At 38.7% G+C, this 57,671-nt stretch carries 49 protein-coding genes (1 of these 49 running past the window's edge); 25 read left to right on the top strand and 24 right to left on the bottom strand.

Annotated elements, in window-relative coordinates; all coding sequences use genetic code 11:
• Positions 1-183 precede the first annotated feature (183 nt).
• The gene (locus OQ268_RS00005; protein ID WP_265854002.1) at positions 184-1,605 is read right to left on the bottom strand and encodes an APC family permease; all 1,422 of its coding nucleotides are present in this window, start codon (positions 1,603-1,605) and stop codon (positions 184-186) included.
• Between the two features lie 238 nt (positions 1,606-1,843).
• Between OQ268_RS00005 and OQ268_RS00010 the strand changes: the two genes are divergently transcribed.
• The 4 genes from OQ268_RS00010 to OQ268_RS00025 all read left to right on the top strand — a co-directional run bounded on the left by OQ268_RS00010 (position 1,844) and on the right by OQ268_RS00025 (position 7,748).
• Positions 1,844-4,090, top strand: coding sequence for a sodium-translocating pyrophosphatase (locus tag OQ268_RS00010; RefSeq protein ID WP_265854003.1), 2,247 nt, complete (start codon positions 1,844-1,846; stop codon positions 4,088-4,090).
• Positions 4,091-4,220: 130 nt separating this feature from the next.
• Positions 4,221-5,678 carry an amino acid permease gene (locus tag OQ268_RS00015; RefSeq protein ID WP_265854004.1) on the top strand — a complete coding sequence of 486 codons (1,458 nt, stop codon included), beginning with the start codon at positions 4,221-4,223 and terminating at the stop codon, positions 5,676-5,678.
• A gap of 92 nt (positions 5,679-5,770) precedes the next feature.
• Positions 5,771-7,105, top strand: a complete 1,335-nt coding sequence (locus OQ268_RS00020) for a porin (RefSeq protein WP_265854005.1) — start codon at positions 5,771-5,773, stop codon at positions 7,103-7,105.
• A gap of 76 nt (positions 7,106-7,181) precedes the next feature.
• Positions 7,182-7,748 carry a MarC family protein gene (locus OQ268_RS00025; RefSeq protein WP_265855149.1) on the top strand — a complete coding sequence of 189 codons (567 nt, stop codon included), beginning with the start codon at positions 7,182-7,184 and terminating at the stop codon, positions 7,746-7,748.
• Positions 7,749-7,898: 150 nt separating this feature from the next.
• On the opposite strand, the gene OQ268_RS00030 is transcribed toward OQ268_RS00025, so the two are convergent.
• The 5 genes from OQ268_RS00030 to OQ268_RS00050 all read right to left on the bottom strand — a co-directional run bounded on the left by OQ268_RS00030 (position 7,899) and on the right by OQ268_RS00050 (position 13,949).
• On the bottom strand, positions 7,899-9,059 hold the full coding sequence (locus tag OQ268_RS00030) for an RsmB/NOP family class I SAM-dependent RNA methyltransferase (RefSeq protein WP_265854006.1): 1,161 nt from the start codon (positions 9,057-9,059) through the stop codon (positions 7,899-7,901).
• Between the two features lie 14 nt (positions 9,060-9,073).
• Positions 9,074-10,288 carry an ABC transporter substrate-binding protein gene (locus OQ268_RS00035; RefSeq protein ID WP_265854007.1) on the bottom strand — a complete coding sequence of 405 codons (1,215 nt, stop codon included), beginning with the start codon at positions 10,286-10,288 and terminating at the stop codon, positions 9,074-9,076.
• Positions 10,289-10,391: 103 nt separating this feature from the next.
• On the bottom strand, positions 10,392-11,921 hold the full coding sequence (gene guaA, locus OQ268_RS00040) for a glutamine-hydrolyzing GMP synthase (protein WP_265854008.1): 1,530 nt from the start codon (positions 11,919-11,921) through the stop codon (positions 10,392-10,394).
• Positions 11,922-11,995: 74 nt separating this feature from the next.
• Entirely contained in the window at positions 11,996-12,454 is a 459-nt protein-coding gene (locus tag OQ268_RS00045) for a deoxycytidylate deaminase (protein ID WP_265854009.1), read from the bottom strand.
• A 61-nt stretch (positions 12,455-12,515) separates the two neighbouring features.
• Entirely contained in the window at positions 12,516-13,949 is a 1,434-nt protein-coding gene (locus OQ268_RS00050) for an MFS transporter (RefSeq protein ID WP_265854010.1), read from the bottom strand.
• 142 nt (positions 13,950-14,091) lie between these two features.
• On the opposite strand from OQ268_RS00050, the gene OQ268_RS00055 reads away from it, so the two are divergent.
• Positions 14,092-14,718 (top strand): LysE family translocator, encoded by a 627-nt coding sequence (locus tag OQ268_RS00055; protein ID WP_265854011.1) that lies wholly within the window; start codon positions 14,092-14,094, stop codon positions 14,716-14,718.
• 21 nt (positions 14,719-14,739) lie between these two features.
• Here OQ268_RS00055 and OQ268_RS00060 read toward each other — a convergent pair whose 3' ends face one another.
• The 15 genes from OQ268_RS00060 to ubiE all read right to left on the bottom strand — a co-directional run bounded on the left by OQ268_RS00060 (position 14,740) and on the right by ubiE (position 29,334).
• A complete protein-coding gene (locus OQ268_RS00060; RefSeq protein ID WP_265854012.1) occupies positions 14,740-15,294 on the bottom strand; it encodes a hypothetical protein in 555 nt (184 codons plus the stop codon).
• Positions 15,295-15,419: 125 nt separating this feature from the next.
• On the bottom strand, positions 15,420-17,321 hold the full coding sequence (locus OQ268_RS00065) for an amidophosphoribosyltransferase (RefSeq protein ID WP_265854013.1): 1,902 nt from the start codon (positions 17,319-17,321) through the stop codon (positions 15,420-15,422).
• A 143-nt stretch (positions 17,322-17,464) separates the two neighbouring features.
• The gene (gene murI / locus OQ268_RS00070; protein ID WP_265854014.1) at positions 17,465-18,283 is read right to left on the bottom strand and encodes a glutamate racemase; all 819 of its coding nucleotides are present in this window, start codon (positions 18,281-18,283) and stop codon (positions 17,465-17,467) included.
• 135 nt (positions 18,284-18,418) lie between these two features.
• Positions 18,419-18,997 (bottom strand): OmpH family outer membrane protein, encoded by a 579-nt coding sequence (locus OQ268_RS00075; RefSeq protein WP_265854015.1) that lies wholly within the window; start codon positions 18,995-18,997, stop codon positions 18,419-18,421.
• Positions 18,998-19,061: 64 nt separating this feature from the next.
• Positions 19,062-19,592, bottom strand: a complete 531-nt coding sequence (locus OQ268_RS00080) for an OmpH family outer membrane protein (protein ID WP_265854016.1) — start codon at positions 19,590-19,592, stop codon at positions 19,062-19,064.
• Between the two features lie 98 nt (positions 19,593-19,690).
• The gene (gene bamA / locus OQ268_RS00085; RefSeq protein WP_265854017.1) at positions 19,691-22,234 is read right to left on the bottom strand and encodes an outer membrane protein assembly factor BamA; all 2,544 of its coding nucleotides are present in this window, start codon (positions 22,232-22,234) and stop codon (positions 19,691-19,693) included.
• Between the two features lie 149 nt (positions 22,235-22,383).
• Complete coding sequence (locus tag OQ268_RS00090) at positions 22,384-23,124, bottom strand: isoprenyl transferase (protein ID WP_265854018.1); 741 nt, start codon at positions 23,122-23,124, stop codon at positions 22,384-22,386.
• Between the two features lie 19 nt (positions 23,125-23,143).
• Positions 23,144-23,944 carry a type IX secretion system protein PorG gene (gene porG / locus OQ268_RS00095; protein ID WP_265854019.1) on the bottom strand — a complete coding sequence of 267 codons (801 nt, stop codon included), beginning with the start codon at positions 23,942-23,944 and terminating at the stop codon, positions 23,144-23,146.
• 2 nt (positions 23,945-23,946) lie between these two features.
• The gene (locus OQ268_RS00100; protein WP_265854020.1) at positions 23,947-24,828 is read right to left on the bottom strand and encodes an NAD kinase; all 882 of its coding nucleotides are present in this window, start codon (positions 24,826-24,828) and stop codon (positions 23,947-23,949) included.
• A gap of 8 nt (positions 24,829-24,836) precedes the next feature.
• Positions 24,837-25,499 carry a CBS domain-containing protein gene (locus OQ268_RS00105; protein ID WP_265854021.1) on the bottom strand — a complete coding sequence of 221 codons (663 nt, stop codon included), beginning with the start codon at positions 25,497-25,499 and terminating at the stop codon, positions 24,837-24,839.
• Complete coding sequence (locus tag OQ268_RS00110) at positions 25,499-26,263, bottom strand: alpha/beta fold hydrolase (RefSeq protein ID WP_265854022.1); 765 nt, start codon at positions 26,261-26,263, stop codon at positions 25,499-25,501. The genes OQ268_RS00105 and OQ268_RS00110 overlap by 1 nt, the downstream gene beginning before the upstream one ends.
• A 162-nt stretch (positions 26,264-26,425) precedes the next feature.
• Positions 26,426-26,872, bottom strand: coding sequence for a GatB/YqeY domain-containing protein (locus OQ268_RS00115; RefSeq protein WP_265854023.1), 447 nt, complete (start codon positions 26,870-26,872; stop codon positions 26,426-26,428).
• Between the two features lie 74 nt (positions 26,873-26,946).
• The gene (locus OQ268_RS00120; protein ID WP_265854024.1) at positions 26,947-27,717 is read right to left on the bottom strand and encodes an SDR family oxidoreductase; all 771 of its coding nucleotides are present in this window, start codon (positions 27,715-27,717) and stop codon (positions 26,947-26,949) included.
• A gap of 91 nt (positions 27,718-27,808) precedes the next feature.
• Positions 27,809-28,606, bottom strand: coding sequence for a type IX secretion/gliding motility protein PorT/SprT (gene porT, locus OQ268_RS00125; RefSeq protein ID WP_265854025.1), 798 nt, complete (start codon positions 28,604-28,606; stop codon positions 27,809-27,811).
• Positions 28,603-29,334, bottom strand: a complete 732-nt coding sequence (gene ubiE / locus OQ268_RS00130; RefSeq protein WP_265854026.1) for a bifunctional demethylmenaquinone methyltransferase/2-methoxy-6-polyprenyl-1,4-benzoquinol methylase UbiE — start codon at positions 29,332-29,334, stop codon at positions 28,603-28,605. The genes porT and ubiE overlap by 4 nt, the downstream gene beginning before the upstream one ends.
• Before the next feature lie 126 nt (positions 29,335-29,460).
• Here ubiE and yihA point away from each other — a divergent pair, with 126 nt between their 5' ends.
• The 3 genes from yihA (at position 29,461) to OQ268_RS00145 (ending at position 32,780) form a co-directional block, all read left to right on the top strand.
• Entirely contained in the window at positions 29,461-30,084 is a 624-nt protein-coding gene (gene yihA / locus OQ268_RS00135) for a ribosome biogenesis GTP-binding protein YihA/YsxC (protein WP_265854027.1), read from the top strand.
• Between the two features lie 52 nt (positions 30,085-30,136).
• Complete coding sequence (locus OQ268_RS00140) at positions 30,137-30,997, top strand: UbiA-like polyprenyltransferase (protein ID WP_265854028.1); 861 nt, start codon at positions 30,137-30,139, stop codon at positions 30,995-30,997.
• Between the two features lie 76 nt (positions 30,998-31,073).
• Positions 31,074-32,780 (top strand): M3 family oligoendopeptidase, encoded by a 1,707-nt coding sequence (locus tag OQ268_RS00145; protein ID WP_265854029.1) that lies wholly within the window; start codon positions 31,074-31,076, stop codon positions 32,778-32,780.
• A 233-nt stretch (positions 32,781-33,013) separates the two neighbouring features.
• Here the strand turns inward: OQ268_RS00145 and OQ268_RS00150 are convergent, their stop codons facing one another.
• Positions 33,014-34,237, bottom strand: a complete 1,224-nt coding sequence (locus OQ268_RS00150) for an MFS transporter (RefSeq protein WP_265854030.1) — start codon at positions 34,235-34,237, stop codon at positions 33,014-33,016.
• A 263-nt stretch (positions 34,238-34,500) separates the two neighbouring features.
• Between OQ268_RS00150 and OQ268_RS00155 the strand changes: the two genes are divergently transcribed.
• Positions 34,501-36,447, top strand: coding sequence for an amino acid permease (locus OQ268_RS00155; protein ID WP_265854031.1), 1,947 nt, complete (start codon positions 34,501-34,503; stop codon positions 36,445-36,447).
• Between the two features lie 290 nt (positions 36,448-36,737).
• Here OQ268_RS00155 and OQ268_RS00160 read toward each other — a convergent pair whose 3' ends face one another.
• Positions 36,738-36,890, bottom strand: a complete 153-nt coding sequence (locus OQ268_RS00160) for a hypothetical protein (protein ID WP_265854032.1) — start codon at positions 36,888-36,890, stop codon at positions 36,738-36,740.
• A gap of 5 nt (positions 36,891-36,895) precedes the next feature.
• On the bottom strand, positions 36,896-38,854 hold the full coding sequence (locus OQ268_RS00165) for a KUP/HAK/KT family potassium transporter (RefSeq protein ID WP_265854033.1): 1,959 nt from the start codon (positions 38,852-38,854) through the stop codon (positions 36,896-36,898).
• A 234-nt stretch (positions 38,855-39,088) separates the two neighbouring features.
• Here OQ268_RS00165 and OQ268_RS00170 point away from each other — a divergent pair, with 234 nt between their 5' ends.
• The 16 genes from OQ268_RS00170 to OQ268_RS00245 all read left to right on the top strand — a co-directional run.
• Complete coding sequence (locus OQ268_RS00170) at positions 39,089-39,568, top strand: T9SS type A sorting domain-containing protein (protein ID WP_265854034.1); 480 nt, start codon at positions 39,089-39,091, stop codon at positions 39,566-39,568.
• A gap of 73 nt (positions 39,569-39,641) precedes the next feature.
• A complete protein-coding gene (locus tag OQ268_RS00175; RefSeq protein ID WP_265854035.1) occupies positions 39,642-40,253 on the top strand; it encodes a fumarylacetoacetate hydrolase family protein in 612 nt (203 codons plus the stop codon).
• A gap of 3 nt (positions 40,254-40,256) precedes the next feature.
• Positions 40,257-41,990 (top strand): M23 family metallopeptidase, encoded by a 1,734-nt coding sequence (locus OQ268_RS00180; protein WP_265854036.1) that lies wholly within the window; start codon positions 40,257-40,259, stop codon positions 41,988-41,990.
• Positions 41,991-42,109: 119 nt separating this feature from the next.
• Positions 42,110-42,574 carry a thioredoxin-dependent thiol peroxidase gene (gene bcp / locus OQ268_RS00185; protein WP_265854037.1) on the top strand — a complete coding sequence of 155 codons (465 nt, stop codon included), beginning with the start codon at positions 42,110-42,112 and terminating at the stop codon, positions 42,572-42,574.
• Positions 42,575-42,631: 57 nt separating this feature from the next.
• Positions 42,632-43,477 (top strand): transketolase, encoded by an 846-nt coding sequence (locus OQ268_RS00190; protein ID WP_265854038.1) that lies wholly within the window; start codon positions 42,632-42,634, stop codon positions 43,475-43,477.
• Between the two features lie 112 nt (positions 43,478-43,589).
• Positions 43,590-44,549, top strand: a complete 960-nt coding sequence (locus tag OQ268_RS00195; RefSeq protein WP_265854039.1) for a transketolase family protein — start codon at positions 43,590-43,592, stop codon at positions 44,547-44,549.
• An 81-nt stretch (positions 44,550-44,630) separates the two neighbouring features.
• Positions 44,631-45,191: an RNA polymerase sigma factor gene (locus OQ268_RS00200; RefSeq protein WP_265854040.1), complete on the top strand. Its 561-nt coding sequence runs from the start codon at positions 44,631-44,633 to the stop codon at positions 45,189-45,191.
• A gap of 33 nt (positions 45,192-45,224) precedes the next feature.
• On the top strand, positions 45,225-45,875 hold the full coding sequence (locus OQ268_RS00205; RefSeq protein WP_265854041.1) for a hypothetical protein: 651 nt from the start codon (positions 45,225-45,227) through the stop codon (positions 45,873-45,875).
• 66 nt (positions 45,876-45,941) lie between these two features.
• On the top strand, positions 45,942-46,379 hold the full coding sequence (locus OQ268_RS00210; protein WP_265854042.1) for a hypothetical protein: 438 nt from the start codon (positions 45,942-45,944) through the stop codon (positions 46,377-46,379).
• A 136-nt stretch (positions 46,380-46,515) separates the two neighbouring features.
• The gene (locus OQ268_RS00215) at positions 46,516-47,706 is read left to right on the top strand and encodes an aspartate aminotransferase family protein (RefSeq protein WP_265854043.1); all 1,191 of its coding nucleotides are present in this window, start codon (positions 46,516-46,518) and stop codon (positions 47,704-47,706) included.
• A gap of 84 nt (positions 47,707-47,790) precedes the next feature.
• A complete protein-coding gene (locus OQ268_RS00220; RefSeq protein WP_265854044.1) occupies positions 47,791-48,468 on the top strand; it encodes a response regulator transcription factor in 678 nt (225 codons plus the stop codon).
• A gap of 10 nt (positions 48,469-48,478) precedes the next feature.
• On the top strand, positions 48,479-49,789 hold the full coding sequence (locus OQ268_RS00225; RefSeq protein ID WP_265854045.1) for a sensor histidine kinase: 1,311 nt from the start codon (positions 48,479-48,481) through the stop codon (positions 49,787-49,789).
• Positions 49,790-49,835: 46 nt separating this feature from the next.
• Positions 49,836-51,740: a 7TM diverse intracellular signaling domain-containing protein gene (locus OQ268_RS00230; protein WP_265854046.1), complete on the top strand. Its 1,905-nt coding sequence runs from the start codon at positions 49,836-49,838 to the stop codon at positions 51,738-51,740.
• Between the two features lie 292 nt (positions 51,741-52,032).
• Positions 52,033-54,945, top strand: coding sequence for a SusC/RagA family TonB-linked outer membrane protein (locus tag OQ268_RS00235; protein WP_265854047.1), 2,913 nt, complete (start codon positions 52,033-52,035; stop codon positions 54,943-54,945).
• 11 nt (positions 54,946-54,956) lie between these two features.
• Positions 54,957-56,381: a RagB/SusD family nutrient uptake outer membrane protein gene (locus tag OQ268_RS00240; protein WP_265854048.1), complete on the top strand. Its 1,425-nt coding sequence runs from the start codon at positions 54,957-54,959 to the stop codon at positions 56,379-56,381.
• A gap of 139 nt (positions 56,382-56,520) precedes the next feature.
• Positions 56,521-57,671: the 5' portion of a glycoside hydrolase family 30 protein gene (locus OQ268_RS00245; protein WP_265854049.1), read on the top strand. Its footprint extends 304 nt past the window's final position; only the first 1,151 of its 1,455 coding nucleotides appear in the window; it begins with the start codon at positions 56,521-56,523; its stop codon lies off the right edge, out of view.

Here is a 57,671-nt window from a genome sequence, read left to right on the forward strand (position 1 = left end):
AAAAGCATTGCGGGTGTAACTAATTTAAACCCGAATGGTGCGGAAATACTTTTTGTGGCACTAAAAAAGCCCAGGCATTTTCGTGCCTGGGCGGTTAGTTTTTTACTGCCTTTAACAAAAAGATTGCAGCGAATGCGGGACTTCTGCAACAAAAGCACCACCGCAACTGATTTTCTGATGTTATTAATCTTCTACTTCTTTTGGTTTGGAAAGATAATATATAGGTATGCCAATGAGCATGATGCCTACCCCCCAACCGCAGGTGCTGGTTTTGAATACTAACAACCCGACACAAATTGCCAATGCTACCAGGATGTAAAAGGCTGGCAAAATGGGGTATCCGAATGCTTTGTAGGGTCTCTCTGCATTAGGCATTTTTTTACGCAAAATGAAAATGCCGTAGATGGTGAGGATGTAAAAAATCATTACGATAATGATTACAAAATCTAACAAATCGCCATATTTTCCGGTTAAGCAAAGTGCAGAAGCCCAAAAGCATTGCACCCAAAGTGCCCAACTAGGTACGCTTGCTTTGTTTAGAACAGCGGCTTTCCTAAAGAATAAACCGTCTTTTGCCATGGTATAATATACTCTTGCCCCTGCCATAATTAGACCATTATTACAGGCAAAAGTCGAAACCATGATCATAACGGCTATAATATATGTGCCAATACTACCAAAAATTGGTTGTGCAGCAGCAACGGCTACTCTATCGTCTGCCGCAGTGGCAATTTCCTGAATTGGCAATACCGCCAAATACATTAGGTTAGCCAAGATATAGATTACACTAACGATGAAAGTTCCCAAGAAGAGGCTTAGGCCTACATTACGTTCGGGATTTCTAATTTCACCGGCAATGAACGTTACGCCATTCCATGCGTCGCTACTAAAAAGAGAACCAACCATGGCTGCAGCAATACCCGATAAGAGTGCTTTGCCTGCAACGGCAGTCCACTCGCCTGTAGCGGTATCGAAATTTCTGGTAGACCAGGCATCTGCCCAATTGGCATTCCAGATTTCTGCATTCGCAGCAAGGGAGAAACCGAAGATAATTAACCCAAAAAGGGAAAGAATTTTAATGATGGTTAAAATGGTTTGTAGAATTTTACTGTCTTTTACGCCTTTGCTATTAATATAGGTTAATAGTATAATGGTTGCAATAGAAACCAGTTGTGCTGCGTTTAACTTAAAGCTGCCGCCATCGTACAAAATATTTTTATCGCTGAGTGGTGCATATAAATAAGCGGCGAATTTGGAGAACGCTACACCTACCGCAGCAATTGTACCAGTTTGAATTACAGCAAAGAAACTCCATCCATACAAGAATGCAATTAGTTTATTATAAGCTTCTTTAAGGTATACATATTGCCCACCAGCTTTAGGAAACATAGCGCTTAATTCCCCGTAACTTACTGCAGCAATTATAGTTACCACAGCGGTGAGTGCCCAGATTAAAATAAGCCAGCCAGCGGAACCTACCTGCCTGGTAATGTCTGCGCTAACAATAAATATGCCTGAGCCAATCATTGAGCCCACAACAAGCATTGTACCATCAAAAAGGCCAAGCGCTCTTTTGAACGTTTGGTCCTGAGGTTCCTTCTCCATAAATTAAGTTTAGTTTGTGGCTAATTTATTTAAAAAAAATAAAAAGCCACTTGTAATGTTGTATTATTTTGGTGTTATAGAAATTAAATTATGTGAGCAAGCTAAATATTTAACCACAAGGCAATAAAATTATTATATTGCTAGACTATAAAGCAATTTTTTTAGAAACCTATGTTCTAATGTGAATGAGCGTAACAAAAGAGCATATTAAACAAAAACCAATAACCAAATATTAACTATGGATTTTTTACAAAACAATTTAATTTACTGTATCCCGGCATTAGGCCTAGTTGGGATAATTGTTATGCTGATTAAAAGTGCCTGGGTAAATAAGCAAGATGCGGGAGACAAGAACATGCAGGAACTTGCTGGATACATTGCAGATGGCGCAATGGCTTTTCTTAAAGCAGAATGGAGAGTGCTTAGCATTTTTGCAGTTTTTACAGCAGGGTTGCTGGCGTATTCTGGCTCTATCACTGAAATTAAAGGTGTGGCGATGCACTCAAGCTGGATTATTTCGATATCGTTTATAATTGGTGCTGTGTTTTCTGCAACTGCAGGGTACATCGGAATGAAATCGGCTACTAAAGCCAATGTTAGAACTACACAAGCGGCAAGAACCAGTTTAAAGCAAGCCTTAAAAGTATCGTTTACGGGGGGCACTGTGATGGGTCTCGGTGTTGCAGGACTTGCGGTGCTTGGCCTAGGAAGCTTGTTCATTGTTTTTCTACAAATATTTAATGTAACCAATGCTAATAGCGTAGAGATGCGCACCGCTATTGAAGTACTAACCGGCTTTTCATTAGGTGCTGAGTCGATTGCTTTATTTGCAAGAGTAGGTGGCGGAATCTACACTAAAGCTGCAGATGTTGGTGCCGACTTAGTGGGTAAGGTTGAAGCGGGAATACCTGAAGATGACGTTCGCAATCCTGCAACTATTGCTGATAATGTAGGTGATAACGTTGGTGATGTAGCTGGAATGGGTGCCGATTTATTTGGGTCTTATGTAGCAACGATTTTAGCAACGATGGTATTGGGACAGGAAATTACGGTTACCGATAAATTTGGCGGCATGTCGCCAATTTTGTTACCCATGGTAATATGCGGTTTAGGGATCATCTTTTCGATTATAGGAACTTGGTTTGTAACAATAAAAGATGAGAAGTCTAATGTGCAAAATGCATTAAATTTCGGCAATTGGTCTTCTATTGTAATAACAGCTGTTGCATCTTTCTTTATAGTGAGATGGATGCTACCTGAAACATTAAACCTTCGCGGCTATGAATTCTCGAGCATCAATGTGTTCTATGCTATTATTGTAGGGTTAGTGGTAGGAACGATTATGAGTGTTGTGACAGAATATTTTACTGCTATGGGCAAAGGACCTGTTAATTCGATTATTCAGCAATCATCAACCGGGCATGCCACAAATATAATTGCAGGCTTGTCTGTGGGAATGAAGTCTACAGTGATCCCTATTTTAGTTTTGGCTGGAGGAATTATGCTTTCTTATCATTTAGCAGGACTATACGGAGTGGCCATTGCAGCTGCAGGAATGATGGCTACTACTGCAATGCAGTTAGCAATTGATGCATTTGGACCAATTGCCGATAATGCTGGAGGGATTGCAGAAATGAGTCAATTGCCACCTGAAGTACGTGAACGTACAGATAATTTAGATGCTGTAGGGAACACTACCGCTGCTACAGGAAAGGGCTTTGCGATTGCATCTGCTGCATTAACATCTTTAGCTTTATTTGCTGCCTTTGTTGGTATAGCGGGCATTACAGCCATCGACATTTATAAGGCACCAGTATTGGCTGGTTTATTTGTTGGCGGAATGATTCCTTTTATATTCTCGGCCTTATGTATACAGGCGGTGGGGAAAGCAGCCATGGATATGGTGCAGGAAGTTCGCAGGCAGTTTAGAGAAATACCAGGAATTATGGAATACAAGGCTAAGCCAGAATACGAAAAATGTGTGGCTATTTCTACTAAAGCATCTATTCGTGAGATGATGATGCCGGGGGCGATTGCTTTGATCACACCGATTATTGTCGGTTTTACTTTTGGTCCTGAAGTTTTAGGCGGGTTGCTAGCTGGGGTAACTGTGACAGGCGTTTTGATGGGCATTTTTCAGAGTAATGCAGGTGGAGCCTGGGATAATGCTAAAAAATCTTTTGAACAGGGGGTGATGATTAATGGCGAGATGTTCTACAAAAAATCCGAACCACATAAGGCATCTGTTACAGGGGACACCGTTGGAGATCCCTTTAAAGATACCTCTGGACCATCAATGAACATTTTAATCAAGTTAATGTCTATCGTTTCTTTAGTTATTGCTCCATATATCGCTGTAAAGGCAGAGGCTACAATTGACAGGCAAGAAATTCGCAAAGAAATAAGGGTAGAACAAAAAACTGATGCTTCTGGGCGTATGTTTACAGATACTTTGGTGAATGAAACAGACACATTGAATAGATAACTGTAAAAACATAGATATAATAGTATTGAAAAAGGGATTTTGTAAACATCCCTTTTTCTTTTTGGTAATTTTTAATTAGGTTTACCGCTTATTATCATAAAAATCAACAAACAAAAAGACTAAACGAATTATGAATCTAAAAAAGCCTATTGATGTGCTTATAGCAGAATCTGCTGAAAGTGGAGAAGGAACGCTCAAACGTACATTAAGTAGCACGAGTCTTGTGGCTCTGGGTATCGGAGCTATTATTGGTGCCGGTTTATTCTCATTGACAGGTATTGCAGCTGCCGACCATGCAGGCCCGGCGGTAACGTTATCATTTGTGTTAGCGGCCGTAGGTTGTGCGTTTGCGGGATTGTGTTACGCTGAGTTTGCTTCGATGATACCTGTTGCAGGAAGTGCTTATACATATTCTTATGCAACCATGGGTGAATTTATGGCTTGGGTAATAGGATGGGATTTAGTATTAGAGTACGCACTTGGTGCTGCCACCGTTGGGGTTTCCTGGTCGGGATATTTCAATAAATTACTTCATGAATTTGGCATGGAAATGCCGCTCTTTTTATCGAAATCTTTCGCTGAAGTGGATGGCGGTGGTATAAACCTGCCAGCAGTTGTGATTGTTTCACTATTGTCGTTAATGTTAATACGCGGAACAAAAGAATCTGCAAGTCTTAATAATATTTTAGTAATTGTAAAGGTTGCCGTAGTAATTCTTTTTATTGCATTGGGATGGAAATTTATAAACCCAGCCAACCATACACCTTATATACCTGCAAACACCGGTGTTAAAGGTGAGTTTGGTATTTCAGGTATTGCAGCGGGAGCTGCCTTAGTTTTCTTCGCATTTATCGGCTTCGATGCCGTTTCTACCGCTGCACAGGAAGCTAAAAACCCACAAAAGGGAATGCCAATTGGTATTTTAGGATCACTTGTTGTGTGTACAATATTATATGTTTTGTTTGCCCATGTGATGACTGGCTTAGTGCCCTTTTCAGTATTTAAAGGTGATGCATCTCCGGCCGCTACCGCGTTCAAAGTAACTGGCTATACCTGGTTGCAGATGGGATTAATCATTGCTATTTTGGCGGGATATACTTCGGTAATTCTTGTAATGCTTATGGGTCAATCGAGGGTTTTTTATACGATGTCTAAAGACGGCTTATTACCAAAATTCTTCAGTGATATTCACTCTTCTTTCAGAACTCCTTTCAAAACCAACTTATTTTTCATGGTTTTCGTAAGTATTTTTGCGGGATTTGTACCTGTTACGGATTTAGGCCACATGGTGTCAATTGGTACGTTATTCGCCTTCTCTTTAGTATGTATTGGCGTTATGTTACTTCGCAAAACTGATCCGGATAGACCAAGACCATTCAAAACACCATTGGTTCCATTTGTTCCAATTATGGGCGTAGTTGTTTGCGTGTATTTAATGTCTTCATTACCGATAGAAGCATGGATAAGGTTGGCGATATGGATGGGATTAGGCGTTGCTATCTATTACTTTTATGGCAAAAAGCATTCTGTTTTAAGAAACAAGGGGAAGGTTGTAGAACCAGTAGATCCGCCAAGACCTAAATTATAAAGTTTCGAAAACTATTTCAAGCCCCGACTAAATCGGGGCTTTTTTTATGTTAAATAATTGTTAATAAATTATCTTTGCGGAAAACCGCAAATATGAATCTGCAATTAATATCTATTAAATTAAAACTCCTGCTTCCGGCAATTGCTATTATAATGATATCTAGCCAGGCATTTGCACAGCGAACAATTAATGATGTAATGGATTCGACTACGGTGAACCATTTGCTAATTATCTCAAAAAAGTATGGGTCTTTGTCGTTTAGTGGTTATATGCAACCTCAATTTCAGGCTGCGCAAAGTAATGGTACATTAGCAGAATATCAAGGAGGAAATTTCGGGGAGTTTACCAATAACCGGTTTCGATTAAGAAGAGGAAGATTACGTGCAGACTATATGATGCTTACTGAAGACGGAGCACCGTCTACCTACTTTGTATTGCAGTTTGATGGCACAGAACAAGGCGTTAATATCAGGGATTTTTGGGGGAGATATTATGAAAACAAATGGAAGATTTTAGCCGTTACGCTGGGCCTATCTGGGCGTCCATTTGGAAACGAGCTACAGCTATCATCATCTGTGAGGGAAGCTCCAGAGCGGGGGCGCATGTCGCAAATCTTAATGAAAACCGAACGCGATTTAGGTGTTACTTTTACCTTCAATCCTAGATGGAAAGATGCCAAACTGAAAAACATTGTTTTTGATTTGGGCATATACAATGGCCAAGGCTTGGCAGGCCCGGCTGAATTTGACAACAGTAAAGACGTAATCTTGCGGTTGAGTCATAAACCCTATGTAGTTAAAGGCTTACCGTTTTCTGTTGCCGGAGGAATTAGCACCTTGCAAGGTGGTCTTAATCACCGGCTGCCGGTTAGTTACAAAATGGAGCAAGTAGACCAGCTCTGGAAGATGGTTAAGGATTCATCGTCGAGTACCATAAATAAAGTTGCGCCCAGGAGATATTACGGAGCGGATATTCAATTCGCTACCACAACCGAAAGTTGGAAATCTGAACTGAGAGCAGAGTTAATAAGCGGTTTACAAACGGGAACATCAACAACATCTACCACACCAGGTTCTTACCCGGTAGACAATAAAGCAATTGCACTACCCTATTATACCCGGAATTTTAGTGGTGCATATATTACTTTTGTACAAACCTTAAATAGCACAGATAATCAAATTATCTTAAAATATGATTATTACGATCCAAATACGAAGGTTAAAGGCTTTGCTGTGAATAGTCAAGGATTATCTGCCGCAGATGTTCGGTTCGATACGTTTGGTTTTGGATTTCTTCATCATTTTAATCCGCATTTTAAAGCGGTCTTGTATTATGACGTGATTAGAAATGAGGCTACTCAAATTCCTGACTATACATCAGATCGTAAAGACAATATTTTCACCCTAAGAACACAATTCTATTTCTAATATTAATTTCTAACCAAAGGTTTTAAACAATTTGCGCTACCTTTGCCACAAATTGTTCCGTATGAAACTTGATTTTATGAAATTCGATTTTAACCAAATCTTAACCACAACGATGGTTATTTTTGCTATAATCGATATCCTGGGCTCCATACCCGTTGTGATTCAACTGCGGAAAAAAGCTGGCCATATCGAATCTGAAAAAGCCTCAATAGTAGCCACCGGACTTATGATCTTGTTTCTATTTCTAGGTGAATCGCTATTGAAAGTAATCGGCTTAGATGTAGAATCTTTTGCCATCGCCGGATCTTTTGTAATATTTTTTATTGCGATGGAGATGGTTTTAGGCCTAACCATTTTTAAAGAAGAAGCACCGGAAACCGTTTCAATTGTTCCGCTGGCCTTTCCTTTAATAGCCGGAGCGGGTACCATGACAACGCTACTATCATTAAAAACGGAATATCAAACCCAAAATATTTTAGTAGGCATAGTACTTAATATGCTTTTCGTTTATTTTGTACTAAAAAATACGGAACGACTGGAAAGATTGTTTGGCAAAACCGGATTAAACATTCTACGCAAAGCATTTGGTGTAATCTTACTGGCAATTGCGATAAAATTATTTAGAAACAATACCGGATTGTGATGTAACATTGCCAGATTGCCAGCATCTAAACAGCAAAGCAACTGAAATGAAAAGCTTTGAAGACTATACATTAGTTATCGGTGGGCTTGCAGTTTTGATTGAGGCCGCTAAATACCTCAAAAAGAAAATAAGGGCTTGGTATGGCCATGCTTAATTCATTATCAGTCTGGCAACAAACATGGTATCAGCCCGGTGTTCATAACCTTTTACAACTTCCATTTTTTCCAGGGTCAAGGGCAAATGTTGTAAAAGGTGCACCACAACCTGTTCATTTTCCTGGGCAAATGCCGAGCATGTGATATAGATTAACGGCTTTCCGGGTTTCAGGTATTTGCAAACATTTGTGGCTATAGCCTTCTGAATACTTGCAAAATATTCGATCTTAGTTTCATCAAAGAATGTGAGCATTTCTGGAGTCCTACCCCAGGTTCCCGAACCCGTACAGGGTGCATCTAAAATAATCCCATCGAACTGGTAATGATGCAATATTTGATCGTTGTTTTTTAAAAGATCTAATTCTTTTTTATGGTACTTCCTAATGCCCGCCAAGCGAAACCGTTCATCTAAGTTTTGTAACACACTTTCACGTAAATCGGTGACCAAGAGCTCAATATTGGATTCTAGGCTATTTAAAAGCAAGGACTTGCCACCAGAGGCAGCACAGGCATCCCACCATTTATCCCATTTTTGTGGTTTGAAATATGTTCCGGTAAATTGAGAAGAGAGATCCTGAACTTGGTAAGTACCATCTTTTAAGATCGATTCTAACTTTGTACCATTGGGAAGGGCTAGCGCGGTATCCGTAAGTGCCCGAGCATCAATTTCTGCATGGCTTAATTGTTGCAAAGCTTCGTCTTTGATGCCTGGCATTACCCGTATAAATAAATCAGGCTGAGCAAAAAAAGAAGCATTAAATGTTTCCTTATGGATACTTTCGGAAAGATAAGATTGGAATGGATAAATATCTTCAAACCGAAAATCGGGATAACGTTCAGTGATCAACTCGATTTTACGATGTAGTGGTAATAAGATTTTATCAGACCAATCGGGATAGAACGCTGCTACAATCGGGCTTAAGGTATCGTGGCAGAGGAAATCTGCAATACATAGTCGTTCGTTACTATCCAAATTTTTTAGTGCCGTTCCGAGCCGAAAGAAACTATAAAGATGACGGGTTGCCCATCTCCTATCTGCCGACCCCATTTGCTTATTTTGCTTGAAGTAAGTAGGAAGGAAGCGATGCAAAGGCAATTTACCATCGTAAGCGTCTGCAATTAGTTCGAATGCCCTGAGTTGGTGAGTTGCTTTCATATTATAAACGGCAATTAATTAACTGGTTCCAGCGCAAAATTCCTAAACCTTAAAAGCGTTAAACTGCTGTTTACGTAACCATATTTATCATCGAAAACGAAAGAAAAATTATTATGCAACCCTTTGTATTTCATTTTAGTAAGATAATTACGATAATCTTCGCCGTGCTCGCTAATCAATTTTCCAAAATAGAAGCCTACATCAAATCCCTTAAAAGCATATTCTCCGGGTTCGAAACCAAAATTAAATCGGTATTTTTTAATGAAAGCGACAACCCCGGCATTTTTGTAATCAATTTTATAAGAAGAACTGATGATGGTATTGAGTGCTTGCATCTTATCAGTGGGATAATTTTGCTTCATCCAGTTAGGGTGACCAAATAAGTTGATATCATAGGCACCGTTTGGATTATTCTTTAGTCTGAACAGCTTATCAATTGTGGGTTGCACAAATGCCCGATCTGCAGACGTTACTACAACCGCATAACGTTTACCTTTTTGCATTTTGGTTTCGAATGCAAAAGCAGAGGCATACTCTTGAACTAAAAACTTACCATTTTGCTTGATCGTTTCGCGAAGTGGTGCTGCAAAAGCCTCGTCATCTGTTTTTTTAGGATTGATGAGTACCACGATGCTATTTCCCGGATTAAAATTCCTCGTTATATAACTTGCGACGGTTTTTGCATGCAACGAAATATTGTTTACTATTGATATTAGATTAGGATTATTAAAATCTGCTGGATTGGATGCTGCCAATGGCGACACTACCAATACATTATTTTCTTTCGCATAGTTTGCAATGAATTTCAATCCATCAGGAAAGACTGGTCCAACAATCAGATTGCTGGTTTTAAACCTTTCGTTCTTAAACAAAGAGGCGATATGTGCATTGTCATCCTCGGTATCAAAAACGTTTAATTTGAAATTTAGTCCGCTTGCTGCTGCCGAATCTATCCCCAATTTAAACCCCTGGTAAAAATCTATAGGCATAGCAAATTTCTCAATATCAGATTTAGTTGCTGTTTTAAGGTTTATTTCATCTAACTGAAATGGAACTAATAGCGAGATGTTAGCCTGAGAGAACTTCTTAACAGGCTTTTTTTCAGCTGGTTGTTCTTTCTCTATTGGTTTCGGCACTGTTGGTTTTTTTGGCGTAAGTGTTTTTGGAGAACATGCACTCAGCATAATTATCATCGAAACCAAAAGCCAGTAACCTTTTTTAAAATTCATTCCTAGGTGTTTTAACGAAATATGCTAGCAAAGTTTATTCCACCTTGCTAGCATACTAAATTTAACGGCAATAAGTTTGGCTTTTAAACCAACATCATCTTATTTATTCCCACTCTATTGTAGCTGGTGGTTTTGAGCTAATATCATAAACCACCCTATTTATACCTTTTACTTTATTGATGATTTCGTTAGAAATTTTGGCCAATACCTCATAAGGCAGGTGACACCAATCGGCTGTCATTCCGTCTACAGATTCTACAGCACGTAGGGCAATTACATTTTCATAAGTTCGCTCATCTCCCATTACTCCAACAGACTGTACCGGTAAGAAAATTGAGCCTGCTTGCCATACCTTGTCGTACAAACCAGCGGCCTTGAGTTCATTGATATAGATGGCATCTGCATCTTGCAGAATAGCTACCGTTTCGGCAGTTACCTCTCCCAAGACTCGGATGGCCAAGCCTGGTCCTGGAAATGGGTGTCGACCCAAAATAACATCATCAATACCCAATGCTTTACCTACGCGGCGAACCTCATCTTTAAATAAAGTTTTTAGCGGTTCTACTACTTTCAATTTCATGAAATCTGGCAGTCCCCCAACATTATGATGAGATTTGATTGTTGCAGACGGGCCATTAACAGAAATCGATTCGATTACATCAGGATAAATGGTCCCCTGACCGAGCCAATTCACTCCCGTAACCTCGTGAGCAGCGTCATCAAAAACCTCTATGAAAACTCGCCCAATAGCTTTACGCTTAAGTTCCGGGTCTTTCAAACCTGCCAGTTGACTTAGGAAACGATCTTTGGCATCTATACCTTTAATGTTTAAGCCCATATGCTTGTATTGCTCAAGCACTTGTTCGTATTCGTTCTTACGTAATAACCCGTTATCAACAAAAATACAATGAAGGTTTGCACCGATGGCTTTATGAAGCAAAACAGCAGCAACACTACTATCTACACCACCAGATAACCCAAGTACCACCTTATCGTCGCCGATTTTCTCTTTCAGCTCTGCAACAGTAGTTTCAATAAATGATGCAGAAGTCCAGTCTTGATTGCAGCCACAAATATCAACTAAAAAGTTTTCTAACAGGACTTTACCATCTATGCTATGTGTAACCTCTGGATGGAATTGAATGGCGTATGTATTCGAATCCTTAATATGATAAGCTGCGACCCTTACGCTATCGGTGCTGGCTATCAGCTCGAAGTGATCTGGAATATTGGTGATCGTGTCGCCATGGCTCATCCATACCTGAGAATCGATATTGATGCCTTTAAAAAGCTTATTTTCCTGGTCTACAAAACTCAAGTTTGCACGGCCATATTCGCGGGTTGATGATGGCTGAACATCGCCACCAGATTTCTGGGCTATGTATTGTGCGCCATAACATACCGCCAATAACGGATATTTGGTATGGTACTTTGATAAATCGATTTGTGGTGCATCGTCTTGACGAACAGAATAGGGACTACCTGAAAAGATAACACCTTTTACATCTTCTGTAATTTCTGGGAGATTATTAAATGGGTAAATTTCACAGTAAATATTTAGTTCGCGAACCCTACGGGCGATGAGTTGTGTAAACTGCGAACCAAAATCGACGATAATGATTTTTTCTTGCATCCGCAAAGTTAGCGATTTGATTTGAGATTTATGAGGTGAGATTTAGAACAAATTTAATATCCATCCTTCTCTAGTTAACCTGCTAATAACTTCACCTCTACGCCAAACTTTCTTAAAAAATCTACGCCTTCATCGTTTGTTAAACCTTTATAGGCTGCGTAAGATTTAGCATAGTAAACCAGCTTAATTCCTGAAGAAAGAATTAACCGGGCGCAGGCGATACATGGCGACAAAGTGGTATATAATGTACAACCCTCTATTTTTGATCCATTCTTTGATGCATATAGAATTGCATTTTCTTCTGCATGTAAGGCCAGGGAGCAGCTCCCTTTGCTATCTCTAGCGCAACCTTGTCCTGGCCATTCCTCATCGCAGTTATGTGTACCTGCTGGAGGGCCGTTGTAGCCAATAGAAATTATCCTTGTGTCTTTCGTTAAAACGGCTCCCACGTGTGCCCGCACACAATGCGATCGTGCAGCCAAATCGGTTGCCAAATTCATGAAAATGGTATCGAAACTCAGTTTTTCGCTCATAAGAGAAATAAAAAAGCCACAAAGATGTTTCTTCGTGGCTGTAAAATTAGTTTATAATAAATTAATGTCCGCCAGCAATTTTCTGATCGAAATTTATACCCTGAGATTTTAAAATTCCACTTACTTTCCATGCGTAAAACGCCAAGTAAGCAAAGCAGATGATTCCTACCACATAACTATATTGAATGCCTGTAAATTCCGATACTGCGCCTTGTAACCAGCTAATAATACCTCCGCCCATAATCATCATAATTAAAAAGCTACTACCCTGACTTGTATGTTTACCTAAACCACTTACTGCCAAAGTAAATATACAAGGCCATAATGTGCTACAAAACAAACCAACACTTGTAATGGCATAAACGCTGACCATACCTGTTGTAAACATACCTATTAATAATGCCGTGATTCCTATTGATGAAAAGATCAAAAGCATCCTGGCAGGATTACCTTTGCTGGCCATATCTGCAGCAATCAATACTAAAATGATGAGGCCATATACATAGAACGGTGCTAAATCATGCTTAGCAATTGCGTTTACTGCTAGAAAAATAGCGAAAGCTAAATAGGGTGCAATAAATCTTAATATTTTTTGTGTTGATACATTATCGGTGAAAGCCTCAACTGCACCTGTCCATCTACCAATCATCATACTTGCCCAATAAAGTGAAATATATGGAGCTATGTCTTTAATTTCAAAGCCTAGATCCTTCTCCATGTAAGCTGGCAAATTACTTGCTGTAGAAACTTCTACTCCTACGTAAACAAAGATGGCAATCATACCAAGAACTAGCTGTGGGTATTTCAACGCAGAGCCTTTTTGTCCAAGATCTTCAACTTTAGCTTCAACTAACGTCGGCCGATCTGGCAATGAAGAAAGTTTTAGGAAGACGGCAACCGCAAGAAATGCAGCACCAAGAATGAGATACGGAATTTTCACACTCTCCACGCTGATATCTGAGGTAGCATTTGCCGCAGAGCCAAAAATAGCGAAACTAACAACCAATGGGCCAATTGTAGTACCAAAATTATTGATACCACCCGCCAATGTTAAGCGCTGAGATCCGGTTCTTATCGGACCCAATGCAATAGCCAGCGGATTTGCAACCGTCTGTTGAAGTGAAAATCCTAATGCCACAATAAAGAGGCCAGATAACATTAGTGGAAACGAAGCTAAATTAGCCGCAGGGTAAAACAATAATGTTCCAACAGCAGAAATAAATAAGCCTAGTGCCAGAGAGTTCTTGTAACCTAGTTTGTTTACTAAATCCTGTTTCATTAAAACAGATATACCATTATAAATAAGGGCACCTACAGTATAAGCAATATAGAATGCTAGAGATACAAGCTGACTCTCTGCCTGCGAAAGATCGAAAGCTTTTTTAAATACAGGTATTAGAATGTCGTTACTTGCGGCCACAAAGCCCCAAAAAAAGAAAACGGTAACTAAGGGTATAAATTGGCCCCATTTGGTTTGTGCTTGTTCTGAACTCATTTTTTAATTTAGTTTAATGGGGCTAAACATAATTAAAAAAAAATTAAAAACCGGTAACTTTTATGCAATGCATGCAACAAAAATAAATGCTAGTTGTTTAGGTATAAAATTGCATATTCGCATATTATAAACAATACAATACATGTTTGAAGCCATTTTATTAGGTATTGGGGCAGGGATTATTTCGTCGTTTTTAACAGGTCCGGTATTTTTTGCAATGATAAAAACCAGTATAGAAAGAGGCTTTAAAGCCGGTTTCTCTTTAGCTATTGGTGTTATAATAAGTGATGTTATTTTAATCGCTTTAGTGCTTTTCGGGAGTCAGTTTTTCGACTACAAGGCAGATTTTGATAAATATGTTGGGGCAATTGGTGGCATCTTCCTCCTAGCGGTTGGCATTTATTACCTGGTCTCAAGAATGAAGGTCGAATACGATTCTACAACACTTCAGAAAGTTAGCAAAAGAGGTTTTGTACTTAAAGGTTTTCTCATGTGTATCCTTACACCCTCAACCTTAATGTTTTGGATTATAGTAAGTGGGATTATCTCTGTGAAGTTAAATAACATGCTAAATGAAAAGCTGGTATGTTTTTTTATTGCAATGGCTACGCAACTAAGTATAGACGGTGCCAAGAGCTTCTACTCAAGCAAGCTTCGTTACAGAATTAAAGAAGATGCCTTGAGAGCGCTTAACAAAATAGCCGGCATCATTATCATCATATTTGCCTTTTGGTTAATTTACAAAACTTACATTCAATTTTACGCATAACAAGCTGGTGCAGATTCGCTGTTATTCAAGTCCATCGAGATCATATAAGTCTACATAGTCTACCACGTTTCCACCTTCGCAGTTTTCCATATCCTGCAACCTGTAATAGTTACGACTTCCTTTCTTCAGAAAAACCTGCTTTCCTTTTTTTTCGCATGGAACCCCGCTATTATTGGCTTTAACGTAAGTAATAATCGTTCCTTCGAAAGCGAAATGTGTAGCGTCTGTTCTTTTTAAAGTCCCATTAATTTTTAAATATTCATTGTTAGCATTGGTTTGCTCACCTTTTATACTATACACACCCTCTTTGGTTTTTGTTACTTCTGCCGTTCCTTGTTTCTCAAAACTGATCCACTGTAAAGAAATTGGAATATTCTTGGTAACCGTAATGGCAACTTTAGGGATCTTATTTTTTATATCGTCTTTTACGCTATTGATCGTATCTACAAATTCATCAACCTTATTCGAAACACTGTCGCTTGTATCATCGATAACGTCGGTCACTTTCTTTTGACTTGCATCTGAGCATGCCAAACCCAAACACACCATAAATGCTAAAATTAATCTTTTCATCATACAGAAATTTGAAAGTTTTAACACAGAATCACAGGAAATGTTTTTTGTAGGCCAAATTACATAAGAACCATAAAAAAAATGGCCCATATTAAATATGAGCCATTAAAATATTGTTTGAAAAGGCATTAGTATGCCCTTTGGTTATTTCCTTCCTTCCAATTTACAAAGGCTTTGTTAACCACTTTATTACCTCCAGGAGTTGGATAATTACCCGAAAAATACCAGTCGCCCTTATTTTTAGGGCACGCTTCGTGCAGATTTTCTAAACTCTGATAAATAACTTCAACCTCTGCAACTGTTCCCTTGGGCGTTATAATTTGGGCAATTTTAGCTGAAATTTCTTCTGGGCTAAAAGGTTTGTAGATATCCTTGACATGATTAACGATTTCTTCCTTTGGTAATAGCAACGATGCTTTACATTTTGCATAAACATCCTCTATCACCTGCCACATACCTCTTTCGGTAAGTAACTGAATAGCGGCATCGAATGCTACAAATTGTCCCATTCGGCTCATGTCGATACCATAGCAATCTGGGTAACGAATTTGCGGAGCAGAAGAAACAATAATGATCTTTTTGGGGTGTAAACGATCTACAATTTTGATAATGCTTTGTTTAAGCGTTGTGCCACGTACAATCGAATCATCCAACGCCACCAATGTATCCTGGTGATTATTGATAATACCATAGGTGGTATCATAGACGTGTGCAACCATCTCACTTCGGTCGGCATCCTGTGTAATAAAGGTTCTTAACTTCACATCTTTAACAGCAAGTTTTTCAACTCTTGGCGCTAACGACAATAAGGCATCGAGATCCTGATCGGTTAACTGTTCTTTCCGATGTAGTAGTGTATCTTTCTGATGTTTACGAACATATTGGTTCACCCCGTCAACCATCCCAAAGAAAGCAACCTCTGCTGTGTTTGGGATGAATGAGAAAACTGTATTTTTCAGATCATAATTAACTGCTTTTAGAATTTTATCACTCAATAAGCGACCCAGTTGCTTTCGTTCACGGTAGATCTCTACATCACTACCTTTCGAAAAATAAATACGTTCGAACGAACACGATAGCCTTTCGGTTGGCTCCCGAAACTGCTCCATGCTTACCTCGCCATTTTTTTTGATGATTAAAGCATGACCGGGATCTATTTCCTTAACATCTTTAAACTGAATGTTGAAGGCCGTTTGCAAAGCTGGCCTTTCGGATGCTGCTACAACAATTTCATCATCATAATAATAGTAAGCCGGACGAATGCCTGCGGGATCACGCATGATAAACGAGTCGCCATTTCCTACCATTCCGCAGATCGAATATCCACCATCCCAGGTTTTGGCAGAGCGACGAAGAATATTGGCAATATCCAAGTTGTCTGAAATCTTGTGTGTAATGGCTACATTATCATGCCCTTCTTTTTTGTACTGATCAAACAACTCTTGATTTTCATCATCGAGAAAATGACCAATTTTTTCAAGTACTGTTACGGTATCGGCTTTCTCTTTTGGGTGCTGACCTAGTTCATAAAGTTGCTCTAAAAGCTCATCAACATTAGTCATGTTAAAATTACCCGCGATGACAAGGTTACGTGTCATCCAGTTATTCTGCCTTAAGAACGGATGGCAATTTTCTATGCTGTTTTTACCATGGGTACCATAACGCAAATGGCCCATTAACACCTCGCCTATAAAGCTTACGTTGTCTTTGAGCCACTCTGTATCCTGCATTAACTCAGGCGTATTTTCTTGTATATCAACAAATTTATTCTGAACATATTCGAAGATATCTGCCACCGCGTTGGAAGCCTTGCTTCGGTATCGGCTTATGTACCTGCTACCGGGTTTCATGTCTAGCTTAATGGTAGCAATACCTGCACCATCCTGGCCACGGTTATGCTGCTTTTCCATCAGAAGATATAACTTATTAAGGCCGTAAAGCGCTGTACCGTACTTTTGCTGGTAGTAAGAAAGTGGTTTTAACAGGCGAATAAAAGCGATTCCGCATTCGTGTTTTATCTGATCACTCATGGTATGGGTTATGAAGGCGCAAAGTTATCCTTTTAAACCATTACAACCTAAATAAAAGAATTTTCTTTTGTCACAATGGGGTTAATTTGGGGCGTGTGAATACAGCTATTACCTACTAATAGATGCGATAACTTACCAAGCCATTACATTGATTTTGATCGTAAGACAGCCCCGAAAAAAATCGACGCATGTTCATCGAACGTTTTGGGATCGCCACTGGTATAGAATTGCTTTTCACCACCTTTAGACAATCTATTCTCCAACTCAGGATGTCTTTCTAAATAATCTGATAAACTATCGGCAACAATTTCACCCTGTGATAAAATCTTAATATAATCTGGAAAGGCATGTTTAAGTTTAGGCATCAGCAATGGGTAATGCGTACATGCCAATAAAACGCAGTCGATATCGCCAGACTGAAGTAAAAGTTGCTCGCAATAGACCTGAATAAAAAAATCTGCACCTGGCAGAAGGTGTTCGTTGTTTTCAATTAGTGGCACCCACATTGGGCAACTTTGTTGAAATACTTTAATATGAGGGAAAAACTTTTTTATTTCGAGTAGATAAGACTGCGAGTTGATAGTTCCACGGGTACCCATAACGCCAACTTTGTTAGTACGTGTGAAATTGCCTATTACTTCTGCCGTAGGTCTTATTACACCTAACACTCTTCTATTAAGATATTTTTTCGGTAAGTCTTTTTGTTGAATAGTTCGCAAAGCTTTTGCCGAAGCAGTATTGCAAGCAAGTATCACCAATTCGCACCCTTGCGCAAAAAGCCACTCCACGCACTCCAAAGTATATTTATAAATGGTATCGAACGAATGATCACCATAAGGCGAACGTGCATTATCACCTAAATATATGTAGCTATATGCCGGCAGTCGATCTGATATTGCCTTGAAAACGGTTAAACCACCGTATCCAGAATCAAAAATACCTATTGGCGCTGCTGCATTCATTAGCTAAAGATATTGATAAATTAGGCAGGAAATGAAATAATAAGATCCTTTGGTACGGCAATTATAAAAAAAGCGGAACGAAGTTTAACCTCATTCCGCTTCCTGTTAAAACTAACGCAATCGCCAGTTTTTAAATTATTTTTTTGGTGCCGCTGGTTTAGCAGCTGTAGCCGTAATTCCTAATTTAGTTTTTACTGCGCCCGTAATATCATCACCACCATCCCAGAAAACTAAGTTGTTTCCACCTTGACCATTGGCAATATCGAAAACGTAAGCCAAACCTTTTTCTTTAGCTACTGCAGAAATTGCTGTTGCAACTTTTGCCTGAATAGGTTGGAACAATTCACCTTGTTTGGTACCTACATCCTGAGATGCTTTCGTACGTGCATCAGTAATGCGTTTTTCTAAATCCTGCAATTCTTGACCGGCTACCTGCAATTCTTTACCTACCTGCTCTTTGTTTGCTTCACTTAAAGTTTTTTCTTTAGCCTGAGCAGCAGACAATTTAGTTTGGTATTCTTTAATCATTCCATCAATGCTGGCTTGTAAAGATTTACCTAAAGTTTCTAAAGTTGTTTGAGCCGTTTTAGCCTCTGGTAAGTTAGCAAAAACTTCCTCAGAATTAATGTGACCCAATTTTTGTTGCGCATTCGCCATATTCGCTGTAAACACTAATCCTGCTGCTACAAAGAATACGTTAATTAACTTTCTCATCGTTCTATTTTACTTTGTTTTTATTATTCTATTTGTTTTTCCGAAAATTTCAGGGGCGAATATACTAATTATTTACAGTCCCTGGTTTGTACCCTAATTTTACAATTACATCATTACTAACATCGTAGCTACTGCTGGCATAAATCATCATTGTAGCTTCGCTGCTCTTATCAAAAATGAAATCCAGATACTTTGCTTTTGCAATTTGTTTAATCACATCTGCAACTTTATCCTGTATTGGTTTAATAAGTTTGGTTCTGCTTTGAAACAGCTCGCCATCGGGTCCAAATTTTTGGCGTTGAAATTCTTTTGCTTGTTTTTCCTTCTCGATAATTTCGTTCTCACGGCGTTTACGCATATCATCAGTTAGTAAAACCTGATCGGCCTGGTATGCTTTATACATCCGATCTATTTCACCGAAGTTCTGATCTACTTGTTGCTGCCATTGTTTAGAGGCAACCTCTAACTGACTCAAAGCAGATTTATACTCTGGCATATGCTTCAAAATATATTCCGTGTCTACGTAAGCAAACTTTTGGGCAAAAGCACCAAAGGAACTAACGAGTAAAAATGCGATAAAAAGATACTTTTTCATTTGTGTGTGTTTAATGATTTTCTAATAACCTAAGTTTTGTTTAAACTCAACTTAAGTTGTTTTATTGCATATTTAATAATTTTTTTAGAAGATATCAATTAGAATCCACCTAATTGTTGTGCGATACTAAAATGGAACTGACCTTTGTTGGCATCTGGCAAACCTGGTATCGAATCGAAACCGTAACCGTAATCGATACCTAACAAACCAAATATTGGTAAAAATATCCTGGCACCTACCCCCACAGATCTTCTAATGTTAAATGGATTGAAATCGTTGAATCTATTCCACGTATTACCACCCTCTGCAAAGGCAAGAACGAAGGCGGTTGCCTGTTGACTAGCAATAACCGGGTAACGTGCCTCTAATACATACTTGGTATAAATCGGGCTACCAGATTGTTGTGCAATCTGTGCGTTAGATCCGAAAGGAATAACAGTATTGTTAGCATAACCACGCATAGCGATCAACTCAGATCCTTGTAAGAAATCAAATCCTTGCATACCATCGCCACCCAATTTAAAACGTTCGAATGCTGATTGGCCAACTACGCTATTATACTGACCTAAAAAACCGAACTGTGCTTGTGCTTTAACAACCAAGTTGCCAACAACTCTTTGGTACCATTGAGAATCGAATTTCCATTTGTGGTATTCCGTGAAGCGATATTTATCTTTATCAGAAGCTGTAGCATAGTTTACCTTATTAAACAACGAATAAGGAGGCGTTGCCTGGATGGTGAAACGGATGAACGACCCTGATTTAGGGAAAATTGGCGAATCACGAGAGTCGCGGCTAATTTCTTGCGATAAGTTTAAGTTATAGGATGTACCAGTAGAAAATAAATAGCCCGCGTAATTGTTTAAGATGTATTGTTGCAAATTAACTGCATGGCTTAGCTGGAAATAGTTATCTGGCCAGTTTAATCTTCTACCTAAACTTACCGTTACGCCATTTAAACGAATTTTTTGGAATGATGAATTATCAGAACTTAAACCATTCGATTGCAATGATGTAAAGGCGCTTACACCAAAGCTCACTGGCTTCTCTCCACCAAACCATGGTTGCGAGAATGAGAAACTATAAGACTGATAGTACTTACCATTTGTTTGACCACGTAAACTTAATTTTTGACCATCTCCTTTCGGCAATGGTTTGTAAGCTTTAAGATTAAAAAGATTTCTTAACGAGAAGTTGTTGAAGGTTAAACCTAAAGTACCGATGATACGGCCACCGCCAAAACCGCCTGATAATTCAATTTGGTCTGAAGGTTTTTCCTCCACGGCATACTCGATATCTACCGTACCATCTGCCGGATTGGGGCGAGGTGTAGGCACGGTTTTAGACTCATCGAAGTTACCTAACTGTCCAATCTCACGAATGGTACGAATTAAATCGCTTTTGTTGAACTTCTGACCAGGTTTAGTACGAATCTCACGCAAAACAACTTTATCATTTGTAATGGTATTACCTTTTAATGTGATGCGGTTATTGGTGTATTGTGGGCCTTCGTACATGCGCATCTCCACATCTACAGTATCGCCATAAATTCTGGTTTGAACCGGATCAATGTTAAATGTAAGGTAACCGTTATCGGTATACATGCTATTAATATCGCCACCGTTTTCGCCACCACCGTTAAGTTTTTTATTTAAACGATCTTCGCTGAATACATCACCTTTTTCTATCGTAAGTACTTTATTCAAAATACTATCAGGATAAATGGCATTACCAGCCCAGGTAATGTTCCCGAAATAATATTTTTTTCCCTCGTAAATATCCATCTGAATATTTACTTTCTTTTTGTTGTATTGATAAATGCTGTCTTTTAAAAGCTCAGCATCGCGATAGCCTTTCTCATGCAACTTCGCAATCATTTTAATTTTATTCTCCTCGTACTTTTCTTTAGAGAATTTTCCGGAGCCCCAAAACCGCCACCAGGCAAACTGTTTTGGATTTTTTAAGTACTTGCGTAATTTAGAAGATTTAAAGTCTTTGTTACCTGTAAAATCGATATGTTGAACCTTAACTCGGCTGCCCTTATTGATATTGGCTTCTAATACAACACTATTCTCGGCGTTTGGATCTTTACGGGTTTTATAATCAATTGTAGTAAAATAGAAGCCTTTATCTAGCATATACTTTTTTACAATTGCCGAGGTGGTGTTATATAAGTTATCGTTTACGATCTTACCTGTTTTATCGTTTAGTTTTTCCTGAATTGCCGTTTTCTGCGACTTGCTTATTCCTTTTAAATCGATTGAGCTTAAACGCGGACGTTCTACTACTTCAATCTCGAAATAAACAGAATCCTGAACAAATTTTTGGATGTTTATTTTCACATCATCAAACAAACCCTGTGCCCAAAGCGTTTTTATAGCATCAGAAGTAGCTTCACCAGGGAGCACTACTTTATCGCCCTTGGTAAGTTTAGATAGGGTAATTAAAACGTCCTTATCTAAATATTCTGTACCGGTAACTGTTGTTCCGCCAATGATGTATTCACGTGGATTAAAATAATCTAAATCTAAGCCTCCAACCTTTAACGAGGGTGTTGCCGGAGCCTGACCTTGTGGACGTATTTGAGCAAAGGCCGGTGCGGCTAAAACTATCAGGATTAAAACTTGAAATATTCTTTTCATTAAAATAATTTGTTCAGTAATGGCCACGAAGGTAACGTTTTATAAAGCAAAAATTTCTTTATCCAACCAACCTTTTTATGGATTCATTTATCGTATTAAAGTGGTGCTAAGTTAGTTTAAACGCTTGTTAAAAAGTGTTAAAAGAAAAATTAGTTTAATTGTTCGCTAATTTTTCCAAATCGGCGTTCGCGTTTTTGGTAATCAACAATAGCTTCAAAAAGATCTTCCCGCCTAAAATCTGGCCATAGTACATCAGTAAAATAAAACTCGGTATAAGCCATTTGCCATAGCAAATAATTACTTATGCGGTGTTCTCCACTGGTTCTAATCATCAGCTCAGGGTCTGGAATGTTAACGGTGGTTAACTTTGAAGAGAAAAGGTTTTCATCAATATCATCAATGGCAATTTGGTTATCTTTTACAGCAGCAGCTATTTGTTTTGCTGCTTCTAAAATTTCCCATTTTGCACTGTAACTTAATGCGAGGGTAAGCGTACATTTTTCATTATGTGCTGTCTTCGCCATTGCTTCATGTAAATCATCAATACACTCTTGCGGTAATGAAGCAATATTACCAATCGCATTAAGTTTGATGTTATTCTTATTAAGTGTTTCGGTCTCCTTATTAATCGTAGAAATCAAAATCTGCATCAATGCATCAACTTCTTCTTTTGGCCGATTCCAATTTTCAGTAGAAAAAGCATAAAGTGTTAAATACTCAATACCCACTTCTACACAACCTTCTACAATATCTTTTACGGAAAGTACGCCTTGTTCGTGGCCAAAAACCCGCACTTTGCCCTGGCCTTTTGCCCATCGTCCGTTACCATCCATAATAACGGCAATGTGCCTTGGCAGGCGAGTATCGTCTATTTGTTCTTTAAATCCCATTTATTCTGTCAAAATCAGCTTAAAACGTATAGCATTTTGAGGATACAAAGGTAAAAGATATGCCAACACTAACAAATAGATAAGTGTCCCTTTTTCGAAAATCTCCTCTTTGGGTACCTACGTAACCTGTTTGGCTTAGAGATGGATCTGATAAATTGAGCGTATTTTCACCGTTTCTTAAGATTACAGGTGCAGCTGGATAACGTCCGCTTACGTCATCGATATAGTCGGTTAAGGGTGTTCTGTATCCAATTTCAGAAAAAACGCTCCAAGTATCTTTGTAATTATAGCGCAAGCCAACGCCATATGGGATGGTCAAAACCAGGTTTTGATACCCACTTGGTTGACCTTCAGTAGCCAGGCGGTCCAACCGATACGTTTCACCTTCAAAATCTACTGTTGGCTTGAATAAAACTCCGCCAATACCTGTGAAAAGATAAGGGGTGAATTGCCTGCTTCCGCCACCCAACTTATAATTGAAAAAATTGAAATCGACAACAGCATTTAATTCGCTCAATGAAGTTTTAAAACTAAGATTTCTTTCGATAAATTGTAAGTTGCTCGATGCTGCATCTTGTGCCTCTATTTGACCGTACTGGTAATTTATCCGTACTCCAATATACTGGTTAAAATTGCGTTTTGCATAAACACCAGCAGATAAACCACTTATTTGCAGTGGGTTATTCTGATTTAGGTCTCCTAGGTAACCGGCACCACCAGCCATGAGTCCTAACTCCCAATTGCCAACCTGGGCCTGGGTAATAGTGTAATTGGAGATGAAGAGGAGGATGATGAATAAAAGGCGTTTATTTAGCGTCATACCTAGTAGTTACGGGTATCTATGCCCCATAATAATTTATTCCTTAACGTGTTTAAATACGTTTCATTGTTCAGGCGAATAAGATTTATGCAAAAATCTGCTTTTTTTATCGCAATTTTCACCGAGCGTTCTACCGTTACTGTCCTGCTATCGCAAGAAACCAAAAACTTTGATTCTCTAGCCTCGACTTCAAAAGACAGCACATTATCATCCGGGAGTACAACCGGCCTTACATTAAGGTTGTGTGGAGCGATTGGTGTTACCACAAAGTTCTCGGAATCTGGATAAATGATAGGACCGCCACAACTCAGTGAATATGCGGTAGAACCTGTTGGTGTAGCAATAATTAGCCCGTCTGCCCAATACGAGTTGATAAACTCGTTGTTCATAGAAGCATGGATAATCATCATAGCCGAATTGTCTCTTCGGTGAATAGTGATATCATTAAGTGCAAAATTTTCTTCTCCAAACAAACCATTATCAGATTCTAGGATCAAAAGAGACCGGGCATCTAGGGTGTATTCACCACTTATCAATGCATTTAATGCCGATTCGATTTCATTTTTATTGATGCTGGCTAAAAAGCCCAAGCGACCAAAATTGATACCGATAACCGGAATTCCTGAGTTTCGGATTAATGATAAGGTATCAAGCAGGGTACCATCGCCACCTAAGCTGAGTAACACATCCGCATGATCTTTTAATTCTGCATGGTTATGAAAAACGATTGTATTTTTTGGCAACGATATTTTGCCATGAAGCGACGTTTTAAACTTAGAATATACAACAGGCTGTATTTGATGATCGGCTAAATGATTAAAAACCGTTTGAACATAGGGTAAAACCGTATCATTAAAGTCTCTCCCGTAAATTGCTATCCTCATATATGGCTTTAAACATTTAAATAGTTCATGAAAGAATCGTAACGTTCCTGCGATCCATCATCAACCTGAGTATTATTGTAAACCTCCTTAACCTGATAATCGTAACGTTCAAAAGAGGCTACTAAAGATGTTATTTCCGTTTTATTTACTTTTAAAGTAACTTCTAGCCGGGTGGAATCTTCAAAAGCATTCACAGAGGAAGATAAGATTTGTGCATTATCTGCTTCCACTATTTGCGAGATATGTGCTAGTGAATTATCCCGGTTTCCTATCTCTAACACAATAATACCACCTGGTTCATTTACTGCGTATTGTATTGCAACAGCATCCAAAACACAAGCAATAGGAATTAAGCCTAGATAGTTTTTACTCTGATCTAATACCGGAACAGCTGTAAGTTTAAGTTGACTCATGATCCGAATCACATCGTAGGTATGTGCATCTGCCTGCACAAAGAGCTGAAGATAGCTCACCGAATGGTCATTTAGTCGGGTGTCATGATCATGGATATTTTGCAAATCGTCTTCTGAAACCAAACCAACAAAAGCTTCACCATTAAGAATAGCAAGGTGCTTAACCTTAAACTCGTTCATCCGGTCTAAAGCCTGTTGCACCGTATCATTAATTCTCAATGATGGCATTACATGTGATATGATTTCTGCTGCAAACATTATTTGAGTAATATCCTATCTAAAAATTTCTCTAAGTAACCATTAAAAACTTGCGGATGTTCCATCATGGGTGCATGTCCGCATTTATCTACCCAGTTCAGCTCGGAATTTGGCAACAACTGGTGAAACTCTTCCGCCACTTCGGGTGGTGTCACCTTATCATTTTTTCCCCAAATTAAGGAAACGGGAATGGTTATTTTAGATAATTCCTTTGCCATATTGTGGCGAATGGCAGATTTAGCCATTGTTAAAATTCTAATTACACGAGATCTGTCATTGACCGTTTTAAATACATCATCAACCAATTCTTTTGTGGCCGTCGCCGGATCATAAAAAGTAAATTCTACTTTCTCTTTAATGTAATCGTAGCTTTCTCGTCTGGGAAAAGACCCGCCAAATGCATTTTCATACAAGCCAGAACTACCTGTAAGAACCAGAGCCTTAACAAACTCTTGATGCGCAACCGTGAAAACTAACCCGACATGACCGCCTAGTGAATTTCCAACCAATACCACCTGGTTCAATTTTTTAAATTTCAAAAACCGATGGAGGTATCTTGACAAAGCCTTAACCCCCAAGGTTAAAATAGGTAAATCGTAAATGGGTAAAATTGGGATAACAACATGATAACGATCTTTAAACCGCTCGATTACAAGCTCCCAATTACTTAATTCGCCCATTAGGCCATGCAGCAACACCAGCGTTTCGCCTTTTCCAGCTTCAATGTATTTAAATCCGTCTTCGTCAATTACCTGGTATGTCATATATATATTAGATGGTGGTGTGTACTAAGTTAATAGAGTAAACTTAAATTTTAGCATTTATAGTTAATTTTCTCAAATAATATCAAACAGGGAGAGCGGAATTGATTGAATTACTGTGCAAATTTGTTAAGTATTATTTGATATACAATGCAGGCTACTGAATTAGGCCAACTTCTCTTTTACAATTTCAGCAATCAATTTGCCATCGGCTTTTCCGGCAAGTGCTTTGTTTGCCAAACCCATAACTTTACCCATATCTTTAACCGATGTTGCACCAGATTGTTTGATAACGTCATCAATGATGCCGGCAACAGCTGAACGATCTAGCTGCTTTGGCAGGAACTGATTAATAACTTCAATCTCCTCTTCTTCTACCTGATAAAGATCTGAACGATTCTGTGATCTATAAATATCTGCAGACTCTCTTCGTTGCTTAATCAACTTCTGCAAAATTTTGAGTTCAGTTTCTTCGGTAATTTCTTCTGTAGATCCCTTTTCAGTTTTGGCTAAAAGGAGAGCTGCTTTAATTGCTCTTAAACCTCTTAATTGTGCATTATTTTTAGCCAACATGGCTTTTTTTATTTCTTGATCTATTGTATTTGATATCATCTAGTTTAAACCTCAAAGAAAGGCCTCCTGTTTAAGTTTACTGTGTGCTTAATTTATTGCCAAAGTTAATAGGTTTACAAACTTTGCATCGTTCTATCAATAATTGTTGCTGTAGCTTGTACCGATGGCATGATTAACATATCGTTGATGTTAACATGTTTAGGGCGGCTGACCACATACCAAATTGCATCAGCAATATCATTTGCAAGGAGTGGCTCTAAATTCTCGTAAACTTTCTTCGCTCTATCTTCATCGCCTTTAAAACGCACTACCGAAAATTCTGTTTCTACCATGCCCGGATTAATCTCTGTAACTTTGATACCGTGTGGAAGGAGATCAATGCGCATGCCCTTACTCAATGCATCAACCGCATGTTTGCTGGCACAGTACACATTGCCATTCGGATAAACCTCTTTGCCTGCGATAGAACCAATATTGACAATATGACCAGATTTATTAGGAACCATCCAATTAGAAACAATTTTTGTAACATATAATAAGCCCTTTACATTGGTATCAATCATGGTATCCCAGTCTTGCGTATCACCCTTATCAATCGGATCTAAGCCCTGGCTTAAACCGGCATTGTTAATAAGCACATCAACATTCTTCCATTCCACAGGTAAAGCTTCCAGCGCAGCTGATAAACCCACTTTATCCCTAACATCGGCCAATACTTGTTTGATTTCAATTCCGTATTTATCGTTAAGGTGACGTACCAATTTCGACAAGCGATCTTCGCGGCGGGCAAGCAGGATAAGTTGATACCCCTGCTGTGCAAATGTGTATGCACAGGCCTCACCAATACCTGAGGTTGCACCTGTAATTAATGCAATTTTAGACATATTTATGAATTTTAAGTCATGATAAACCTTATGCTTCGCCTGGCAAAGATTTATCTTTGATTGCAAAGGTAAGTTTTTTTGGGCTGTACGGCTATTGAAAAATCAAACTGAACGTTAATTGACGTAATTTCAACTTATCTATGGGGTTTGCGAATGCGGTATCATCATGCTGTAAAATATCGCTGGTAGAATAAGCTAACTTAATTTCTGGCGACATCTTAAAATATTCGAAATATAAATCGAAACCAATTCCGGTTTCATAAGAAAGGTAATTTCTGCTGTTCTTTAAAAATTTATTAACTGGTGTTTCACCTTCATCAAAAAACTTCTTTTTCGATGCAATATCTATGCTATACTTTGCCCCACCCAACCAATACGCACGAAAGTTGTTCATCCTGTTAGATTTCACTTTGATACCAAGAGGAAACTCGAACATCGTGGCCTGCACTTTTTTATCAATTAAGGTCTCAAATTTCTTGGTTTGTCCGTTTTCTAGCTGCAACGGTTCCATTGGTACGTATTCATACCGAACAACCCTATCGCTAAAGATAAGAGAAGGTGTAGAACGGAAATCGAAGTTTTCGCTAATCCTTCTATTCATTACAAAGCCTAAGCCAAAGCCAACTGAAGGGGGGCTGGAGATGGCATTGAGCTCTGGAGTTACGGGCAAACCAGAACTTGGATCGTAGGAAACACCCAACGAATTCGGCACCTCGTAAAACGGCGAACGCCAATTCGTATTTTTTAGAATTTTATATTCCGCAGAAATGTATTGAAAATTAAAACCAAAACTCCAGTCTTCATCGTCGATACCCCCGCCCCAATTTTGAGCAAATGCCGAAGTAATAAAAAATATGAAGGGAGATAGGAGAATTAATTTTCTGATCATTTAGAACCAACGTAAATTGAACTAATTCCAAACGTTAATGTTGTTTGTTTAGTATTTTTGAAACCGATTTTATCCATCAATTGCGTAAAGTCTTTCCCATCGGGGAATGCAGCAACAGATTCTGGCAGATAGGAATATGCACGTGCATCTTTTGAAAATAGTTTTCCGAAAAAAGGTGTGACGTGCAGAAAGTAGAAATTATAAAGCTGTTTTACAGGAAAAACGCGGGGCTTAGAAAACTCCAGGATTACCATTTTACCGTTTGGTTTAAGCACCCGATACATATCTGCGAGCCCTTGTTCCAGATTTTCGAAATTCCGAACACCATAGGCACAAGTAATCGCGTCGAAGGTATTATCATCGAAATTTAACCCTTCAGAGTCTCCAACCTGCACGCTGAATAAAGTGGTTAAATTACGTTCGTTTATCTTTTTTTTGGCAACATCCAGCATTCCCTCAGAAATATCTACGCCGATAACCTTCTCGGGTTGAACTTTTTTGATGGCTTCAAAAGCAAAATCACCTGTTCCTGTTGCAACATCTAAGAGATTTCTAGGCTGGATAGCTACCAATTCTTTTATTGCCTTTTTACGCCATAATACATCAATACCAAGAGAAAGAAAATGGTTTAAAAAATCGTAGGTGCCCGAAATATTGTTAAACATGGTTGCAACCTGTTCCTTTTTGGTTGCGTTCTGAGCCTGGTATGGAGTAATGTTCTGATTCATGATGTATGCGCAAAGATAACTTTATTGTTGAAATGTTATCATCCGCTAATTGTCAACTTACGTTCAGCGAAAGCGTTAAATGGATCAAAAGATTAACCATGCCTACAAAAATGCTACCTTTGTAGAATGGTTATCAAAACGGCAACATTTGTTTGCAGCAACACCCAAATATCGGCACTTCCACCACCGGTTATGCCAGAGTATGCTTTTATCGGGCGATCAAATGTTGGAAAATCTTCATTGATAAATATGTTGGTTAATCAGCATGGTTTAGCCAAAACTTCTCAACGCCCTGGTAAAACTCAACTTATAAACCACTTTCTAATAAATGAGGCTTGGTACATTGTAGATTTACCAGGTTATGGTTATGCAAAGGTTTCTAAAACAAGTAGAGAGAAATGGGAAAAATTTATCCGTGCTTACATTACTAAAAGAGAAAGCTTACAATGCGTTTTCGTATTGATAGATAGCAGGCTTGAACCCCAGCAAATTGATATTGAATTTTGTTACTGGCTGGGTGAAAAACAGATTCCATTTTCGCTTATTTTTACAAAGGCCGATAAACAAGGAATGACCACGACACAAAAAAATGTAGCTGCTTTTAAGAAAAAACTAGGTGAATTTTTCGAGGAAATTCCTGCTACGTTTATTACTTCGGCAGAGAAAGGAAACGGCAAAGACGAAACCCTGCACTTTATAACCGAGGTAAACAAAGACTTTGTAATTCCTAAAGACTATAAAAAATTCTAAATCAACCGGGGTTAATTAAAAACTACGATCTCGCATTTTCGTATATAAATAAATGAAAAAATACTTTTCACTCGTCTTGTTTGCGCATTCGGTATTTGCATTACCTTTCGCTATGATTGGTTTTTTCCTGGGTGTTACTACTACCGAGAACCCTTTCTCCTGGTATAAGCTAATATTAGTTTTGCTCTGTATGGTTTTTGCACGTAACGCTGCAATGGCCTTTAACCGATACCTAGACCGAAATATAGATGCGAAAAACCCACGTACCCAACAGCGGGATATTCCTGCGGGAAAAGTTTCTGCAAGAGAGGCACTAACTTTCGTGATAGCCAATTGTATTTTTTTCGCTGTTACCACTTATTTCATTAATTCTTTGTGTTTATACCTCTCCCCTGTTGCATTATTTGTTGTTCTGTTTTACAGCTACACTAAAAGATTTACTGCATTGTGCCACTTGGTTTTAGGATTAGGTCTTGCTTTAGCTCCTATTGGCGCCTATATTGCTGTTACAGGTAAGTTTGCATTAGTTCCGGTATTATACTCATTAACTGTTTTATTTTGGGTGAGTGGTTTTGATATTATCTATGCTTTACAGGATGAAGATTTTGACCGACAAGAAAAATTACATTCTATACCCGCTGCAATTGGCATTAAGAATGCACTCCGTGTTTCTGTTGTATTGCATATCTTATCTGCTGCTTGCGTAATTGCGCCTGTGTTTTTTAACTCATTTGGCTGGGTGTATTACGTTGGAATTGTTTTTTTCTGCTCGATGTTGATTTATCAGCACCTGTTAGTAAAGCCGAACGATATTAGCAAAGTAAACAGGGCTTTTCAAACACTAAATGGGTATGCATCGGTGGTGTTCGCCATTTGCTTTCTTATCGACGCATACCTTAAAACCAAATACTAAAATTTATGCTAGACTCAATCAATGCTTTTAGCGTTATTCTGCACTAGCCATCAACACAACTCAAATTACACCGTTTATGATTTTAGATAAAAAGACAAGAACATACATTCCACAACATTTAAGCATCACATGGGAAACATTGGAACCTATTTTTGCTGAATTGCAGCATCGTGAAATTAACACTGAACATGAGCTGGAACAATGGTTAAAAGATCGCTCGGAATTGGAAGCTGCTTTAGAAGAAGATTTTGCCTGGCGATACATTAAAATGAGTTGTGATACCGCAAATGAGGAGTTGGTGAAAAACTTCCAGTATTTCGCTGAAGAAATTGAGCCAAAAATCTCGCCCCTATCTAACGAGCTAAATAAAAAGTTTGTAGATAGTCCTTTTATGGACGATCTGGATAAGGATAAGTTCTTCGTTTACAGTAGAGCTATCAAAAAAGCTTTGGAAATCTATCGGGAAGAAAACATCGAGTTATTTACCCAATTACAGGTTAAACAACAGAAATACCAAGGCATTACAGGTGCAATGAGCGTAGAATTGAATGGCCAGGAATATACGCTCGAACAAGCATCAATTTTTATAAAAGATTTAAATCGCGAAGTGCGTGAAAATGCGTGGAAAACCATACAACAACGTCGCTTAATTGATAAGGATGATTTAAATATCCTATTCGACGAGTTAATAAAACTGCGCAATCAGGTAGCCTTAAATGCGGGTTTCGAAAACTACCGGGATTACATGTTCCAGGCGCTAGGACGTTTTGATTATACGCCACAGGATTGTTATGATTTTGCCAATGCCATAGAGAAGGAAATTGTACCCATCTTAAGGGCCCAGGCCGAAAAACGCCGGGAGGCACTAAACTTGGAGACGTTAAAACCCTGGGATCTGGAAGTGAGTGTTAGCGGCAAACCTGCTTTAAAACCTTTTAATAATGGAGCTGAGCTTATTGATAAAACCATTGCATGTTTCAACGCAATAGATGAAACATTAGGGGAACGATTAGCCACTATGAAAGCAAACCAGCTTTTCGATGTAGAAAGTAGAAAAGGCAAGGCTCCGGGTGGCTATAATTATCCATTGGCAGAAACTGGTGCACCGTTTATATTTATGAACTCAGCCAACTCGCTTAGAGACCTTACCACAATGGTTCACGAAGGTGGTCACGCGATCCATACTTTTTTAACGGCTAATTTAACCCTGAACGACTTCAAGCATTGTCCATCGGAAGTTGCTGAATTGGCGTCGATGAGTATGGAGTTAATTTCTATGGACAACTGGGATGTATACTTCGACAATGAAGAAGATTTAATCCGGGCGAAAAAAGAGCAATTGGCAGATGTGCTTAAAACGCTACCGTGGGTAGCTGTTATAGATCAGTTTCAACATTGGATTTATACCAATCCTAACCACACAGCTGCCGATAGAGAAGAAACATTTAAACAGATTTATAATCGCTTTGGAGCTGGTTTTGCAGATTGGGAAGGACTAGACCAACAATTTGGAAATGTTTGGCAGAAACAACTGCACCTATTCGAAGTTCCATTTTACTATATTGAATATGCCATTGCTCAACTCGGCGCCATAGCCGTTTGGAAAAATTATAAAGAGCATCCCCAGGAAGCGCTTCAACAATATTTGGCAGCCTTATCTTTAGGCTACACCAAACCCATCAACGAAGTTTACGAAACAGCAGGCATTAAATTCGATTTTAGTGCAGACTATGTAAAGGAGTTAGCTGCCTTTGTAAAGGTTGAATTAGAAAAATTAGGATAGGTTCCGCATTTAAAGTAAAACTCATTTCATCTAAAAAGTTGCAGCATAACACTGCAACTTTTTAGTTTATAAGCTGAATAGAACCTGATCAAATCTCCAGGCAATGAATGGGGCTTACAACACCGATTTTGTACCTCAGTTGTTAAATAGGTTTCTATTGCTAAAATACGCTCTTTGATGCAGCATTATGATTTCAAAAAATCTGCACATTAGGCTATCAAATTAGCATGCAGTTAAACATCTAACTCGTTCTTCTTCCTGGTTTTCATAATCAAGAACATGACCAACAAAGAAAGCATAATCATAACCAAATAACTAAAGCTTAAATTTCTTTCATCTTTTGCTGGGATGAAATTCACAATACCGTAGCTTAAAAATGAAACGATTACGTAGGTAATTCCACCAGTTAAACCGCCCGCAATTCCTGCATTTTTAGGAAATTTACTTAAACAAAAAGTAAAGTAATTGTTGAATGTGAAACCAGCGCCAATGTGAATAACAAAAGCAAAAAAAATCAGCGAATACAAATTCGATATAAAATTCAAGCTTATAATCATTAACGTAACAAAAAGAAGTTGTAGCAATGCGTTAATCATCAACCTGCTAAAAAAGGGCTTATTAATAGTTGCTTTACCAATGAAACCACCAACCATCCAGGCAAAGCCTAAAACCAACGAGCTGTAGCCAGCAACCACAGGTGAATATTTCAATCCATGTTCAATAATAAACGGTCCGGTCATGTTGTAAACCATTACCATGCAGTATGCTAAACCCAACATCACAATACCTAAAGTAAAACTCGTGGTTTTAATCATGTGGATATAAATATTTGTTATTTTCTTCAGTTCAAAATCGGTGAAGTACCTTAGGGTTTCACCACTAAAAACAAATTCCAGGATGGCAAAAACAATTGCGAAGCCAGCAAGAAAATAAAAGTTAGATTCCCAGCCAAAAGCAGCCTGCAAATATCCTCCAACAAATGGCGCTATTATAGGCCCGGTTGACCAAATGATGGAAAACAAACTCAGATAGTGTTTTAGTTTATCGCCCGAAAACAAATCTACAAAATAGGCTCGTTTTGCCACAACAATTGCTCCTACTGATAATCCATGAATAATCCTCATGAAATAAATCAGATATATGTTGTGCGTAACAGCTATTATTATACTGGCAAAAGCAAATACCAATAAACTATATAAACCGATCTTATAGCGACCAAAACTATCTAATATGCTACCAACGAAAAGTTGCGCCACACCATAGCTTATCAGAAAGATACTTAAAGTTAGCTGAACCTGAACATTGCTTACATCCATTGCACCAGCCATGGTGGGTAAAGAAGGAATATAAATATCTGTTGCAAAACCAGATAGCGGAATCAATGCAAATGCCAGGATAGTTGCAATGCCTTGATACCTTTCTTTAATATATGTTTGTTGCGTTGGGGAAGATATCATTTCGATTTTGGGTTGGCATATTCGCCACTTTATGAAAGCTGCAAAAATAGCATTTTGCCTCTCTCCGAATAGTTTGCATTCTAAATAAACACAAACAGATTACAATCGTTAAGCTATTTTACTTTCACTTTAGATTTTAATGCTAAAAGCGATGCATCAGTTCAGGTTTGTTTTGCGAATTGAGTTGACTACGAAATTAATATCAGGCTTTAAACGTTTTTAACCGATATTTTTTTAAGTTTGAGGAATACAACCAGCAAAAGATGTTCGAGAAACTATTTAGAAAGAAATCGATTTCAAAAATATTAAAAGATGCAGCAAGTGGCTACGGAGATCATGAAAACACACTCCATAAAACGCTAGGCGTACGAGACTTAACCGCTTTTGGAATTGCGGCGATTATCGGTGCCGGCATCTTTAGTACCATTGGCAAAGCCAGTGCAGATGGTGGGCCAGCGGTAATTTTTTTATTCATCTTTACAGCTGTGGCTTGTAGTTTTGCTGCTTTTGCTTACGCTGAATTTGCGTCGATGGTGCCAGTTTCGGGAAGCGCTTATACTTACTCTTATGTCGCGTTCGGAGAACTTGTAGCTTGGATCATTGGTTGGTCGTTAATTATGGAATATTCCATTGGCAATATAACCGTTGCTATTTCGTGGTCTGATTATTTTACAGGGCTTCTATCTACCATAAAAATACCTTTCCTTGGCATTAATGGCATCCACGTACCTGATTGGGCTACGATGGATTATTTAAGCGCCTATAATGGCCACAAGATTGCAGAGGCATTGCTGGCAGCTGGCAAAAACCTTTCTAACTTAGATGCTGCCACAGCACTTGCAAACAACGCTTGGCTTACCGCACCTCAAATCGGTGGTTTCCACTTAGTAGCAGATCTTCCGGCTTTAGGTATTATCATCCTTATTACCTGGCTAATCTACCGCGGGATGAAAGAAAGTAGGAATGCAAGCAACGCAATGGTAGTGGTAAAATTAGCCGTAATTATGCTGGTATTGGCAGTAGGGATTTTCTATGTAGATACAAAAAACTGGCATCCATTTGCACCAAATGGTGTTTCTGGTGTACTCAAGGGTGTTTCGGCTGTATTTTTCGCGTACATAGGTTTCGATGCGATTTCCACTACAGCCGAGGAGTGTAAAAATCCGCAAAGAGACTTACCTCGCGGGATGATGTGGGCGATTATAATTTGTACCATCCTATATGTTGCGATTGCATTGGTTTTAACCGGAATTGTAAAGTCGGATACCTTAGCCGTTGGCGATCCATTAGCGTTTGTATTTGATCAGATCGACTTAAAATTAATGAGCGGGATTATCGCAGTAAGTGCTGTTTTTGCAATGGCAAGCGTACTTTTGGTATTTCAGATGGGGCAACCACGGATTTGGATGAGTATGAGTCGCGATGGCTTGCTCCCTAAATCTTTCTCTAAAATTCACCCAAAATATAAAACACCTTCGTTTGCAACAATTGTGGTTGGTTTCGTAGTAGCGGTTCCATCCCTTTTCATGAACTTAACTATCGTAACCGATCTTTGTTCCATTGGCACCCTGTTTGCATTTGTGTTGGTTTGCGCCGGCGTACTTGTGCTACAAAACCGCCCAGATGTGCAACGTGGTAAATTCAAAATACCTTACGTAAACAGCAAGTTTATTGTTCCATTGGCGCTAATTACCGCTATTACCTTTGCTTTCTTACAATATGAAAAAGAAACAAAAGCTTTCTTTCTTAATTCACCGAAAACAATAACCACAGTTAACTTTGTTACCTCCTTAAATGGCGAAGAACTTCAGATTGTAAAAGAAGAAATTGTTAAAAATGCTGCCCCACAGATTATGCTGGCAGATAAAGTTGATGCCGAATCTTACTTAAGCGCTCTACCTGCCGACCGTTACGAGCAGTTTATGGCTACCTCGAAGGTATCTGTAGAAAAGAAATATGAAAGTGGTTGGAGCCTTTTTAAACACAAGATTCCCATGTGGATTTTTCTGGTGATCTGCTTAGTGATCTCCTATTATTGCATCACAAAAAATTTATCGCTTATTCCGGTTTTAGGTTTAATTAGTTGCCTTTATATGATGTGTGAGCTAGGCATATCTAACTGGATTGGTTTTGGGATATGGTTGATGATTGGCCTGGTTGTTTACTTCGCCTATGGGTACAAAAATAGTAAGTTGGCAATAGAAGGCTAGCGCTTATACAGGATTCCTTATTGCTAAATTAGAAAAAAGGTAACAGATGCCGCATCAGCGATAGAATTAGCGTGCTAAACAAAAAATTAATTTTGTCAATTCTTCAGCTATCGTTCACATTACATTCTTCCCTCGCCCGTTGAAGTTACTTGAAGCCCTTCGACCAGTTGAGGTCGATCATCGCCAAAATTTGATTCGATTTAGTTGTAAAAAGATTACCGCTACCAACGCCTCGATTTGCTTGCTCGAAACCTATTCAATTCGGTAATTTAACTAATTGCTAAACCAGTCTACTTCTTCTTGATAAAGGCTAAAGCAGTAATCATTACCAAACCCAAAGCAGAGGCAATCATATAACTATTGGCATGGTCTAGGCCATAAATTTTAGCTGCAGGCCCGGCAATAAACAAACAAATGCCTAATATTAAAATTGCAAATCTCATATTCCTTAAACTGGTAATCGGTGTAACTCAATATCATCTGGAGTTACAAAAATAAGCGGCACTTTTTCCACGTCGACATAGCTGCTATCTAAACCAAAACTGCGCTCTTCTGACAAACTCAGCTTTTTAAGGATAAAATAGTAATCCATAATTGTTCGCTCATAAAGGCTTAGCTTGGTAAATTTAGAGAGGTGTTTTTCTAGCAACACAAAGCGGAAATCACCAGCAATTTTATGCTTATTTAAGGATGTATACTGACTTGTAATATCAATTTCACCATTCTTCACTAACTCCTCTACTACCTTCCGGTATAGCAAATTAACACGTTGCTCTACCCTGAATCCTAATCTGAAATCGATCCTTATTAGCTTTCCTGGAATTAAAAACTCTACTTTATAGTCCAATGTATATGGCTCGTCCATTACGTCAACATGCACTAACCAATATACATCAGCACGTTTTGGTTCTTTCTGTATAATGGAATAGATAATTTTCGATTCTATCTCTGTTTTAAAATTTGCACTTGTTAAATAAACCAATTGCGACGAGTACTTTGGTACGCTTTCATCGCTGCTTAACTCACTTAGAATTTGGTAGTAATCTTCAATTTCTACGTATTTAACAAAACGATTCTTAATTTTTCTGGCTACAAACCAGCTCCACATAATGGTAAACAATAACGAGCCGATTAAAACCGTTACCCAGCCACCGTGCAAAAATTTAGTTAAATTACTGATGAGGAAAGTACCCTCTATAATTACATAAGTGATGAAAAAAGTAGCGATAAGGTATCTTGGAAATCGCCTGCTCCGTAAGTAAAAACTCACTAGAATGGTAGTCATCAGCATGGCTATAGTTATAGATAACCCATAGGCCGCATCCATACTTTCAGATTTTCTGAAGAGCAAAACAATACCACAACAGCCTATCCACAGCATCCAATTGATAGACGGAACATATAACTGCCCCTTTGTTACAGATGGATAAATAATTTTGATTTTCGGCCATAAGTTTAACCGAACAGCCTCAGATATGAGCGTAAATGAACCACTTATTAAAGCCTGACTCGCTATTACAGCAGCCATTGTTGCCAGAATAACCATTGGTACCTGAAAATGATCTGGCACAATCATAAAGAATGGATTCATCTTTGCGCCTGGCACATAGCTATTGCTATTATGTAAAATCCAAACACCTTGACCAAGATAATTTAAAATCAAGGTTAACTTCACAAAAATCCAGCTAATCCTAATGTTATTTCTGCCACAATGCCCTAAGTCAGAGTAAAGGGCCTCGGCTCCAGTAGTACATAAAAATACCCCGCCCAAAATAAGAAATGCAAGCTTATTCGTGATCAACAAATGGATGGCCCAATATGGATTGAATGCGCTTAAGATGCTCAAATCTTTCACAACAAAAGACATCCCCAGGATACCTAATACTGCAAACCAAACAAACATTACCGGCCCAAACAACTTTCCTACCAGATTGGTTCCAAATTGTTGAATGATGAATAAGATCGTTAGTATAATAAGTACAATCGGAATCACCTGGATATCGAACTTTCTTGTTAATCCTTCAATCGCTGAAGTTACGGTGATACTAGGCGTGATAATGCCATCGGCAAGTAATGCACAACCCCCAACTACTGCAGGTAGAACCAGCCACTTAGCCTTCTTCCTTACTAACGAAAACAACGAAAAAATTCCACCTTCACCCTTGTTATCGGCTCGAAGCGTGATAATAACATATTTAATGGTGGTCTGAAGTGTTAAGGTCCAGATGATGCAAGAAAGAACACCTAAAACATTGGTTGGATTAATATCTTGTTTACCGCCAAGAATTGTGGTGAAAATAGCATTAAGCGTATACAGAGGAGATGTTCCAATATCACCAAACACAATACCCAAACTAATAAGAACTCCGCCGGCTGTTAACGCATTGACATTTTTATGATTTGACATGTCATTTATTTTTTTAGTGCGGCAAAAGTAAACTAACTATAACAAATTAACAACCAAATTATTGTGTATTTTTAACACTATGAAAAACAAAATTTATTGTTAAATTGTGTTAAATTATAACAGATGAACAAAATGTTTAATTTCTTTGTTTTTAATTAATACATTTGTTGTACCAATTTGATGAAACTCTACACTAGGATAACGTTGCTCACAAAAATCATTTGCACAGTGTGCATGGTTTTATTGTGCAGTTTAAATTCCTGGTCGCAGCAAACTGATAGTATCCATATCAGTTTAAAAAACAGAACCAAAAAGAACATTAAAACACCAGAAATCAAGGCCAATATTACGCCTTACCGTCCACTATTCGGCACGCTAGCTTATTCTGGAATGTTCAATACCTATTCTGGTACTGCGAAAAGCCCTTCTGTTTCGGCAAATAAAGATCGTTTGCTAACCATTGTCAAAATTTATCCCAACCCGGTTGAAGACCAACTGAACATCATTTTATCGATTGGCAAAGATGGTACACTAACTACTATCAAAATCATCGACCTGTTGGGTAATGAGGTAGTAACTTTGGCTAACGAACGCTTAAACGCTGGCGAACAAACTAAAACGTTTAATATTCCCAGCCGCCTAAATGCAGGCATATACTTTTTACGTGTAATGGCTGGTTCAGAAAGTCAGGTAAAAAGAATCTCAGTTTTATAACATCAATTTCTTTTCTATTTTTGGAAAGCTGTGGGTGTAGCCCACATTTCTTATTGTACCATAAATATCACTCATGAAAATCATAGCCATTGGCCGTAATTATGCCGAACATGCAAAGGAACTGAATAATCCAGTTCCAACCACCCCTGTAATATTCATGAAGCCCGATACGGCAATACTAAAAGATAACAAAGCATTTTATTTGCCCGAATTTTCTAACGACATACACTACGAGCTGGAAGTGGTATTGAAAATTTGTAAAGAAGGCAAACATATTGCCGAGAAATTCGCCGCTAATTATTACGATGAAATCGGCCTTGGCATTGATTTCACGGCACGAGATATTCAAAGCAAACACAAAGAGAAAGGATTACCTTGGGAGCTTGCCAAAGGATTCGATCACTCTGCTCCGATCAGTATTTTTTACCCTAAAAGTGATTTCGACAATTTGTACGATTTAAATTTCGAACTTCAGGTAAATGGAAAAACACGGCAAAATGGCTATACTAAAGACCTCCTGTTCTCGTTCGAGAAGATAATAAGCTTTGTTTCGCAATACATCACCCTTAAAAAAGGAGATTTAATATTTACCGGAACACCAGAAGGTGTAGGAAAAACCAATCGAGGCGATAAATTAGAAGCCTGGCTTAACGGCAAACAACTTTTAAATTTTGAAGTAAAATAACGAATGATTAACAAGCAGATTACCATTAAGATTAAATATTTCACGCTCTTTTTTTTAATTGTTTCAACTCAAGTTTCACAGGCTCAACAAATTTTTAGCACAAATAAATATCCCCTTACCGATTTCAGGCAGCCATTAGATATTATGCCTCCTGCCTTGGCGGGCTCCTTTGGCGAGATTCGCGGCAATCATTTCCATTCGGGCATCGACTTTAGGACCAACCAGCGAGAAGGCTACCCTGTTTACGCTGTTGCCGATGGCTACATTTCCAGGCTTAGGGTGCAGAACAGTGGATTTGGTCAGGCCCTTTACATCAATCATCCAAATGGCTTCACTACCGTATATGGCCACCTGCAACGCTTTTCTCCAAAGATTGCAACCATCGTCAAAAACCTTGAATACGAAAAGAAATCGTTTGAAATTGATGAATTTCCCGATGCAGCACTAATCCCGGTACGTAAAGGCGAAATAATTGCATGGTCTGGGAATCGAGGTAGTTCTGGTGGACCACATCTACATTTCGAAATCAGAGACACCAAAACCGAGGAAACCATAAACCCTCAATTTTTCGGCATAAATATTCCTGATAATATTCCCCCGATCATCCACGGGTTATATGTTTACAAACTTAATGGTAAAACTTTTAATGAAAGTACTACCAAGCAAGCCATTGCAATTTCAGGTGGCAATGGCAAATATAAAGTTGCACAGCCAGTTAGCCTAACAGGCGAAGTTGGCTTTGGAATTGTAACAACAGATAGACACAACGGCTTATCTGGAACAAATGGTGTGTACTCCATCCAATTAGAAGTTGATGGAAAAATGGTCTACACCTCTGCCCTCGAGCGTTTTGCATTCGAAAATAGCAAAGCCATTAATGCTCATATCGATTATCCAACTTATCTTAATACCAAAAGAAGTATCCAAAAAAGCTTTGTTGAGCCTGGTAACCCGCTGAATATTTATTCTGGCTTAATTAACCGTGGAAGGCTTACTTTTAACGATGGGGCAACTCATCAACTGCGGTATTTGGTAACAGATGCCAAAGGAAACACTTCTAGCTTATCATTTGAAGTAAAAGCAGGATTAGCACAACCAACGCCAATTGTTGTGCCAAGTGGAACCGTCTATGCATACGGAAAACCGAACGAATTTAACGCAGACGGTGTTAGGGTATTATTTCCGCAGGGAACATTATACAGCGACTTAAATTTTACCTATAAGAAGTTGCCAAAACCAGCTGGCAATGCCTATTCTGCTGTTCATCAAATTCATAACAGGTTTACGCCGCTCCACGTGGGTTTCGATTTGTGGATCAAAGCCGATGAACTACCCGAGCAATTACAGAATAAAGCAATAATTGTTAGTACTACAGGTTCTGCTCAAGGTGGCTATTATGAAAATGGTTTTGTTAAAGCAAATCCAAGAAGTTTCGGTAGCTTCTACATCAGTACTGATACATTAGCCCCACGCATTTCACCAATAAACATCATTGATGGGAAAAATATGGCGGGCCTACCAAGAATGAATTTTAAGATAAGCGATAACCTATCAGGAATAAAAAGTTTCAACGGTTATATAGATGGTGAGTGGATACTAATGGAGTTTGATACAAAAACTGCCACACTTTGGCATAGTTTTGATGAACGCACTAAAGCTGGAAAACATAGTTTCGAGTTGGTAGTGGCAGACATGAAAGACAATATTAGGCGCTATACAATTTCATTCTACAGGTAACAATCTTTTATTTCATCCCGCAGTAGTATTTTAGTAATGTAATCTTTTCAGGTTTATAGAACCTGTTAATGATTCATGTGTTTAAATTGGTCTACGCATAAACATAATTTAATAAGAACATGGCAACTTTAAAAGAAGGTGATTTAGCACCGGAAATTGTTTCTAAAGACCAGGACGGCAAACACATATCATTGGCCGACTTTAAAGGGAAAACAGTAGTCTTGTATTTTTATCCAAAAGACGATACCCCAGGATGTACAGCTGAGGCTTGCGATTTTAGAGATAATTATCAAGGCTTGATTGCAAAGGGCATTGAGGTTTTAGGTGTGAGTACTGATGATGAGAAATCGCATCAAAAGTTCATCACAAAACATAGCCTCCCTTTTATTTTGCTGGCAGATACCGACCAAAAAATAGTAAATGACTATGGTGTTTGGGCAGAGAAAAACATGTATGGGAAAAAATACATGGGAACCGTTCGCAGCACTTTTATTATCGATGGCGAGGGCAAGATAGCACACATTATTAAAAAAGTAGATACAAAAAATGCCACGCAGCAGGTGCTCGATTTAATCAATAACTAATTATGATATAGCAGTTAAAATATTAACTTTGCTATGTAACAACAACCTCATATTTTAATGAAACATACTATTAAAGAGCTAGAAGACATTGCTTCACAAATCAGACGAGATATCGTAAGAATGGTTCATGGATGCCAATCTGGCCACCCTGGTGCATCGCTAGGTTGTACCGATTTTTTTACGGCGCTTTATTTTGAAGTGATGAACCATAAAACTGATTTCACGATGGAAGGTGCAGGTGAAGATTTGTTTTTCTTGTCTAACGGCCATATATCACCCGTTTGGTATAGCACATTAGCCCATGCGGGTTATTTCGATAAAAGCGAGTTAGCTACCTTTCGTAAATTAGATTCTAGGTTGCAGGGTCACCCAACCACACACGAACATTTACCAGGAATCAGAATTGCTTCCGGGTCTTTAGGTCAAGGCTTATCGGTTGCTATCGGCGCAGCTTTAGCAAAAAAATTAAATGGCGATCATTCTTATATCTTCGCACTCCTAGGCGACGGTGAATTACAAGAAGGCCAAAACTGGGAAGCAGCGATGTTTGCGCCTTTTAATAAGGTTGATCATCTAATTGCGTCTGTAGATTACAATGGACAGCAAATAGACGGGCCTACTAGCAAAGTTTTAGCTTTAGACGACTTACAGGCAAAATTTGAGGCTTTCGGCTGGCATGTAATCAACACCGATGGTAATGATATGCAGGCTATTGTAGAAGGACTACATTATGCTAAAACACTGACTGGCAAAGGAAAACCAATCTTAAATTTAATGAGCACGCAAATGGGTGCGGGTGTAGATTACATGATGGGTAGCCATAAGTGGCATGGTACCGCCCCTAACGACGATCAGTTGGCTAAAGCATTAGCGCAATTACCAGAAACTTTAGGAGATTACTAAATCACTTGGTAGATGAGATTTTATCTCATTGTTAGTTAGCTAAAGGCTCAGTTCTAATTAAATATAAAGCCTGCGGAACAAGTTTACCGCAGCTCATTAAAAATATAAAAACGTGAAAAAATACACATATACAGAAAAAAAAGATACACGTTCGGGTTTTGGTGCTGGCTTACATGAGGCAGGTAAGAAAAACGAAAACGTGGTTGCATTGTGTGCCGATTTAGTAGGATCGCTTAAAATGGATGCTTTCATAAAAGATTTTCCGGAACGATTTACCCAGGTGGGTATTGCCGAAGCGAACATGATCGGAATTGCAGCTGGTATGACTATCGGAGGGAAAATTCCATTTACAGGTACATTTGCTAACTTTTCTACCGGACGGGTTTACGACCAAATCCGCCAATCAGTAGCGTATTCTAACAAAAATGTTAAGATTTGTGCATCACATGCTGGTTTAACACTTGGCGAAGATGGTGCAACACACCAAATTCTCGAAGATATCGGCTTAATGAAGATGCTGCCGGGAATGGTGGTAATTAATCCTTGCGATTATAACCAAACCAAAGCGGCAACTATGGCCATTGCAGAATATGAAGGGCCGGTATATTTACGTTTCGGTCGCCCGGTAATTCCAGTATTCACAGATCCTGATCAAAAGTTCGAAATTGGTAAAGCCTGGATGGTCAACGAAGGAACTGATGTAACCATAATTGCAACCGGACACATGGTTTGGAAAGCGATTGAGGCTGGCGAGAAATTAGCGGAGCTGGGTATCGATGCGGAAATTATAAATATTCACACCATTAAACCTTTGGATGATGAAGCAATCTTAACTTCTGTAAAGAAAACAGGTTGCGTGGTAACTTGCGAGGAGCACAACAAATTTGGAGGTTTAGGTGAGAGCGTTGCTAGATTATTAACTACAACACACCCAACGCCACAAGAATTTGTTGCTACTAACGATACTTTTGGAGAAAGTGGTACGCCAGATCAACTAATGGCTAAATATGGCTTAGATGCTGTAAACATTGTTGAGGCGGTTCAAAAGGTTATCAACAGAAAAAAAGCCTAGTGTAAATAAAAGATGAAGGCGCCAGACACAGCAAGAGAAATGTTGTACTGGTGCCTTTGTTATTAAAAACTAAATTACTCGATGAAACAAGTTGAAGATTCAGAAATTCTTGAAATGTTTGCCGTCGAGAGAACGCGTAATGAGGCCTTTAATTTGTTGTTAAAAAAATATCAGCAAAAAATTTATTGGCACATTAGGCGCTTGGTTCTTAACCATGATGACTGTGATGATCTATTACAGGAAGTTTTTGTAAAGGTTTGGAAAAACCTGGATAAATTTCGGAGCGACTCTCAACTCTATACCTGGATTTATCGCATCGCGACAAATGAATCGATTACCTTTTTAAATAAGCAAAAACTTAAAAACAATACGCCATTAGATGAGGTTTCATCTGAACTGGCAGAAAACCTAGTAGCCTCATCTTATTTTAATGGAGATAAACTTGAGCTTAAATTGCAAAAAGCAATACTTACGCTGCCCGAAAAACAGCGAATTATCTTCAACATGAAATATTTTGATGATATGAAATATGAAGAAATTTCTGAGGTGCTGGGAACATCTGTAGGTGCACTAAAAGCGTCATTTCATATTGCCGCGAAAAAAATCGAAGCAATTATTACAAATGATGAAATTGATTATTAAACCTTTTGCGTTTTATTTAATCATATAACTGTGATGAATGAGAATATAGAAAATAACGACTGGAAACTGGATGCACCAAGCCTTGCGGCACTAGATAGGCGCAATCCATATTTAGTTCCAGATCAATATTTCGAAGATGCGGAAGCGGCTATTAAAAGTGAAATTTATTTAAGTGACTTAAAATCGAAAACTAGCGAAACTACTTTTAGTGTACCACATGGGTATTTTGAGGACTTAGCAGAACGCATTGAGACGAACGTTAAGTTATCTCAAGTACAGCTAACTGATAATTCCTTTGCAGTTCCGGATGGTTATTTCGAAAGCTTACAGCAACGCATCGCTGATAAAGTTTCGTTAACGGTTCCTGTAAGACATGCTAAAATTATTCCGCTTTGGAAACGTAGTTTTGTTAAATATGCGAGTGCAGCATGTTTCGCAATCATTGCATCTTTTGGCGCTTACTATTACCAAAACAGCACGCCCATGCCTGCAATGCAAACGCAATCTGCTGATTTGGCCAACGACCAAATGCTTTATGACATCGACGAAAGTACTATTATTGAACATTTAGAAACGCAATCATCACAATCAACAAATGCCAACTCTGCTTCAGATACAGAAATGGAAAACTACATCTTGAGTAATTTCTCTTCGAGCGATTTATCTCAGGAACTAAATAATTAATTAATCATCATGATGAGTGAAGTGAAAAACTTCATCAGCATTGAAGAAATAAAATAACCGATAAAAATGAGGCACCTAATATTCGTTGCTCTTATGCTTTTATTGCCCGCTACACTATTGGCGCAGAGACCAAAAGGCGAGGAAATAGAATCGTTAAAAATTGCATACTTCACCCAAAAATTAGATTTATCTGCTGAAGAGGCTAAAATTTTCTGGCCAATTTATAATGATATGGAAAACGAGCAAAATGCGCTGCGTAAAGAACGCATTCAGAAAATGATTTCGTTTAGAAAAGTTACTGAGATTGATAATTTAAGTGATGCCCAGGTACAAAGCCTAATCACCAGCGAATTTGATTTTAGGCAGCGAGATTTGAACTTAGAAAAAAAATATTACAATCGTTTAAAATCTAGCTTACCCATTAAAGTGGTTGGCAAGTTTTACAGGGCCCAGGAGGGTTTTAAACGGGAGCTGCTCAATCGATTTAAAGATAGACGAAATTAATGCCGAAGGCTTACAGTTATGTAAGTCTTTTTTATTTTACATAATCTCTATATCACAATTGGCAGAAAGTATTCAAATTTCTATACGGGGAACATCCATAAAGTGCAACTGTAACTCGAAATGAGTATTTTTGTAAATGCTTACTCAACGTCAGTTATTTTTACAACACAATGCACAAACCTCTCCAGAGCCTTTAATGTTAGAATTTGTAAGGGCAAAAGGCATTTATATTTACGATGCCGCTGGCAGAAAACATTTAGATCTGATTGCCGGCATTGGCGTAAGTAATGTTGGTCATTGCCATCCTGCGGTGGTAGAAGCAATACAAAAGCAAGCTGAAACCTATATGCATTTGATGGTGTATGGAGAGTATATCCAAACGCCACAGGTTAATTTTGCCAAAGCGCTAGCCGATGTTTTACCACCTAGCTTAAGCTGTACCTATTTTTTAAACTCTGGCACCGAGGCTGTAGAAGGGGCCATGAAACTTGCTAAGCGCTACACTGGTAGAAAAGGTTTTATTGCTTGCAAAAATGCCTACCACGGGAGCACTCATGGGGCTGAAAGTTTAATGGAAAGCGATTTCTATTCGACTGGTTATGGTCCGTTTTTGCCTCATGTAGATTTTATAGAACATAATAACCTAAATGATCTTGGGAAAATAACAGAAGAAATTGCGGCTGTTTTCATAGAACCTATACAAGGTGAGGCTGGTATTAGAGTTGCAAATTTACCATACATGCAGGCTTTAAGAGCTAGATGCAATGAGACAAAAACGCTATTAATTTTTGATGAAATCCAGTCTGGCTTTGGCCGAAGCGGTAAAATGTTTGCTTTTGAGCATTTTGATGTGGTACCAGATGTGTTGCTTTTAGCTAAGGGGATTGGTGGCGGAATGCCCATCGGTGCCTTTATCAGTTCGCTTGAAATCATGTCGGTACTTTCCCACTCCCCTATTTTGGGCCACATGACTACTTTTGGCGGGCACCCGGTTTGTTGTGCAGCTGGTTTGGCCACTCTCAGAACGTTGGTCGATGAAAAAATTGTCGATGGTGTAGAAGAAAAAGGCAATCTTTTCAAAAAGTTACTTCAACACCCAGCTATAAAGGAGATAAGAGGTAAAGGACTTATGTTGGCCGTAGAATTTGAAGATTTCGAATTGAATAAAAAGATTATCGATTCCTGTATTTTAGATGGTGTGCTCTCAGATTGGTTTCTACATTGCAGCAACTCCATGCGCATTGCGCCTCCACTAATCATTACCAAGCAAGAAATTGAGGAAGCCTGCGCAATCATCCTCAAAAATATTAATTTAGTAGTGGGATAGCGCTGAAAGGTGAAAGGCTAGAGCGAAAAGCTAAAACACGCTTTGCCGGATCTTGATCCCTGATACTAAATACTTGATACTAAAATGAACGTACTAATTGTTGAAGATGAAAAAAGCCTTGCGCTGGAAATGGATGAATTCTTAAGCAAAGAAGGTTTTATTGTAGAACATGCCTGGAAAAAAGCATCTGCTGAAGAGAAGATCTTTGTAAACAATTACGATTTTATATTATTGGATTTAGGTTTGCCAGATGGCGATGGTTTTGAAGTGCTGGCCCAACTAAAAAGCTTTAAGGACCGCGATGATGCCGTAATAATTCTTACTGCCCGCAGCGCTGTCGACGACAGAATTAAAGGTTTGGATGATGGAGCAGATGACTACCTTCCTAAGCCATTTTCACTTAACGAGCTTCTTGCACGGATGCACGCCATTACAAGGCGAAAACATAAATTGGATCGAAACGAAATAAATATCCACAACTTTCTCTTAAATATTCAGAACAGAACGGTTTCTTTTGGCGATGAAAGACTAAACCTAACCAAAAAAGAGTATGAGATCTTCAACTATTTGGTACTCAACAAAAACCGTGTGGTATCTAGAATGAGCTTAACAGAGCATGTTTGGGGCGATATTCTGGAAGTGAATTCAGATTCGAACTTTGTTGATGTTCATGTAAAAAACCTGCGTAAGAAATTAGCTGCTGCAAACCCTATTGATTGGTTCGAAACGGTTAGAAGCATTGGCTATCGCATCAATTGTTAATCAAACTTAAATGAAGTTACAAGTTAAGTTTTCCCTTTACAATGCCGTCACCAAAATTTCCATCATATTACTCTTGGGGTTGATCATCTTATTTTCATTGGATAAACTCGCTTATAACCAACTGGATAACAGGCTTATCAAAAAGAAAAACAAAATTATTAAAAACCTCAGTGATAGCGAAATTGATACTCTGCTAAATAAGCAATCATCATTTACCGATTACAATATATTAAAAGAAGAATTTATCATCTTAACAGACATACCTGATAACCAGAAAGATTCTGTAGCCAACGTATATACCGAAAGAAGAGAAATTGAAGGGGATATTGAGGTCTATCGAATACTAAACTATAAATTTTCTTATCGAACAAATTGGTACAATTTAGAAATTGGAGAAACTATGACAACCCTTCAATCCATCAAAAATTCAATCCGCTTTTATATGTTGATTGTGTTGGTAGGTACCTTATTGGTTACTTTAATTACTGACTATGCATTTTCTAACTTTTTACTGCGACCATTTTATCTCATTATTGATAAAAAAATTAATCGCGTAGATGACCCTTCACATTACAACTATGAAAATATTCCCACCACAACCGATGATTTTAAAATATTAGACAACAGCGTGAATTCATTAATGCGAAAGATCAATACGCTGTTCGCATTAGAGAAACAGTTTATCGCCAATGTTTCGCATGAGTTACTTACTCCCATTTCGATCCTAAGTACCCGTTTTGAAAACATGCTTAACACCCCTTCTATCCCCGAAGAACACGAAAACAAAATTTATGCCTCTTTAAAAACTTTAAACCGGCTGAAAGTTGTAATCAACAGCCTGCTCCTGATATCTAAAGTAGAAAATAACCAATACCTTAAAACGGAACAGATTAATTTAAGAAGCGAACTTGCAGACGTTTACGACGAGTTAGAAGATCGAATTGCCGATAAGCAAATTAAGTATGCTGCTAAGTTTCCAGATGATTTTACTTTAACCGGAAATCAGCCTTTAATACATACGTTGTTGATGAATCTACTAAGCAATGCAGTGAAATACAATCGGGTTGGTGGAGAAATCTCAATTATCGGAAAGTTTAATTCACAAGGCTACACGTTAACCATTTCAGATACTGGCATAGGAATGAGTGAGCAGTTCCTGGAAAATGCATTCGACCGTTTTAAACGTGGCAATTCGGAAGAAAATGGTTTTGGTTTAGGTTTGGCAATCGTAGAAAGTATTGCAAGTTTTCACAAAATTGGGATCACCGTAACCTCAGTAGAAATGCAGGGCACTACTGTTTCTCTAAGTTTCGACACCTAATATTGGCAATTGTAAGCCCAAAATACAATTTTGTACCTTTGCTTTAATGCAAGTGCAAATCAGTTTTATAAAAATACTGGCGGTAATATTTGGCCTCGTAGTGTTGTGTACGTTAGAGACATTAGCGCAAAAACCTGTAGCAATACAAGATAGTGTAGACCAACATATTTTTACTTTTAGAGAAATTGAAGTGTTGGAAGATCCCAACGAGCAATTTACGTTTGAACAGGTTAAAAGCAGTGAATTTAGCAGTAGGTTTAAACCAAGCGCCAGCAGCACACCACAAACAAAAAACCTAAATAAGAGCTACTGGTTTAGAATTAAAGTTAAAGGCAACCCAAACGCCGACAAAACCTTCCTGCTTGAGTTCTTTGATCAAACAATCGATCAAATAAGTGCTTACATCCCACAGAAAAATCATATTTATCATGTAGCGGAACTGGGAGATGCAAACCCATTTTACAAGCGGATAATTAGCCACAAAAATTTCGAAATACCCATCCAAAATACTGGCAATGATGTAGATACCTACTATTTCAAAATCAAATCATCTCAAATTTCCGATATCATTATCGTGCTTAGGTCGGCAGAGTGGTTTATTGCCTATGCACTAAACGAGTATTTTTATTTCGGCATCTTCTACGGGATGATTTTAGTGTTTAGTTTCTACAACCTCATTATGTACTTAGCCATCAGGCAAAAGCAGTACCTCTATTATGTATTGTATAACTTAAGCGTGGGTCTTTTCGAGATAGCTACTGACGGCATAGCTTACCAGTATTTATGGCCAAATTCACCAAATTGGAATCAGGTGGCTTACGCATTTGCTCTTTGTGCAACAAGCATTTTTGCCTTGCTATTTACCAGGGAATTACTTTTAGTTAGGGCTAAGGCACCTAAATTGAACCGACTTATTGTTGGCGTAATCATACTGAGATTAGTCTTTTTTATCTATTGCTACTTTCTAAACCAAAATGCATTTAGCTACAAATTTATAGACGCTGTTCCTTTATCTGTAGCATTTTTTACAGGAATTTACATCTACAAAAAGGGCTACAAGCCTGCACGTTTCTTTGTATTGGGCTACAGCTTTCTTTTTGCAGGGTTTACGCTCAAATTCTTAATTATGCTGGGTATTGCCTGGCTTAATTTTGGGGCGCTTAGTTACTATAGCCTAAGCTTCTGCTTCGTATTAGAAATGGTGTTTCTATCTTTTGCTATAGGCGATAAAGTACGGATTTTAAAGATAAACAGAGATAAGGCACAGCAGAAGATAATCCGCCAAATGGATGTTAATGCCAAGCTAAAAGACACGATTAACCAAGAATTAGAAACTAAGGTAGAAGAACGAACAAGAGAAGTATATCACAAATCCTTAATCATTGAAAGTAAAAATCAGGCCTTAGAGGAAGCAAATTTACTTTTGCAACAACAGGCCGAAGAGATTTCCCGTATGAATGTTCTGTTGGAGCAAGATAATGAAGAGTTGCAAACCAACGTAGAAAAGGTTACCAGAGATCGGGTAATGAACACCGAGGTCGATTTTGAAGAATTTAGTAAGATATATCCAGATAAAGAATCTTGTTTTGAGTTTCTTGCCAACTTAAAATGGAGCAAAGGCTATCATTGTCGTAAATGCAACAATGACCACTATTTTGCTGGCCACATCATGTACAGTCGCCGTTGCAGCAAATGCGGTTATGAAGAATCTGTTACCACGTATACCGTTTTTCACAATACTCGTATTCCGCTAAATAAGGCATTCTATATGATATTTTTGATCTACTCAACCAATGGAAAAATTTCGTCACACAAACTTTCTGAGCTACTTACCATAAGGCAGAGTACCTGCTGGACGTTTGGCTCGAGGATTAAAAAAGTAATGGAAGAGCGCAAAAGATTACTTAAAAAAACCGGTAAAGATGGGTGGAGTCAGCTGGTTATTGAATAATTTATAGACTACATTACCTTGGAATTGCATTTTTTTCAATGGAAAAAATACAAAATTCGCCAAGGTATTTAAGCGTATCAAACTACCACAATAATTCTAATGTATATTGCTGTTCAAGCCCTGGTTATCAGGCAATAAACCGTGGAAGCAACAGCGGTACTAAAGCGTATCAAAAAACTCTCAAAAGTCTAATTATCAAATACTTACGATAAATTTAATACTGAAAAAACTTGTTTTTAACATGAATTGAGCGTTAACTTTACCTCATAATAATATAACAAAGCAAAAAAATATGAGAACAAAGTTTACATTGCTTATGGTATTTTTTCTTTGCGCCGTCTCCTTTAGTATGGCTCAAGACATTATCATTAAAGGGCAGGTGAAAGATCAAAAAGGACTGCCGCTTCCAGGGGTATCCGTAAAAGTCAAAGGTACTAGTCAAGGGGCTTCTACCTCAGACAATGGCGGCTATACCATATCGGCACCACAAAATGCCATATTGGAATTTTCATTTATCGGATTTAAATCCATAGAAGAACCCATAGGCAACCGCACGAACATTAACATTACTTTATCTGATGACAATCAACAGCTGAATGAGGTAGTAGTTATTGGTTATGGTACTACAACCAAAAAAGATCTAACCACTTCGGTAGTTTCTGTCTCTTCAAAAGATTTAGAAAATCAACCCATAACTAATCCACTCCAGGCCATTCAGGGGCGAGCGGCAGGTGTACAAGTAAGCTCGCAATCTGGTAAACCCGGGGCAGGTATTTCAATAAGTATTAGGGGTAATACATCTATTACGGCTTCTAATAGCCCGTTATATGTAATAGATGGGGTTACTTCCAGAGATGCTAGCTTTCTAAATGCCAATGACATTGAAACGATGACCATTTTGAAAGATGCTTCTGCAGCTGCGATTTATGGATCCAGTGGTGCCAACGGTGTGGTATTAATCACAACAAAAAAAGGCAGTTCAGGCAAGTTAAAAGTGGCTTTCAATGCTTTTACAGGCTTCTCCAACTTCTGGCAAACGCAAGATGTTTTGAACAACGATCAATATATATCTTTAATGCGAGAACTGGGCTACACATCTTTCGGGGGCACAAACAATACAGATTGGCAGAAAGAAACCTTTGGTACAGGAATGCAAAACCAATATCAAACATCTATTTCCGGTGGTGTAAAAGGTGGGCAGTACTATTTTTCCACAGGTTACCAGCAAGATAAAGGGGTTGTTGCACCAGCAAAGTTAGATCGAATAACCGCTAACTTCAATGGTTCGCAAAACATTACACCTTGGTTGAAACTTACCGGAAACGCTGTTTTAACTTCAAGCAACTCTATTGATGTAGGCGATAACAGTAGCGTATCTCGTGGTGGTGTAATTCTAGGTGCGCTTACTACGCCACCAACCATCGGCATCTTTGAACCTAACGGGCAATATACAACCATCCCTAATGCAGGTGGATGGGACAATCCACTTGCCCTGGCTTTCGGCTCAGACAATAAAAACCGGAATTTCAGGTTTATTGGCGCTTTTGGCGCACAGCTTAACTTCACCAAAGATTTGTATCTGAAATCAACTATCAGTACCAATTCAAACAGAAACTTTTATCGCTATTTTACAGATAATTTCTTAACCACTTATGGCCGCCAGGAAAGAGGTGTTTACAGAGATAATACAACTAAGGATCATGTTTGGCTAAACGAAAATATTTTAAACTACACAAAAAATGTAGGTAAGAATGCATTTACGGCTACAGGTGGTTACACTTTACAGTCGTCAGATTATCAATACAAAAACAATGAGGTAACCCGTTTTTACGATGTAAGCGGGAAACCAATTATTCCATCCGTTGCTTTAACAGTACCTCAGCGGGCGCAATGGAGCAAGCAATCTTACCTGGCCAGAATTACTTACGCTTACGATAGTAAATATTTGTTTAGCTCTAACTTCAGGGCCGATGGTTCTTCCCGCTTTGCGAAAGAAAACCGTTTTGGTTACTTCCCATCATTTTCTGCCGGATGGAGAATTTCTGGAGAAAACTTTATGAAAGACAGCAAAACCATTAACGACTTAAAAGTTCGTGGTAGCTGGGGTAAGGTAGGTAACGACGAAGGTATTGGAGACTATGCATATTTAAAACTTTATAGTGTTAACGCACAAGGTGAATATAATTTGCAAAACCCAGCCAACGACAACCTATCCTGGGAAAAAACTACTCAAACCAATATTGGGCTAGATTTATCTATGTTTAAAAGCAGAATTACATTTACTGCTGATGCTTATCTAAAGAAAACGAACGATTTGTTGATTAACGTTCAGCTGCCACCATCATCGGGTTTTGGTAGCCAGGCGTACAACGTAGGTTCTATGGAAAACAAAGGCTTGGAATTTGTGCTATCAACCAAAAACTTCGACCGTGAAAAGTTCCAGTGGACTACTGATTTAAACTTCTCGTTAAACAGGAACAAGGTAACAGACTTGGGTGCAACAACACAGTCACTAGATTTTGCAGGCATCTACGAGCGTGATGCCGCAGTTCGGGTGGTTAAAGACCGGCCATTGGGCAGTTTTTACGGGTATGTATTTACTGGTGTAAACCCAACAACAGGTGCTGCACATTATGCCGATACCAACGGCAATGGCGTTACAGGTTCTGCAGATCCTGGAGATAGAACATTTATAGGTTCCGCACAACCTAAATTTATCTATGGAATCACAAACAACTTTGTATTGGGAAACTGGGGATTTAATTTCTTCTTCCAGGGTGTTCAAGGTAGCCAGTTGTTCAATGCATCCAGAATTGATTTGGAAGGCATGTTTGATTCCAAAAATCAATCAGCAGCAGTGTTAAACAGGTGGACTACGCCAGGACAAATTACCAACGTACCAAAAGCATTAAGGAGTAGTTCTGAAAACTCGCTAACATCTAGTCGTTTTGTTGAAGATGCCTCTTATTTAAGATTGAAAACGGCCACACTATCTTATAACTTCGGCTCCACTATATTAGAAAAGCTGAAGATGAGCAAGGTGACTATTTTTGCGACTGGTTATAATGTGCTCACATTTACAAAATACTCTGGTTTAGATCCAGAGGTAAATGTGAATGCGGCAAATGGGCCGTCTATGGGTGTAGATTATGGTACCTACCCGCAGTCGAGAAGTATATTATTCGGTATTAATGTTGGATTTTAAGAATTAAGAAAATGAAACTAAAAATATATTCGTTAGTAACTGCCGCAGCGTTAACAATAACCCTGCAAAGCGGATGCAAAAAAGATTTCCTTGAGAAACAACCATTTAACCAGGTAACTGGCGATGTCGCATTTACAACTGCTGCCGGAGCAGAAAAGTTAATGGCAGGTGCTTACGGCGGTATGTATAACGACTACCACATCTGGGACTATATGATTAACGGCGATGTAACTGCCGATAATGCTTATGCTGGTGGTGATAATCCGGCGAACATCCAGATCGATTTATTTACCACAAATGCTACGAACGGCAATGTAGGGAGAGACTGGAGTGGGCTTTATTCGAACATTAAAAATGCAAATGAGGTGCTAGAAAACGTACCCAACATTCAAGATCCAGCGCTGGATGCTAACGGCAGAAGAAACCAAATTATCGGCGAGGCATCGACGTTGAGGGCATATTTTTATTTTCACCTGGTTAGGCTTTGGGGTGGCGTACCACTCATCCTAAAATCGCCAACCTCGCTGGAAGAAATGCAAAAACCTCGTGCAAGTGTTGATGAGGTTTACGCACAGATTATCAAAGATTTGGAAACAGCATTACCCAATGTACGAACAACGGCATCAAACAAAGGTATAATAACAAAAGGGATCGTAAACGCTTTATTAGCAAAGGTTTATGCTTCAAAACCTAGCCCTGATTGGACTAAAGTGCAACAATATGCAGATGCTACCATAAATGGAGGATATAGTTTATTGCCGTCTTTCGACCAGTTATTTGATGGCGTACATAAAAACAACAGCGAATCTATCTGGGAGATGCAGTACGATGGTTGGGGTGGTCCAAGTGGTCGTGGTAACTGGATGCCTAGCGTTTTGGTAGGCACTGGCTGGAAGCGTTTCTGCACGCCAACTAACGATTTGGTGGCGGCTTACGATTCGGAAGGTGACATGATCCGTAAGAACTCCAGCATCAGTTTTAAAAACGTGAATACTGAGGGTTGGTCTGATGACTATTGGTCTAAATCTAACTACCCTTACATTAATAAATATCGCGTAGATGATTTATCTAATTCGTACATTATTCGCCTTGCAGATATTAAGCTTTTAAAGGCAGAAGCCTTAAATGAATTGAGTGCATCAGGATGGTCTTCAGCAGCAAGCATTGTAAACGAGATCCGTAACAGAGTAAATTTACCTGCAACCTCTGCAACCGATCAGGCAAGCATGCGCTTGGCTATCGAGAAAGAGCGCAGATTAGAATTGGCATTTGAAGGCCATCGTTGGTTCGATTTATTAAGAACAAACCGTGCTATACCCGTTATGAATGCACAGAAAAATGGAAGTGGCGCTAGCTTAAACTATAATGTTACTGCTGCAAAATTGTTATTCCCAATTCCGCAGGCAGAACGTGATAGAAATCCGAATATTCGTTAATTTTATGCCAATGGCGGCCTGTGCCGCTATTGGTATTAACGATCATTATTTGAATCGACATGCGAATTAACAGCCCGAAATACTGCTTTCACGCAGCTAACTTATTCCAAAATCTCATCAACATCAACCCTAAAACCAAATGAAATTAACCTTTAATATTTGTATCGTTTTCAGTATACTTTTATCGGCCTGCGCCTGTAGAAAAACTACCAGCTCGAGTACTGAAACCAACAACAGCAGCAATCCGACCGCTAACGAACCAGTGAAAACGGAAGTTGCCTTCTGGTTAACAAAAGGTGATCAGTCTGAATTATTGAAAAAACAAAATGTAGCTTTAAATTTTGCAGAGGCAACCAATGCTAATCCTACCATCGAGGTAGATCCGGGTACAACATTCCAAACAATTGATGGTTTCGGTTATACCCTAACGGGAGGAAGCGCCACATTAATTAATACTTTGCCAGCGACTGACAAGGATAAATTGTTAAATGAACTTTTTGGATCAGAAGAAACCGGCATCCGTGTAAACTACATCCGTGTAAGCATTGGGGCATCAGATTTAAGCGCTAATCCTTTTACGTATAATGAATTACAGAACGGAGAAACAGACGAATCTTTAAGTAAATTTTCTATTGAGAAAGAACAGGCAGACTTAATTCCTGTGTTGCAAAAGATTGTAGCCATTAACCCTGCAATTAAAATATTAGGATCGCCATGGACGGCGCCAACCTGGATGAAAACGAATAAAAGTTTTATTGGCGGCAGCTTAAAGCCAGAATACTACCAAACGTATGCGAAATATCTGGTTAAATATATCCAGGCAATGAAGGCGGAAGGCATTACAATAGATGCCATCACGCCACAAAATGAACCACTACATCCTGGTAATAACCCAAGCATGTATATGGAAGCCATAGACCAGGCCAATTTCATAAAAACTGCACTCGGACCAATTTTCAAAAGCAGTGGTATCACAACAAAAATAATCGTTTACGACCATAACGCCGATAAACCTGAATACCCCATTACCATTTTAAACGATGCGGAAGCTAAAAAATATGTTGACGGATCGGCATTTCACCTATATGCAGGACCAATATCTGCCCTTACCCAGGTACACAATGCCCACCCTGATAAAAATGTGTACTTTACAGAACAATGGGTTGGCGGCCCGAGTAATTTTGGAGAAGATTTAAAATGGCATGTTTCTACGCTGATAGTGGGTGCCACCAGAAACTGGAGTAAAAATGTACTGGAATGGAATCTTGCTGCCGACCAGAATTACAACCC

Origin of the sequence: Pedobacter sandarakinus (genome assembly GCF_026240095.1) — a bacterium.
GTDB lineage: Bacteria > Bacteroidota > Bacteroidia > Sphingobacteriales > Sphingobacteriaceae > Pedobacter > Pedobacter sandarakinus.

What these genes read in the sequence shown, in the direction of transcription:
- OQ268_RS00005 (WP_265854002.1), bottom strand. Translation starts at nt 1,605, where the DNA reads ATGGAGAAGGAACCTCAGGACCAAACGTTCAAAAGAGCGCTTGGCCTT.
- OQ268_RS00010 (WP_265854003.1), top strand. Translation starts at nt 1,844, where the DNA reads ATGGATTTTTTACAAAACAATTTAATTTACTGTATCCCGGCATTAGGC.
- OQ268_RS00015 (WP_265854004.1), top strand. Translation starts at nt 4,221, where the DNA reads ATGAATCTAAAAAAGCCTATTGATGTGCTTATAGCAGAATCTGCTGAA.
- OQ268_RS00020 (WP_265854005.1), top strand. Translation starts at nt 5,771, where the DNA reads ATGAATCTGCAATTAATATCTATTAAATTAAAACTCCTGCTTCCGGCA.
- OQ268_RS00025 (WP_265855149.1), top strand. Translation starts at nt 7,182, where the DNA reads ATGAAATTCGATTTTAACCAAATCTTAACCACAACGATGGTTATTTTT.
- OQ268_RS00030 (WP_265854006.1), bottom strand. Translation starts at nt 9,059, where the DNA reads ATGAAAGCAACTCACCAACTCAGGGCATTCGAACTAATTGCAGACGCT.
- OQ268_RS00035 (WP_265854007.1), bottom strand. Translation starts at nt 10,288, where the DNA reads ATGAATTTTAAAAAAGGTTACTGGCTTTTGGTTTCGATGATAATTATG.
- guaA (WP_265854008.1), bottom strand. Translation starts at nt 11,921, where the DNA reads ATGCAAGAAAAAATCATTATCGTCGATTTTGGTTCGCAGTTTACACAA.
- OQ268_RS00045 (WP_265854009.1), bottom strand. Translation starts at nt 12,454, where the DNA reads ATGAGCGAAAAACTGAGTTTCGATACCATTTTCATGAATTTGGCAACC.
- OQ268_RS00050 (WP_265854010.1), bottom strand. Translation starts at nt 13,949, where the DNA reads ATGAGTTCAGAACAAGCACAAACCAAATGGGGCCAATTTATACCCTTA.
- OQ268_RS00055 (WP_265854011.1), top strand. Translation starts at nt 14,092, where the DNA reads ATGTTTGAAGCCATTTTATTAGGTATTGGGGCAGGGATTATTTCGTCG.
- OQ268_RS00060 (WP_265854012.1), bottom strand. Translation starts at nt 15,294, where the DNA reads ATGATGAAAAGATTAATTTTAGCATTTATGGTGTGTTTGGGTTTGGCA.
- OQ268_RS00065 (WP_265854013.1), bottom strand. Translation starts at nt 17,321, where the DNA reads ATGAGTGATCAGATAAAACACGAATGCGGAATCGCTTTTATTCGCCTG.
- murI (WP_265854014.1), bottom strand. Translation starts at nt 18,283, where the DNA reads ATGAATGCAGCAGCGCCAATAGGTATTTTTGATTCTGGATACGGTGGT.
- OQ268_RS00075 (WP_265854015.1), bottom strand. Translation starts at nt 18,997, where the DNA reads ATGAGAAAGTTAATTAACGTATTCTTTGTAGCAGCAGGATTAGTGTTT.
- OQ268_RS00080 (WP_265854016.1), bottom strand. Translation starts at nt 19,592, where the DNA reads ATGAAAAAGTATCTTTTTATCGCATTTTTACTCGTTAGTTCCTTTGGT.
- bamA (WP_265854017.1), bottom strand. Translation starts at nt 22,234, where the DNA reads ATGAAAAGAATATTTCAAGTTTTAATCCTGATAGTTTTAGCCGCACCG.
- OQ268_RS00090 (WP_265854018.1), bottom strand. Translation starts at nt 23,124, where the DNA reads ATGGGATTTAAAGAACAAATAGACGATACTCGCCTGCCAAGGCACATT.
- porG (WP_265854019.1), bottom strand. Translation starts at nt 23,944, where the DNA reads ATGACGCTAAATAAACGCCTTTTATTCATCATCCTCCTCTTCATCTCC.
- OQ268_RS00100 (WP_265854020.1), bottom strand. Translation starts at nt 24,828, where the DNA reads ATGAGGATAGCAATTTACGGGAGAGACTTTAATGATACGGTTTTACCC.
- OQ268_RS00105 (WP_265854021.1), bottom strand. Translation starts at nt 25,499, where the DNA reads ATGTTTGCAGCAGAAATCATATCACATGTAATGCCATCATTGAGAATT.
- OQ268_RS00110 (WP_265854022.1), bottom strand. Translation starts at nt 26,263, where the DNA reads ATGACATACCAGGTAATTGACGAAGACGGATTTAAATACATTGAAGCT.
- OQ268_RS00115 (WP_265854023.1), bottom strand. Translation starts at nt 26,872, where the DNA reads ATGATATCAAATACAATAGATCAAGAAATAAAAAAAGCCATGTTGGCT.
- OQ268_RS00120 (WP_265854024.1), bottom strand. Translation starts at nt 27,717, where the DNA reads ATGTCTAAAATTGCATTAATTACAGGTGCAACCTCAGGTATTGGTGAG.
- porT (WP_265854025.1), bottom strand. Translation starts at nt 28,606, where the DNA reads ATGATCAGAAAATTAATTCTCCTATCTCCCTTCATATTTTTTATTACT.
- ubiE (WP_265854026.1), bottom strand. Translation starts at nt 29,334, where the DNA reads ATGAATCAGAACATTACTCCATACCAGGCTCAGAACGCAACCAAAAAG.
- yihA (WP_265854027.1), top strand. Translation starts at nt 29,461, where the DNA reads ATGGTTATCAAAACGGCAACATTTGTTTGCAGCAACACCCAAATATCG.
- OQ268_RS00140 (WP_265854028.1), top strand. Translation starts at nt 30,137, where the DNA reads ATGAAAAAATACTTTTCACTCGTCTTGTTTGCGCATTCGGTATTTGCA.
- OQ268_RS00145 (WP_265854029.1), top strand. Translation starts at nt 31,074, where the DNA reads ATGATTTTAGATAAAAAGACAAGAACATACATTCCACAACATTTAAGC.
- OQ268_RS00150 (WP_265854030.1), bottom strand. Translation starts at nt 34,237, where the DNA reads ATGATATCTTCCCCAACGCAACAAACATATATTAAAGAAAGGTATCAA.
- OQ268_RS00155 (WP_265854031.1), top strand. Translation starts at nt 34,501, where the DNA reads ATGTTCGAGAAACTATTTAGAAAGAAATCGATTTCAAAAATATTAAAA.
- OQ268_RS00160 (WP_265854032.1), bottom strand. Translation starts at nt 36,890, where the DNA reads ATGAGATTTGCAATTTTAATATTAGGCATTTGTTTGTTTATTGCCGGG.
- OQ268_RS00165 (WP_265854033.1), bottom strand. Translation starts at nt 38,854, where the DNA reads ATGTCAAATCATAAAAATGTCAATGCGTTAACAGCCGGCGGAGTTCTT.
- OQ268_RS00170 (WP_265854034.1), top strand. Translation starts at nt 39,089, where the DNA reads ATGGTTTTATTGTGCAGTTTAAATTCCTGGTCGCAGCAAACTGATAGT.
- OQ268_RS00175 (WP_265854035.1), top strand. Translation starts at nt 39,642, where the DNA reads ATGAAAATCATAGCCATTGGCCGTAATTATGCCGAACATGCAAAGGAA.
- OQ268_RS00180 (WP_265854036.1), top strand. Translation starts at nt 40,257, where the DNA reads ATGATTAACAAGCAGATTACCATTAAGATTAAATATTTCACGCTCTTT.
- bcp (WP_265854037.1), top strand. Translation starts at nt 42,110, where the DNA reads ATGGCAACTTTAAAAGAAGGTGATTTAGCACCGGAAATTGTTTCTAAA.
- OQ268_RS00190 (WP_265854038.1), top strand. Translation starts at nt 42,632, where the DNA reads ATGAAACATACTATTAAAGAGCTAGAAGACATTGCTTCACAAATCAGA.
- OQ268_RS00200 (WP_265854040.1), top strand. Translation starts at nt 44,631, where the DNA reads ATGAAACAAGTTGAAGATTCAGAAATTCTTGAAATGTTTGCCGTCGAG.
- OQ268_RS00205 (WP_265854041.1), top strand. Translation starts at nt 45,225, where the DNA reads ATGAATGAGAATATAGAAAATAACGACTGGAAACTGGATGCACCAAGC.
- OQ268_RS00210 (WP_265854042.1), top strand. Translation starts at nt 45,942, where the DNA reads ATGAGGCACCTAATATTCGTTGCTCTTATGCTTTTATTGCCCGCTACA.
- OQ268_RS00215 (WP_265854043.1), top strand. Translation starts at nt 46,516, where the DNA reads ATGCTTACTCAACGTCAGTTATTTTTACAACACAATGCACAAACCTCT.
- OQ268_RS00220 (WP_265854044.1), top strand. Translation starts at nt 47,791, where the DNA reads ATGAACGTACTAATTGTTGAAGATGAAAAAAGCCTTGCGCTGGAAATG.
- OQ268_RS00225 (WP_265854045.1), top strand. Translation starts at nt 48,479, where the DNA reads ATGAAGTTACAAGTTAAGTTTTCCCTTTACAATGCCGTCACCAAAATT.
- OQ268_RS00230 (WP_265854046.1), top strand. Translation starts at nt 49,836, where the DNA reads ATGCAAGTGCAAATCAGTTTTATAAAAATACTGGCGGTAATATTTGGC.
- OQ268_RS00235 (WP_265854047.1), top strand. Translation starts at nt 52,033, where the DNA reads ATGAGAACAAAGTTTACATTGCTTATGGTATTTTTTCTTTGCGCCGTC.
- OQ268_RS00240 (WP_265854048.1), top strand. Translation starts at nt 54,957, where the DNA reads ATGAAACTAAAAATATATTCGTTAGTAACTGCCGCAGCGTTAACAATA.